Source organism: Thiohalorhabdus sp. Cl-TMA (assembly GCF_041821045.1).
Taxonomy (GTDB): Bacteria; Pseudomonadota; Gammaproteobacteria; order Thiohalorhabdales; family Thiohalorhabdaceae; genus Thiohalorhabdus; species Thiohalorhabdus methylotropha.
The window spans coordinates 1-56297 of record NZ_JBGUAW010000013.1; the positions used below are offsets into that span (position 1 = coordinate 1).

Genomic DNA, 56297 nt, shown 5'->3' on the forward strand with positions numbered 1-56297 from the left:
GACACCGGCCGGATCGGTTTGGCTGAACCCCGAGCGAGCCTTTCGCTCGGATACGGAGGAAGCCGCAGCGTGAGTCCCGGGGAAGCGACAACTACCTTGAAAAACGCCGGGGGGGCCGGAGCCCCTGGCGCATTCTGGCCCGGCAGTTCCGGAGCTTCCTCATCCTGCTCCTGGTGGGGGCGGCGGTGCTCGCCGCCGCCAACGACGATCTGACCGACGCGGTGGTGATCCTGGGCGTGGTGCTGCTCAACGCGGTACTGGGCTTCTACCAGGAATACCGGGCGGAGCGTTCCCTGGCCGCTCTGCGGGGCATGCTGGCGCCGGAGGCCGAGGTCCGACGGGACGGCCAGCGCCGCATGATCCGCGCGGAGGATCTGGTTCCCGGCGACATCGTCCTGCTGGACGGCGGCGACCGGGTCCGGGTACCGGCGGACGGTCGGCTGCTGTTCGCCTCGGGACTGGAGGTGGAGGAATCGGCGCTGACCGGAGCGGACCGCCGCGAGCTCGCGGCGGCCAACGGACGCCTGGCCGCCCAGGGCACACGGGTCATCGCCACCGCCTCGGGAAGCATCGCCGCGGAGCAATTCGACCCGGAAGGGCCTCTTGAGCCCCATATCCGAGGACTCACCTTCGAGGGACTGGTGGGCCTCATGGACCCGCCGCGCCCGGAGGTGAAGGAGACCATCGCGCTCTGCCGTCGGGCGGGCATCGGCGGAAAGATGATCACGGGCGACCAGCGGATCACCGCGGAAGCCATGGCCCGGGAGCTGGGGATGGAGGGCGCTGTTCTGGACGGCGCGGCCCTCAACGCCCTGTCCGAGGAGGAGCTGGCGGAGCGCATCGGCGGGATCGGGGTCTTCGCCCGAGCACAAGGTCCGCATCGTGCGCGCCCTGGAGGCGCAGGACGAGGTGGTGGCCGTCACCGGGGACGGCGTCAACCACGCCCCGGCGCTGCGGCACTCGGACATCAGCGTGGACACCCTTTCGGCGACGCCTGGAAGGAGACTGACAGGCGCTCCACGCCGAGCCCCACTGCCTACCCATCCCCGCTACCGAGCGGGGCTCGCAACCGGTGCGGTTCAGGCCGAATACCCGGATAGCCGCCTGCGATAAACGATCCCCCGGTGGTTTTCCGCCTCGAACGCTCAGGAGGCCAAAGCGTCCATGACCGCCTGGGCGGTATGGCGGCTGGACTGCGGGTTCTGCCCCGTAATCAGGTTGCCGTCCACCTCCACGTGGTTCTCCCAGTTATCGGCGGCCACCACCTGGCCGCCCGCCTCCCGCAGCCGGCTCTCCAGCAGGAACGGCATCAGCTCCTTGAGCTGCACGGCCTCCTCCTCGCCGTTGGTGAAAGCCGTCAGGGTATGGCCTTCCACGATGGGGTGGCCGTCCGAGCGGTTGGCATGCACCAGGGCAGCGGGACCGTGGCAGACCCCGGAAACCACCTTGTTGGCGTTGTTCAGGCGCTCGATGACCCGGACCAGCAGGGCATTCTCCGGGAAATCGAACATGGTGCCGTGTCCGCCCGGCAGGAAGATGGCGTCATACTCCGCCTCCGATACCTCTTCCAGCGCTTTCGTGGCCTGAATCGCCGGCCAGGCCTCGTCGCCGCTGGTGTCCTCCGGCGCGCTTCGCGGGTCGATGGGCGCCGGCCCGCCCTTGGGGCTGGCCACCACCACCTCGGCGCCCTGCTCCCGAAAGATCCGATACGGAGCGGCGAACTCCTCGTACCACAGCCCGGTGGTGTGATTGTCGTCGATACGGTCGTGGCTGGTTACCACCATCAGGATTCTCGGCTGCTCGCTCATGACAAGGTCTCCTCGGTAATCGCAGCGAATAGTGCATGAAGGACGGGGCGGCTGGGGGAAACCGCCCCCTTGGAAGCCGGATCAGCCGGCCTGACCCATCACCGGCAGCACGATTCCGGAAATGAAGCTGGCATCGGCATCCGAGGCCAGGAAGACGTAGCTCGGCGCCACCTCCTCGGGCTGGGCCGGACGGCCCATGGGCGAGCTGCCCAGCCCCTGACCGAAGCTCGCCACTTCCTCGGCGCTCACGCCTTGATCCGCCACGTTCAGCGGCGTCCAAACCGGTCCCGGCGCCACGCAGTTGGCGCGTATACCCTTGCCGCGGAGCTCCTCGGCCAGGGTCCGGGTTAAGGCGTGGACCGCGCCGTTGGTGGCCGAATACTCCGGAAGGCGGGAGGATCCGGTCAGGGCCACCTGCGAGCCGGTGGCGATGATCGAGGAGCCGGGCTCCATATAGGGCACGGCCTCCCGCGCCAGCCAGAAATAGGCGTAGATGTTGGTCTTGAAGGTGCGGTCGAGCTCTTCGTCATTGACGAAGGTGACATCGGGCTTGCGGTTCTGCCATGCGGCGTTCTGGATCAGGATATCCAGGCGCCCCAGCTGCTCGACCGTACCCCGGACGGCATCCCGGCAGAATTCGGGCTGAACCAGGTCGCCCTCGAGCAGAAGACAGCGCTGACCCGTTTCCTCGATGGCTTGCTGAATCTCCTCGGCATCCGCCCGCTCCGAGGGCAGGTGGGTGATTGCCACGTCGGCGCCCTCGCGGGCGTAGAGGTAGGCCACCGCCCGGCCGATGCCCGAATCGCCGCCGGTGATGAGGGCCACCTTGCCCTTCAGCTTGTCCGCGGGCCTGTAGTTGGGCGCCCGCCAGCGCGGAGCGGGGGTCAGCTCCGACTCCAGCCCGGGCTCCCCCTGGTGCTGCTCGGGGAAGGGCGGTACGGGCTCGTTCTGCATCTGCGGTCCCCGGGACCGCGGGCTCTCGGCTCCTGCAGAGGATTCGTCGAGGTCCATGGTCATGGCCCTCACCTCCGGTTGGCTGTCTTGCAAGGAGTTGAAGAACCATTTCCCTCCTTATCACCCCACACCAGCCGCTCTGCAATGGGATGCGGGTTCAGCCCGCGCCGGGATGGGAGCCACCCGGATAGGAACGCTCCCGGCGGGAGACAGGCGCGCCCGCACGTGCCACGGTATGCGCATTTTTCCGGAGGAGAAGGGGGCGTTTCGTGGCTGCATCCATAGCACTCTGGTCGCTGGTGGCGCTGGTTTCCACGGCAGTGGTCTGGAAGGGGAGTACTTGGCTGGAGCGATCCAGCGAGCGGCTCTCGGTCTACTACGAGCTGCCGGAGATCGTACAAGGAGCGATCGTGGTGGCCGTGGGGTCGAGCTTCCCGGAGCTGTCCACCGCCGTGCTGTCGGCGCTGCTCCATGGAGCGTTCGAGCTGGGCGTATCGGCCATCGTGGGCTCCGCCCTGTTCAATATCCTGGTCATCCCGGCCCTTTCCGGGCTATTCGGCCACCGGTTCCTGCCCGCCAACCGGGACTTGGTCTACAAGGAAGCCCAGTTCTACATGATCGCCGTGGCGGTGCTGACGCTCACCTTCGCCTTCGCCGCCATCTATTTCCCCGTGGCCAACGACCAGGGCGTCATTCTGGGCGAGATCAACCGCAGCCTGGCGCTCATGCCCATCGCCCTCTATGGCCTCTATGTCTTCGTGCAGTACCAGGACACCATGGACTATACCCCGGAGGTGGAGGCGGGGAATATCCGGCCCCTGCGGGAATGGGGGCTGCTGCTGGCCGCCCTGGTAACCATCCTCGCTGGGGTAGAAGGACTCGTGCGCGCCGCCATCCATTTCGGCGACCTGTTCGGAACCCCCAGATTCCTTTGGGGAATCACGGTGGTGGCGGCCGGCACCTCGGTTCCCGACGCCTTCGTTTCCATCAAGGCCGCCCGCTCGGGAAGGTCCGTGACCAGCGTGGCCAATGTCCTCGGTAGCAACATCTTCGATCTGCTCGTGGCCATCCCCATGGGCGTTTTGATCGCCGGAGCCGCGACCATCAATTTCTCCATCGCCGCCCCCATGATGGGCGTGCTGACCCTGGCCACCATCGCCCTGTTCCTGATGATGCGCACTCACATGGTGCTGAGCCGGAAAGAGGCCTGGAGCTTGCTGGGCCTCTATGCGCTGTTCGTCGTCTGGATGGGCGTGGAGACCTTCGGCCTTATCGATCTGGTCCCCAGCCTGCCCCCGTCCGAGGCAGCCAGCGGTGGCCATGCCGGGGGACATTGAGAGCCCCATATAGGCGCCACTCAAGAGTCCGGCTCTTATTCCAGGAAGTCCTTTCCGTAATCGCGCCTGAGCTTTTCGTGAAACCGGAAAACCGCGTGGTTCCCCATGCTCCCCATGAGCATGCCGAAGCTGCCCACTGCGAAAAAAAGGCGCCAAAGAGCTCGAGAAACCCGGAAAGCAAATTCAGAATGCCCCCCACAAAGAAAAGCGCATTGCCTATCATCCCAATATAACTATATTTTCCGTTAACCGGTTATAGGCGAACTTTGCCGTAAGGAAAGGCCTTACGCCGTGACGGCGTAAGGCCTTGCTGGCTGCTGGCAAACCTCGTGGGCCCGGATTTCACGTACCTTTCTGGTGCCAACCGGGCGCAACCGACATGCTCAGTCGTAGCTTTGCCGCTCCACGATGTTGCCGTCCTCCCCCTGCACCTTGATCTCGCTGGGGGTATGCTCCTTGGCTAGGCGGATAGCCTCTTCCCGGGCGTCCTCATGGGACGAGAAGGTCTGCATTACCTCGTTCTCTCCCTCGAGCTTCACGGCCCATTCATTCCCATGGCTGATGACCCAATATGGCGTGCGATCGCCCATGGCCTTTCTCCTGTATTCGGAAGGGTTCACAGATCCAGGGCGGGTCCGAGCGGCCCTGCGGCAGAGAAATAACGCAGCACCCCCGGCAAGTCCGACCCACCCTGTTTCATACTGTGACCCAGAACACGGATCACTATTCCTGGAAGCGGGCGGGTCCTGATTCGCCCCAACCCCTATCCGAAAACCTCCCCGGCGAGGGAATTCGCATGGAGAACGAATTTTTCGGGGAACTATTTGAGGGAAGCCAATGAGATCCCACCATAATCAGGAAAAACAAAAGATTCTGATTTTCCGAGTGTAAATATCGACCCATTCCAACAACTTGGTCCTGTCCCCCAATATCCGGAGCGTATCGGCCACCGAGCCGGACCCCCGCATATTGCTCGGGAGCAAGCATTTCCCGGATCGTCCGGCCCCTTTATCATTACGACGTGCCCGGAACCGCCAAGCCACAGGGCCTCGTCTCTCGAACATCCCTTGAAAGCCCGCAAAGCATGCCCTCTGAAGAAGCCAAGACCCGCATCCGCGCCGCCTTCGAGCGAATCAAACAGACCCTCCCCGGATTCCGCGACCGCAAGGTGCAGCGCTGGATGATCGCTGAGGTGGGGCGGACCTTTTCCAGCGCCGATGACGGACCCGGGATTTTGGCGTTGGAGGCGGGGACGGGAACCGGGAAGTCTCTCGGCTATCTGCTGCCCGGTATCGTGGTGGCCCAGGAGGAGGAGAAGACCCTGGTGGTTTCCACCGGAACCGTGGCGCTGCAAGAGCAGCTCCTGGACAAGGACCTCCCGCTGGTGGCCCGTTACGGCGAGCTGGAGTTTCGCTCCCAGCTGGCCAAGGGACGCGGGCGCTATGCCTGCATCCGGGATCTGGAGCGGGCGGCCACGGAGGACGAAGGCAGCGACCAGCTGGCGCTGGATGCCGCGGTCTGGGCCCAGCGTCCGTCCCAGGCGGACGGCGAAGCCGTGGCCGCCATGCACCGCGCCTGGAGCGCGGAGGAATGGGACGGCGATCTGGACGCCTGGCCCGAGGCCCTATCCGGCCAGGTGCGTTCCCTGGTTACCACCAACCGCCACGGCTGCACCGGGGGCGCCTGCGCCCATCGGGAGCATTGCCCCTATTACCGGGACCGGGACCGGGTCTGGGGGGCCGACGTGGTGGTTACCAACCACAACCTGGTGCTGGCGGACCTGGCCCTGGGCGGCGGCGTGGTGCTGCCGCCGCCGGAGAAGTGTCTCTACGTACTCGACGAAGGCCACCACCTGCCGGGCCGCGCCGTGGACCAGTTCCACGCCGCGGCCGGCTGCGAGGCGGCCCGGGGCTGGGTGTCCGAGCTGCCCAGGGCGGTCGCGGAGACGGCCGCGGCCCTCGGAGATGAGGACAGCCTCGGTGAGCTGGCGGACAGCGTCCAGCAACGCTCGGAAGCCCTGGATGGCCTCCTGCAGGAGGCCCACACCACCCTGGCCGCCAGCTGGCCCGGCGACGCCGAGCAGGAGTGGCGCTTCCCCCGTGGCGAGGTGCCCGAGGACCTGCGCACCCTGGCCGGGCGGGTGGCCGCACCCGCCCGCGAGCTGGCGGCTCGTTTCCGGGAGCTGACCAACAAGGCGGAAAAGGCCCTGGAGGAAGCACGCTCCCAGAAGGACGAGGCGAAACAGGATGCCCTGAACAAGGCGCTCCCCCGCCTCGGCATGGCCCGCGAGCGCTGCGAGAACCTGGAGGCCGCCTGGTCCGGATTCGCCGAAACCGACCCGCCAGACCGGCCGCCCCTGGCCCGATGGATCGAGATTCTTTCCGAGCAGGGCGACCGTTCGGATTTCCGCGTCTCCGTCTCTCCCATCTCGGCGGCCGACCAGCTGCGGGAATCCCTTTGGGACCGCTGCGCCGCCGCCCTCATCACCAGCGCCACGCTCACCTCCCTGGGCCGGTTTGACCGGCTCCTCGGCAAGATCGGCCTCGCCGACGAAGGACGGGCCAACTGCTACCGCCTCCCCTCCCCCTTCGACTACGGACGGGCTTTGCTCCAGGTTCCGCAAGACCGGCTTCCCGACCCCAGGGACACCGAGGCCCATACCCGGGCCGTCAGCGAATTGCTGCCCGAGCGTCTGGAGGCGGGACAGGGCAGCCTGGTTCTGTTCACCAGCCGGCGCCAGATGGAAGCGGTGTACGAGCGGCTTCCTTCCGAATGGCAGGCCCGCACCCGCTGCCAGGGCACGGTGAGCCGGGAGCGCCTGCTGGCCGACCACGGGGCCGAGATCGAGGCGGGCCGGGGCAGCGTCCTGTTCGGACTGGCCTCCTTCGCCGAGGGCGTGGACCTTCCGGGCGCGCTCTGCCGGCATGTGGTGATCGTTCGGCTCCCCTTCTCCGTTCCCACAACCCCCGTGGAGGCCACCACCCACGAGTGGGTGGAATCGCGGGGTGGAAAGCCATTCTTCGAGATCAGCCTTCCCGACGCCAGTCTGCGCCTGATCCAAGCCGTGGGCCGCCTTATCCGCAGCGAGGAGGACTGGGGGACCGTCACCATCCTGGATCCCCGGGTGGTGACCAAGCCCTACGGCCGCGACCTCCTCGATAGCCTTCCGCCCATTCCCCGCCATTTCGAGTAACCCCCGCACGAGCTCATTGGAGCCTCCGAATCCCGATGGGCGATCCCACGCCTTCGGGGATCGGGTTCTCCCGGAATGGCAGCCCCCACCGGGTCTGGTTGATATAGAGATTCATGCAACGGCCACCCGGAAGGGGCGAGGGATGCGAAAGATCATCTTCGAGGAGGAGGGCTTCGTGGCCTATCAGGAGGACGATGGCTCCTTTACCGTGGAGGACCTCGCCGCCAACATCATCCAGTCCCAGCTGAAGTCCCGCGAAGAGGCCCAGGAAACCATCGACAACAACCGCTCCAAGGGCCGATGAGCCCTTGGATAGCCGGCCGCCCCCCTGTCCGGTCCACTCCCCCCACCCGTCTCCCCGTCCCCGATTCTCCCCACATTGAATCCCGAGGTGCCCTGGTCCTGTTCAGGGGAAAGGACGCCTCTCTGCCGCCGCTCGTAAACCCATTTTTTCTGTCCCATTGCTCTGTCCATTACTGTTCAAGCAAATCAGAGAAATACACGGGTTAGGTATTTCCCTGAATAGTCATGGATCAAACTTTAATGTGAGGTGGGAGAAAAGCATTTGGACAAACACCTAAAGAAAAACCTTATGAACAATTAAATTAACTACGGGGAATACCTAAATAAAATCACAATTGTAAAATAAAATTTACAAACACTGTAAAAATAAAATACACCACTTATTCAATGTAGAAATTTTATACACAACCACCCAACATTTAAAACAAAGGGAGGGGGAGATGCGAACCCTACCGACCTGTAATACGGACAGTCCCTGTGTGCATCCCTTGTATCCGGATACCGGCGGTCGAGGCCCGTCCATGAAAGCGCACCCGCTGCTCAAGCTCGGCCTGGTGTCCCTGACCGTCCTGCTGGCCTCCTGCGGCAGTGGCTCCTCGGGCGGCGGAGGTTCCGGCGGCAACCAGCAAACCTCCGGGACCGATATCCCCGCCGGTACCTGGTTCCAGCAGGATCCCAAAGCGGGCGAAGGGGAGCCGGAATACCGCCCCTACTCCGGCGTGGTGGCCGGGAACGGCCGTGCCTATTTCTGGGGAGGCGGGCATTTCACCCATGGCGGTAATGATATCGATGCCTACGACATCGCCGGGGATGAATGGGTCCAGCTCACCGAGGAGGAGAATTGGAACAACGTGGACAGCTGGGACCACCTGACCGACGAAGAAAAACAGGCAATCAAGAGCTCCCAGAGCGGCGGCTGGGATGTGGACATCCTTACCCCGCGGGGCCGGCCACTCCCCAAGCACTCCTACAGCCAAATGGCCTGGTGGCCGGATCGCGGTTTGTGCCTGCTCGAGCAGCGCCTCTGGTGCTACGACCCGTCGGAGGGGGATTCGGACGGTGCCTGGCAGGAGCTCGCATCCAACCCCTTCAGCGGGGTGTTCGATGACGAGGGCAGCATCTCGGTCTGGAACCTCACCTACGACCCCAAGCAGGACACCCTGGTCACGGTGTACGCGGCCGGGGGTGGTGTAACCGGAGGTTTTGTCTACCAACCGGACAATTCGAGCAACCCCTGGCGGCAGCTACCCGAATTCTCCATGCGGGCGGACGGCTCCTGGAGCCAGGTCTATTCCGCCTACAACCCGGACAGCGAGTGGCACATCGTCTATGCGGGCCAGATGTGGCGGCGGATGAACCTTACCACGGGGGAGGTCAAGGAAATGGCCCAGCTCCGGAGCCACCCGCAGCTTGACGGAAAGCTCGAGGAGGACCAGTACGGCCCCCGGCTCCGGTCCTTCTCCATGGAGTGGTCGCCTGAACTGGATAGTGCGCTGGTGGCCGTCAGCATCGATAACGAGCTCCAGCTCTGGACGTACGATCCCTCGGCGAACAGCTGGTCCCGCTTCCAGCTCGACGGAGAGGGACCTACGGATGCGCACGCCAATTGGGATACCCTGGCCCGCGATCCGAAGACCGGGGTCTATGTCTTCGTCGCCAAGGAGGATCAGAACGCCACGGAGATCCCGGAAACCTGGACCTTCAAGATCTCCGGAAGCTAGCCAGCCTTTCCCGACCATCGGCCGGCTCGCTGGCCGAGCCTCCCCAAGCCGGACGTACGGGCACTTTCCCGACGTCCGGCTTCAATGCTCGTGCAGTCCGCATTCGCCGCGCAGGACTCATTCCCTCCCCCACTGCCTCCCCGAGCCCGCTTCACGCTCGCCCTTTTGCCGCCCTCGGGACCGGATACAGATGCCGGTGGAAACTGACCGGACTTCCCGAAGAAATACCAAGCGGACCTTATTAGTAATTTTCCCGAGTGAAATCCCCAAAAAAATAATATTACATGAAAGTACAAGGCCTATATTTACCATATAGACCAATTTTTCTTCGCCGACATGTAAGGAAATCTTTACATACTATCAAGCCAGAATGACACCGGGAGCCTCTCGCATTTCTTGGTTTTTTCGAAACCTAAAACCAAATATAAAAACAGGTCCGAAAGTGCCATATCCACCGATATCCACCCAGAGCCAGACCCGCGTCAGCGCCCTGCCCTATACGACCCAACGGCCTCACGACGAACCGCCCATTCCGGCCCGAGCCCGTCGGGAATTCGGTGCCGTCTTTCTGAGCCTCCTTCTCGCCTCCTGCGGTGGGGATGCAGGATCCGGGAACGGGCAGGATTCGGCGGGCCAAGGGTCAGATTCGCAATTTTCTCCGGAGGGGCCTGCGGGGACCTGGCTACGACAGGACCCGCAAGCAGAGCCGGGAGAGCCGGAATACCGCCCCTATTCCGGAATCACCGCGGGCAATGGCTACGTCTACTACTGGGGCGGCGGCCACAAGACCCACGGCGGCAACGATGTGGATGCCTACGACATTGCCGCGAACGAATGGGGCCAGCTCACCGAGGAAGAGAATTGGGAAAATGCCCAGAGCTGGCTGGAAGATGAAGGCTGGTACCCGGACCGGTCGCAATCCGAGCGGCAGCAGCTGGTGAACCGCCTGGAGGGCTCCCGGGGGGGTGGCTGGGAGGTGGATATCCGCACTCCCCGGGGCAGACCGGTCACCAAGCACTCCTACGCCCAGATGGCCTGGTGGCCCGGACACGGCTATTGCCTGCTCAAGCAGCGTTTCTGGTGCTACGACCCGCAGGAGGGCGACGCCGACGGGGCCTGGACAGACCTGGGACCGGACCCCTTCGAGTTCGGCAACAGCGGCACCATCGCCCCCTGGAATCTGGCCTACGACCGCGAGCTGGACACGGTCGTCACGGTGGTGGGGACCCGGGAGACCGGCAAGGTCTACGTATACGACACGGAATCCGGAAGCTGGCGGACGGCGCTCAATAACATCCAGTACCAGCAGGGCGAGTACAGCGAGGTCTACAGCGCCCACGATCCGGAAACGGACTGGCACATCGTATTCGCCAACCAGAAATGGCAGCGGATCAACGCGGCCACCGGCGAGATCAAGAGCATGGCCCAGCTGCGCTATAACGGGCAGGTGGTGAAGGGGTCCTTTTCCATCGAATGGGCCCCCGAGCTCGGCAAGGCCCTGGTGGCCAAGCGCATGGACGGCCAGCTGCGGATGTGGGCCTACGACCCGCAGGCGAACCAGTGGTCCGATTTCCAGCTGGAGGGAACGGGGCCCGACGATGCCCATGCCCAATGGGACACCCTAGCCCGCGACCCCCGAACCGGCATGTACGTCTTCCTCGCCAAGGCGGATGAGAGCGCGGAAGAGGGTGAGACGCCCACTACCTGGACTTTCTGGCTGCGAAGCGAATAAGCCCCCTAACCCTCTTCCGTCGCTTCCAGCAGCTCCGGCTGATCGTTTTTGGGGTTATTGACGCGCCGGGAAACGGGATAGGCTTCCATACCGTCGGCCGGATAGGGCTGCAGGAGCTGACGGAGGGCCTCGGTTTCCTTCATGCCGGGGTCCAGCCATATATCCCAATCCTCCTGGCCCAGGATCACCGGCATGCGGTAATGGATGCGGCCCAGCAGCTCGTTGGGCGGTCCCACGATGATGGTATAGGTCTCCAGGGTGCGCCGCTCCCCGTCGAGCGTGCCTTCCCAACGCTCCCAGAGACCGGCGAAGCTCATGGGATTGCCGCTCCGGAAGCGAATCCAGTAGGGCTGCTTCGGCCCGGTTCCCTCGGTGTGCCATTCGTAGAAACCGTCGGCGGGGATCAGGCAGCGCCGGTACTTGAAGGCCGCCTTGAAGGAGGCCTTCTCGGCCACCGACTCCGCCCGGGCATTGATGAGGCTGTACTTGGAGCGGGTTTCCCGCGGGTCCTTGGCCCAGAAGGGGATCAGCCCCCACTCCAGGGCGGAGAGCTCCCGCTGCCCGGCCTCGGGCTCCCGGCAGACCATCCCCGTCTGGGAAGGCGCCAGATTATAGGAAGGGCGCCAATCCGTATCGCGGATCCGTGCCCGGAACAGCTCCGCCAGATCCTCTTCGGGCGTGAACAAACCGTAACGTCCGCACATGGGCACCGCTCCAAGCCGCTAAAGGGACTGAGGGAATGGATCGCACCGGGGCGCGGGAGCCCGGACCTTTCGGCTAATGCTCCACGGAGTAGTCAAAGATCCCCATTTTCTTCAGCTCCGTGGCGGCCTCGTCCTCGGAGGCCATAACCTCCTCCTCGTATTCGTACATATGAGGAAATTTCTCCGAGCGGTCGGAAGCCAGTGGCAACGGCTGCTCTCCGGCCTCCACCCAGACCGTGTAGCCGCCCTCCACCGGCTTCAGGCGCACTTGGTGCAGATTGCCGTCCTCCACCAGCGTGGCGATCGCTCTGCGCGTTATGGTCTCATGCATGATCACTTCTCCCTTGTCGCCGCTCGGACTTCACGCTCCGGAATGGCGGGCGCGGGGTAACCGGCCGCTAGGGCTCGTCCACCCGGTCCGCACAATCGTGGAACAAGCTTCTTTCCCGTTGGAACGGGCGAGCGGCGCGGAAGTTCTTGGCGGGCGGCGGAATGCGGAAGTGGGGAAAATCCTTAGAAGCGCGGGCTCCCGGCGGGATCCCGCGCTCAGGGGAGACGGAAGCGCAGTGCCACGGTCAGGTTGACCCGATCACCGTTGATGGTGTCAGGAAGGGGTCGGAACCGGCCCACGCGCTCCACAGCCTCCCGGGCGGCCCGTTCCAGACTGCCGGACCCGGCGCCGTTTAGCACCCGTACCTGCGTGATCCGGCCGCTGGCCTCCACCGTGAAGCCCACCGTGACCGTGCCGCTCCTCCGCCGCATCCGGGCCCGGCGCGGATACCGCTTGTTCGCCTCAATCGCCGCCCGTAGCGCGGATTTATAGTCCGGATCCAGCCCCGAGCCCGCGGCCGGCGCCCGATCCGGGCTGCCCGCCGCGCGAGCGGACTCGGCCGACTTTTCCTGCTCCTTGCCGGTCTTGGACCCCGCCTGGCGCTCCCGGGTCTGGTCTTCCGTCTTCTTCTCGGGCTTCTGGGCTTCCTTCTGCGGTTCCGGCGTCTCGGGCTCTTCGGTCACCTCCTTCTCGCGAGGCCGCTCCTGCGGCTCCGGTTCGGGTTTGGGCTCCGGTTTCTCGGGCTCCGGACGGACTTCCTTCTCCGGCGGTTTCTCCTGCGGATCGCGGGGCTTTTTCTCCGGCTCGGGAGCCGCCCGCTTCACGCTCCTGGCCGCGGTCTTCACCGTCGGCTTCTCGGGCTCGGGCGGTTTCGGCTCCGGCTCGGGGACGGATTGCGTCTCGGGCGGAGCGGGCTCCGGCTCCGGTTCGGGCTTGGGCTGCGGTTCCGGCTTTCGGGGCTCCGGGGGCTTATCCGGTTCGGATTCGGCCTGCTTTTTCGGCTGGGGCGCGGGCTTGGCGGAGGCAGCGGCCTTGTACATGGCCATCTTCATGGGCACGGACTCGCCGCCTTCTCCGCCGCCGCCGGCTTCCGGGGTTTGAAAAAACAGGACCATGGCCAGCAGGGCCACGGCAAGGCCCGTGGCCACGCCGAAGCCGGTGGCCTCGCAGCGTCGACACCTCATCCGTTCCCGGCCTGCCGAGCCTGAATGGAGAGCCGGTTCAGGCCGCGGGCCTTGAGCGCATCCATCACGCTGACGAAGCGCCCGAAGGCCACGCCCTTATCCACCCGCAGCACCACGGGATCCTCGGGCTTCAGGCCGTCCAGACGCTTCTCCAGCGCTTCGAGGCCGATGGCCTCACCGTTGAAGTGGAACCGGCCCTGGCTATCGATGGTGATTCGCGCCGGAGGCTCCTCGGAGGTTTCCTTCGCCGATTCCGCCTCGGGCAGAGTCACGTCGATCTTGCCCTGGGCGATGAAGGTGGCGGTGGTGAGCACGATGGCCAGCAGCACCAGCATGATGTCGATGAAGGGGATGACGTTGATGTCGTCGAACCGCTTCATGACTCATGCACCCGCTTCCATTCCGCCACCAGCACATCCACCTTCCGCATCAGCGCGTTGTAGAACAGGATGCTCGGGATCGCCACCAGCAGACCCATGGCCGTGGCCTTCAGCGCCAGCGCCAGCCCCGTCATGATCGCCTGGGTCTCGATGTCGCCCCCCTGCCCCAGGTCGTAGAAGGTGATCATGATCCCCAGCACCGTCCCCAGAAGCCCCACATAGGGCGCGTTGGCCCCCACGCTGGATATGATCGTCAGGTTGCGGGTCAGCGCGGTGTGGAAGGTCTCCAGGTGGCCGAACCGCTCCACCGCCACCTGCCGGTAGTACAGCCAGCGCTCCACCGCAAACGCCACCGCCACGAACAGCATGAAGCCCAGCAGCCCGATGACCCCGTAGTCCAGATATTCCTTCAGCAGTTCCATCGCTCAGAGCGCTCCAGTCCGTCGCCTGCCCGGATCCGAATAGGCGTTTATTTGGGTACGGTTAGTCCGCTCAATAGTAATCGATTCTTGTTATCATTTCCAGCCGAGGCGTAACCGGACCGCCCACCTCCCCTCACACCGATTCGTTCTTCACGCAGGTCTCCTTCCCCTGCCGAAACCCGGCGAGCGGCCAGGGAACGGGCAGGATCAGCCCGACGGTCTTGAGGTCCCGGAACGGGCCGGAGCAGGACGTTCCCACGCCGACATCTCAGGAGCGGCTCCGACAGACCGCCAAGGAACGGGACAAGGGGGTTGGAGGCGGGGTGTTGCGGCAGAATGTGTTTTTTTTGAAAATAATAATCCTTATCATTATGCTTCGCATTTTAAAACTGCCCGTGCCCACTCGGGCGATTACATGTCCCCATACCCCAAACGGAGGAAGACATGCCGGACAAATCGACGCCGCTGGGTCGAAAGGTCTGCACTCCGACCCGGCCGATTCAAGGACCGGCCAAGCTCGCCCTCGGCTCCGCCCTCGCGGCGCTGGCGGTTCCGGGCGTCGTCCATGCGCAATCCGGAATGGACGGCGAAGAGCTGGAGCCGATCACCGTCTCCACCACCCGCACAAGCCAGGGGCGGCCCCTTTCCGCCATTCCGGGCTCGGTGACGGTGATCGGTGAGGAGCAGATCGAGGAGCAGACCCGGTTCACGCAGGACATGGGGGAGATCCTGTCCAACCTAGTGCCCGGACTGGGTCAATCCTCGGAGAACCTGACCAACTTATCGCAGCACGTCCGGGGCCGCGACTTCCTGGTGATGATCGACGGCGTGCCGCAAAATGCCACCCTGCGTCCGACCTCCAAATTCCTGCGCTCCATTGCGCCGGAAGCCGTTGCAAAGGTGGAAGTGATCCGGGGCGCGGTAGCCACGTACGGCTTCGGCGCCACCGGCGGCATCATCAACTTCATCACCAAAAGCGGCGAGGGCGTGGAAGGTACCGCCTTCCAGAGCACGGTGGGCGTTACCGGACAGACCGACGACAGCGACAGCCTCGGAAGCCGGGTCTACCAGGGCGTTCGGGGCGGAAGCGGCGCCTTCGATTACAGCGTCAACCTCAGCGCCAAGGAGACCGGTACCTGGTACGACGGCGAAGGCGATGTGGTGCCCCCGGATGGGTTCTCCCAGGGTGGCGGACTCTCCGATTCCGTGGAGTACAACGCCCAGACCAAGCTCGGCTACCAGATCGGCCCCGACCAGCGTATCCGCTTCACCGCGAACTACTACGAACGGACCCAGGACGCCGACCACACGGCCGACCGATCCACGGGGGACACCCAGACCGACACCAAGACCGTCGCTGTGAAGGGGGATCCTGAAGGGAAAGATCCAGGCACGGAAAATCTGAACGTCAGCCTGGACTACACCCACGCCGACTTCCTGGGCGGGACGCTGTCGTCGCAGCTCTACTATCAGGATTACGAGACGTTTTTCTCCTATTTCAGTGGCTACGATACGGGCGGAGGACAATCCAAGCTGTTGACAGAGCATACCGGCTTCCGTCTGGCCCACGACCGGCCCATCGGCTTCCTCAACGCCGTCTACGGCATCGACCTGGGCCAGGAGAAGACTTCCCAGCCCCTTATCGACGGCCGTACCAACGTCCCCGAAATGGAGCAGGTCAGCTATTCGCCGTTCCTCCAGTTGGAGGCCCCGTTGGGCCGGGACTGGCTGGTGCGCGGCGGCGTCCGCTATGAAAATTTCCAGGTGGATGTACCCACCTTCCAGCGGGAAACGGTCAACAATCCCGGCACCATCGAAGGCGGGACCCTCGATTACAGTGAAACGGTATTCAACCTCGGAGCCGTGCATTACCTGACCCGCAGCCAGGAGCTATTCGCCAGCTTCAGCCAGGGCTACTCCGTGGCCGACATCGGACGGGTCCTGCGGACGAAGAGCGCGGACGGCGAGGACACCTCCGCCGAGGCCCTCGACCCCGAAGCGCAAATCGTGAACAACTACGAGCTCGGTTGGCGGGGTCGTTTCGACCATTGGCGCGCCACCGCGACCGCCTTCGTCAGCACCTCCGACCTGGGCACCACCTTTGAAGGCGCCGACCTTGAGCTGGAACGCAAAAAAGAGCGTATCTACGGCGTGGAGCTGACCGGCGACGTCCAGGCCACCCGGGCGCTGCGGCTCGGCGGCACGGCCACTTGGCAGGAAGGCCGCACGGAGGACGGTAGCAGCAACGACAGCGACCTGGACGCCTACCTCTCGGGCATCCGGATCTCCCCGCCCGAGCTTACCGCCTACGCCGAGTACGCGCCCTCCGAGCGCTGGTCCGCTCGCCTGCAGGCCAAGCACCTGTTCGACCGGGACCGTTTCGATGGATCGGAGTGGGCTTATGGGGAAGGAGAATTCAACGGGTTCACCCTCCTTCATGCCAGCGGGCAGGCCCAGGTGGGACCCGGCAGATTGAGCCTGGGAATCCGCAACCTGCTGGACAAGCAGTACATCACTCCGCTGGGACAGGTATATAACCTCGATATGCCGGGTCGAACCGCGGTGATCGCCGGACGAGGCCGCTCCTACTCCCTGGAATACACCATGACCTACTGACCGGGAGCACGCCGACCTCTGCAAGTTCGGGCAATGCGATGGGAGGGACCGCTACGTCGGTCCCTCTTTTGTCGTCCATGGAAAGGGAAGGACATGCGCCGCACACTGATGAGCGTTCACCGCTGGACCGGCCTGATCCTGGGGCTCTTCCTGGCGGTGGAGGGGCTGCTCGGAGCCTGGCTGGTGATCGCCGAGCCCCTGGATGAATGGCTCCACCCGGAGATCCTCCAGTCCCAGCCGCAAGCGGGATCCGAACCGGTGGGCCTGGCCGCCGCCTACGACGCGGTGTCGGAAGCCCACCCGGACCGCCCCATCTGGCTGCTGATGCAGCCCGACGAGCCCACGGGCGTCTACAAGGCGGTTCTGGAGGGCCATCACGGACCGCGGGTCTACGTGGATGCGTATACCGGAGCGGTGCTCGGCGAGCGGGCGGCCTTCTCCACGCTGGAGACCCCGATCCGGGTGATCCACACCGGCGAGTTCGGCGGCGCCTGGCTGGAAACGGGCATGGGCATTCTGGCCATCGCAATGCTGGGCCTGGCGATTACCGGAATCGTGGTCTGGTGGCCGGGCTGGAAGTGGCTACGCACCGGGCTCGGGCTCTCCACGGCCTCCCTCGCCGACCTCTCGCGGGACGGCCACCGCTGGGCGGGCCTCATCGGCCTGCCCTTCCTGGCCATCATCGCCGCCAGCGGCATCTACCTGATCTTCCACCACGCGGTTCAGGACACCGTCCACGCGGTCACGGGAGAAGAAACGCACTTCCCGCCGCCGATCGAGCTGGCGGAGGAAGCCGGCCCCATGCCGCCGGACCACGTCCGGGCCATGGTGGCCTCGGCCCGTGAGGCGGTTCCGGAGGCCCGCATCACCCTCCTCGGCTTCCCCACGGAGGCCGGAAGAGCCGTCCAGGCGCGCATGCGCTACCCGGGCGAATGGCATCCCATCGGCAACAGCCGCATCCTGCTCCATCCCGACAGCGGCGCGCTCCTCGCCGCCTATGACTTCCAGGAGGCCGGTCCCGGCGACTACGCCATGGACCACCTCTATCCCCTCCATATCGGCACCTACGGGGGAACAGCGGCGCGCACGGCCCATTTCGTGGCGGGGCTGCTGCCGACCCTGTTCCTCCTCACCGGCACCTACATCTGGTGGCGGCGCCGGAAGCTCCGCCGGAAACGGGCACGCCCGCGGGGCGGTGGCGCCCGCGCAGGCAGCCGGTGATCCGGGGATAGCCGGTCCTGGGGCGTGCTCCTCCATGCAGGGCTCGGAACGTCGATACCGTCTTGTTACCCGGGGCCGGGCCTCCGGTAGGCCGAAAACCTTCCGGAAGCCGCAACGGGGCTTGACCGAAGGCATCCGAGCCCTTACTCTAAAAATGAAAATAATTCTCATTCAGTTACGGGAGGGATCCATGCCGCCTGCTACCACCGCATTGCGGCAAAGCCTAGCCCCCGGAACGGACACGCTGGAGAACAGCCTGCGGTTTCTCGTGGCCCGCTATGCCCGTAGCCCGGATACGGAGGTAGCGCGCGCCGTGATCAACCAGCTCACCCTGCTCCTGCGTCAGCCCCGGGTCCTGGAGCAGCCCGACTACCGCACCTACCTCCGTCGTCAGCTGGCCCACTGGACCGGCCTGATCGGTACGGAGCTGACCACGGTACCCGGAACCGCCCACTGGACGCTCCGGAATCCGCAATAAGGAGGGAGGCCCATGCAAAGCAAGGACCCCGTTTCCATTCTTATGGGCCGCGGCTCGGCACCGGTACCGCCCTCCACCCGGACCAAGGAACCGGCCGCCAGGGCATCCAACCAGATCTCCGGAGAAGAGATGGTGTCTTTCCGCGCCCCCGACCAGCCCGCGGGCAAGGCCCGGCGCAAGCTGTGGAACCTGCCGCACCGTTTCCATTGCGCCCTGATCGGCACCTGCCTGGACGTCGAGGACCTGCGCTCGTTGGCCAGCCGCTTCTGGATGGAGGACCTGCGGGACGAAACCGACTACACGGTGCATACCCGCTTCGTGACCCTGGCCGGCGAGAAGAGTCCGGTCAGCCAGCGCCTCCAGGGACTCATGGACCGGAAGTTCCGGGGCGCCTTGCGCCGCTTCAACGCGCTCCAGGACGAAAACAGCCTCCGCGAGCAATGGAACGAGGAGTGGCAGGAGGGCCGCATCGCCGGTGCCTTCTGGGCCCTCGCCACGCATCCCGCCACCACCCGGAAACTGGCCGACGAGATATACGGCGAGGTCCACATGCTGAGTCACCAGGTGGGCGCGGGAAACCGGGCCGACCGTCGCCGGCTCGCGGAGCTGGAGGATTCCTGCGAGCGCCTAACCGAGCGCCTGCAGGGAGCCATGAGCCAGGCCAACCGCCACCACCGGGAAAAGCAGGAAGCCCTGGAGGAGGTGCAGAGCTGGCGTGAACGGGCCCGGAATGCCGAAGGCCGGGTGGAATCCCTGGAGGAACGCCTTCGGGCCTGGGAGGAGGGCACGGAAGTCCGCAAGCTCCACCAGAAGATCCAGCGCCTGGAGCGCCAGCTCCACCACCAGGCGGGCAAGGCGGAACGAGCCGAGCGGCTGCTGGCGGAGCGCTCGGAACCGGAGCCGCGCTCGAAGGCGGATACGGGGACTTGCGCGGCGGCGCACGGAGAGACGGGCGGTCCCTGCGCGGCCCGGGAATGGACCGACCTGGAGGGGCGCTGCGTGCTTTGCGTGGGCGGCCGCAGCGGTCTCGCCCACCGCTATCGCCAGCTGGTGGAGCGCTACAACGGCAGCTTCCTGCACCACGACGGCGGCCTGGAGGACAGCAGTCAGCGGCTCCAACAGCTCCTAAACCGCGCCGACCAGGTGGTCTGTCCCCTGGATTGCGTGAGCCATGAGGCCACCAGCCGCATCAAGGACCATTGCAAGCAGCAGGGCGTCCCCTGCCTGCTTCTGGAAAGCTCCGGAATAACCGCATTCGCCCGAGCGCTGCCCAGGCTCGCCGACCACGCCAGCCAGCCCGGGAAATGAGAATGATTGGATTTTCTCCGGAATTTTAAAAAAGCCGCCTATTTAAATCATTTTTCTTACAGTATATCCTCCGGGAGTGGTGACGGGAGGCCGCATGCGCGCGGGTTTCCGCACCCTCCGAATCAGATCCTTACGAATGAAAACTATTATTGGGAGACTGGCATGAAGGGCGACGCCAAGGTCATCGAATATCTCAACAAGGTGCTCACGAACGAGCTTACCGCCATCAACCAGTACTTCATGCATTACAAGATGTGCGAGGACTGGGGTCTGAAAAAGCTGGCGTCGAAGAGCCGTACGGAAAGCATCGAGGAGATGCAGCACGCCGAGAACCTCATGGAGCGCATCCTGTTCCTCGAGGGGCTGCCCAACCTCCAGGACATCGGCAAGCTGCGCGTGGGCGAGGACGTCCAGGAACAGCTGCGCAACGACCTGGCCCTGGAGCAGGACGCCATTCCGCTGCTGCGCGAGGCCATCGTCTACTGCCGGGACAATCGGGACGACGTATCCAAGGAGCTCTTCCAGCGCATCCTCGATGACGAGGAGGAGCACGTGGACTTCCTGGAAACCCAGCTGGAGCTCATCGACAAGGTGGGGCTGCAGAACTACCTGCAGAATCAGATGGAAGACGCCGAATAGCAGGCAGGGGCCCCGCCCCTGGCTCGCTCCGCACGCTGGAGCCGGGACTTGGCCGGCTCCTTCGCGGCGCTCTTCTTCCCTACCGTCCGCTCCCCCCGCCGAAGTCCGTCGTTGCTGAACTCCCCCCCCCCTCCGCGGTCGCAGAGGGAGGTGGTTTCATCCCCTTCCGCATTCCCCACCGGCTGAATCATGGCCGAAGGCTGCGTTACCCTGCTGCCGCTCGCTTTCCACTTTTGGCCTATCGCCAAAGAAGGCATAGTTTAATCCCATTAGGTTCCTCACCCTGTGGGGGTGTCATGCCCGTCGTCTCTTTAAATATTCATAGCCCTTTTCCTCACCGGGAATCGCGCTTTCAAGGCCTCCACAGTTTGAGCAGTTTTCCATGAAAGAACGGCCTCCGTCCTTCTTCTTGGCTGCCCTTTTCGTATCGCTCCCCATAGCGGCGAGCCTGCTCGGCATCTTCTTCCTGTATCTGACGGCCCTGGACCAAGCCCAGGAAGATTTACGGAACAACCTTCAGAATCAGGTCCAGTTGATCCAGCGCCTCAGCGAAGGGTCCGCCGAAGGCCATCCCTCCTCCGCCTTCCCGCTCCAGCAGGGCGATCGCGCCGGTTCCCTGGCAGCCATGGAGGCCCTGCGCCGCAACGGGAATCTCGGCAAGGGCCGGGAGATCATCCTGGGCCGGGACGAAGGCGGTCAGATGCTCATCACTTTCCGCCAGCGGGCTGCCGAGCCGGAAAAGCCCGTATTCACCTCCCCCGCCCAGGGCTGGGCCAAGCCCATGGCCCGCGCATTGGCCGGGGAATCGGGAGTCGTCCGGGGCCGGGATTACCGGGGCAAGCGGGTGATCACCGCCTACCAGCCGCTGCCCGGCGATTCCGGGGCGGTCATGGCCACACAAAACCTGGAAAGCATCCAGGACCCCTTCGAGCGGGCACTCTGGATCACGGGCCTGTGCGGATGGCTGCTGGGCATTCTGGGCGCAAGCATCTACAACCACACCGTCACCCCACTCTGGGAGGAGCTGCAATCCCGGGAGCGCTCCCTGCGGGTGCTGCTCGGCAATCTGCCGGGCATGGTGTTCCGGAGCCGGAACGACCCCGACTGGTCCATGGAGTTCGTCAGCCCCGGTTTCTCCGAGATTACCGGCTATGATCCCGCCGAGCTTGAGCGGCTTTTCGGCAGCAACTACAGCCTGCTCATTCATCCGGAGGACCAGGGGCTGGTCTGGACCCGGGTCCAGGAGGCCGTGGCCAACGATCACCCCTACGAGATCACCTACCGGATCCGCGATGCCGAGAGCCGCGTGCGCTGGGTCTGGGAACGGGGGCGACCGGTCACCCACCCGGGCCAGCTCCAGCCCCACCTGGAAGGCTTCATTACCGACGTCACCGAAGCGCGCGAAACAGCGGAGACCCGGGACCGGCTGTCGGCCGTTCTGGAGGCCTCCCCGGACTTCGTCTGCATGACGGACCCGGACCGCCGGACCTTCTATCTGAACCCCACGGGCCGCCGCCTGCTCGAGTACGATGAGCAGGCGGACCTGAGCACCCTCACGGTGGAGGACTTCCTGCCCGCCCGGCTACGCGCCTGGACGGTGGAAGAGATCCTGCCCCTGGCCCGCAAGCACGGGGTCTGGCAAGGCGAGCATATCCTGCGGGCCAAGGACGGAGCGGAGATCCCGGTGAGCGGCGTGATCGTAGCGCATACCGGAAGCTCCGGCCAGGTGACCTTCTATTCCGTGGTCTTCCGGGACATCCGCCACCTCAAGGAAGCCCAGGAGCGCTTGGCCCGGGAACGGGACTTCATCCACGCCATGGTGGAGAACATGCCCGGCCTCTTCGGGGTGGCCACTCCCGAAGGGGGACTGGTGCGCTGGAACCGCAATCTGGAACGGCTCACCGGGCGGCCTCCGGAGGTCCTGGCCAGCTCCGGAGCCGTGGACCTGTTCCCGGACGACCAGCGGGCTCGCCTCCAGGACACCCTCCGCGAAACCCTGGAGCAAGGCGAAGGCAAGGTGGAGCTCGACCTGCTCAGCGCGGCGGGTGAGCGCGTGCCTTTCGACCTGGAATGCCACCTGGTGACCATCGCCGGCGAGCGCTATCTGGTGGGCTTCGGCTACGACCTCTCCAAGCGCAAGGAAGCGGAAGAGCTCGCCCGCCGTCACCTGAGCGAGCTCGCCCACGCCTCGCGGCTCAGCACCGCGGGGGAGATGGCCACCCAGCTCGCCCACGAGCTCAACCAGCCTCTGGCGGCCATAAGCGCCAGCAGCAAGGCCTGCCTGAATTTCTTCGAACGGCCGGAGCCGGACTATCGGAAAGTGCGCGGCATTCTCGAGGAGATGCAGAAGCAGTCGCAGCGGGCGGGCAAGATCATCAACCAGCTGCGCTCCCTGGTAAGCCGGGACCATTCCCGCTGGGAGCAGCTCGACCTGAACGCCCTGCTGGATAACGTCCTATACATCGTGGAGGGCGAAACCACCGCGAAAGGCGCGGAGCTTCGGTCCGTGCTGAGCGCGGAGCTCGCCCCCATTTACGGGGACGCCACCCTGGTGGAGCAGGTGGTGCTCAATCTGATCCGGAACGCCGCCGATGCCGTCGCCGAGCACGGTACGGTGGAGGGAAGGGGCCGCATCCGCGTAACCACGGACGCGCTGGATGCCGAATGCGCCCTGGTCTCGGTGGAGGACAACGGTCCGGGCCTATCCGAGGCCCAGTTGGAGCAGGTCTTCGAGCCCTACTTCACCTCCAAGCGGCATGGCATGGGCCTCGGGCTGCGCATTAGCCAGTCCATCGTGGAGGCCCACGGCGGCCGGCTCTGGGCGGAGCCCAATGCCGGGCCCGGCGTGACCTTCCGGTTCACCCTACCCTTTTCCGGCGTTTGGCAAGCAGGGCCGGATCCGCTCCCTGAATAAGGGCGCCACGACGGCCCCAGGTCCCTCCTACGCCCCATCCGAAGGGCCTGCCTACAGCGCGCTGAGCCGGAAAACGCGCTCGTGGAGGGCGGTGAGCCCCTGCTCCCGGAACCGCGGGCTCTCGTCCAGCACATCCCAATCGCGCAAGCACTCCACCCGATAGCCGTTGCCGAAGAGGCTTTCCACCTCCTCGGGCCCCACGGAGAACGGCGGTCCGGCCATCTCCTGCTGGGGATAGTCCAGGGTCACGCACAGTACGGGCGGCCTGGCGGGGAGCAGCGACTCCATATGCCCGGCGTAGCGGATCCGCATCTCCGGCGGCAGGGCGATGAGGGAGCCGCGGTCGAACACCCCATCCACCGGCCCCAGGGTATGCGCATCCAGATCGAACAGATCGCCGCACAGGAGGGTGATGCCTTCGGCGGCGAATTGGCTGAAGGCCCCGGCATCCTCCACCTGCGGCTCCATGCCGTTCTCGCTGAAGAATTCCCGGCAGGCCACCTCGCTCAGCTCCACGCCCACCACGGCATGGCCGCACTCCCGGGCCAGCCAAGCCATGTCCAGGCTCTTTCCACACAGCGGCACGAAAACCCGGCCCCGCGAGGGCACCGGCATCCCCGGCCAGAAATCCAGCAGGTGCGGATTCACCGTCTCCAGATGCCAGCCCAGCTTGTTGTTGCGCCAGCGGTCCAGCCAGAATTCGCGGTCCATGCACACCCCTCGGTTCGCGACATCAGGTGCGCCGAGCGCACCGGATTCATCCTCTTCATACTGCTCAGCGCACGCAAGCCCGGCAAGCGGAATCCGGCCCGCCAGCCGCGCCGGACAACCGGGAGGGCTAGGGGCGCTTTTCGGCCGCCCATGCGCTCCATGGCGGGCACCCTGGGGCCGGCCGGAAAGGGGCGCCGTCCCGGCTACTCGGACAGGGCCGGGCGCCTTTCCAGCTCCGGGCCGGGGCGGGAAGCCGCTCCCGACCCCAGATGCTCGCGGCTGTGGGCGGCGCGCTCCCTTGCCGGCACACCGGCACGTAATTTTTCCACCCGCTTCAGGGGCGCCAACAGCCCCTGACCGTTGGCCACCTGTATGGCCAGCCCCGGACGGGCGTTGAGCTCGAGCAGCATGGGACCGTGGTGGCGATCCAGCACAAGGTCCACGCCCAGAAACCCCAGGCCCGTGAAGTCGTAGCAGCCCGCCGCCAGGCGCAGCAGGGTTTCCCAGTAGGGCACCTTCAGGTCCGCCAGCGTTCGGCCGGTATCCGGATGATCGCCCCGCGGCCGGCCGAACTGGATGCCGCGGATCGCCCGCCCGCTCGCCATATCCAGCCCCACGCCCACGGCGCCCTGGTGCAGATTGGCCTTGCCGTCCGAGGCGGCCGTGGGCAGACGCATCATGGCCATGACCGGATAGCCGCGGAAAACCACCACCCGGATATCCGGGACCCCTTCGTGGGTGAAATCCGCGAATCCGTGATAGAAGGCGATCATGCGCTCTATGACCGCCACGTCCGGCGCACCGCCCAGGCTATACAGACCGGACAGGATATTGGAGAGATGGCGCTGGAGGTCATTCCCGCTAACCGGGGCGCCGTTGGGCTTCACGTGGCGCCCGGCTTCCTGCCGTTCGAGGACCAGCAGCCCCTTCCCGCCGCTCCCTTTGGCGGGCTTGATCACGACCCCCTCTTCTTTTCCTATCCGTTCGGGCGCCTGCTTGACCTCGAACTGCGAGCGAATGGTCGTGATCAGCTCGGGGGTGGTGACCCCCTGCTCCTGGGCCAGCAGCTTGGTCCGGAGCTTGTCGTCCACCAGCGGAAACAGGCGGCGATCGTTATACCGGCCCACATACTGGATGTTGCGGCGGTTCATGCCCATGATCCCGCGCCTGCGCATCCGGCGAATACGGGATAGCACCTCAGTCCTGCTCCCGGGCCAGAGGCTCGAAGCGCCGAAGCTCCGAAAGCCGGTATCCGGTATAGCTTCCCAGCATCAGGATCAACGCCAGGAGGATCAGCTGGACCCCCAGGAAGTTGAAGCTCAGATGGCGCACCAGGGGCGCGGTCATGGCGAGGTAGGCGAGCACCGCGGTAAGCAGGCTGCCGCCGCCCTGGATAACCACCTCCCACGGCCCCTCCTCCTCCCAGAGGATCGACATCCGCTCGATGGTCCAGGCGAGGATGATAGTCGGGAAGAAGGTGATCACCAGGCCTTCCTGGAAGCCCAGCCGATAGGCCAGCACGGAATACGCGGAAATGATCAGGATCACCGTGATTATGACCGCCGACACCCGGGCCACCAGGAGCAGGTTCAGGTGGGACAGGTAATTGCGGATCAACAGGCCGGTGCCGACGATGAGCAGGAAGGCGATCAGGCCGGTTAGCAGGGTGGTCTGCATGAAGGCCAGGGCGAACAGAACCGGCATGAAGGTGCCCGAGGTCTTGATGCCAACCAGGATGCGCAGCAGCACGACCACCAGCGCGCCCACGGGAATCAGCAGGATATTCTTGAAAAGCGCCTGCTCCTCCAGCGGCAGCGAATGGATGGAGAAATCCAGGAGGCTCCCCCCGTTCAGCGCATTGCGCATGGCCGTGGAGGCCGGGATGTCGTGGCGCAGCATGGAGAAAAGCACCCGCGACCCCGTACCCCCTTCCACCTCCAGGAGCGGTATGTGCCCGGTGGACCAGAGCAGGAGGTTGTCCGGCCGTCCCGAACGCCCGCTCTCGGGGTTGAGAAGCAGTCTGCGCTGCCCATCCAGCACGTAGACCCACTTCTCGAGGGTCTGCCTCCGGCGTCCGTCCCGCAGGCGCAGCCCGTGCACCTCCCGGGCGCTAATCCCCGCCTGGTGTAACAGCCGCACCAACAGCGGCGCCGGCTCGAAGCGGTTCAGCAGCAATCGGACATTGCCGTCATCCGCGGGTGCGGAAAGGCGTTTCGTGATCTCGCGGGCCAGGCTGAAGGCATCCGCGGAGCGCCGGCGTGCCTGTTCCAGGATCTGCTCGGCGGCCGTGCCCAGCGGCCGCTCCCACACGGTGGTCCCGGGAGGCTGCGGCGGCGCCAGGAGGGGGGCGCTATTCTTCGGCGTCACCAGGAATTGGGCGGCATAATAGAGCTGCTGTTTCCCTTCCGCCCGGCGCTTGGCCCACTGTGCCCAGCGTCCCTTTTCCTTATCGAGGTAGCTGAGGCCGTACCCGGAAGAGGCGGTGCTCTCCGTGAGCAGGCTGAAACCGGCCGGCGTGGTGGGCAGGGCGAGCGAGACCTTCGCGGGGCCGCCTTCGGCGGTGAAGCTTACCACGGCCTCCACCTCCCAGACCTGGCGCTCCTGCCCGGGGGCGAGCGGAACGCCCATGGCCAGATGCCGATGCAGGGTCATGGCCAGGCCGATGAGCAGTAAAAGACCAACCAGGAAATAGAAGCCTTTTCGGGGCATTACGGCTCGGCCCTGGCGCCGCTGCCCCCTTCCCGAGGTTGGGAAGACTCGGAATATTCGGGACGCCCTTGGAGGTACTTTCGGCTCACGTCGATAACCGCGATGTCCATCATGAAGCGCCTGCCCAGAAGCAGGGGATAGGAAAGGTTCGTCCGGTTCTCAAGGGTGAACTGGGTCCGCTGGGTCACCGGCCCCACTTGCACGGGCAGGCGGATGACGGGGCGCGAGTCGGTTCCGGAGGCCTGGATGATCCGCACACGCCGGATTACCGGGGCCTCGATCAACCGTCCCCGGGCCCGTTCCGGGAATTCGTGCTCTTTCTCGCTCAAGGCGAGCCGGAACCGGACCCAGTCCTCGCCTTCCCGCTCGAACTCCTGGATCTCCTTGGCGGATAACGAGGAGGTTTCCGCCCCGGAATCGATGCGCGCCTGGAGCGCGAGCCCGAGCGTCGGAAAACCCGCCCATTCCTCGCGCCCGAAGGTGATGGATTGCTGGGGCAGCTTTTCGCTTTTGGACTCGACCTGCCGGGAGGTTCCCGGACCGGTCTCCCTTTTTGCGGCTTTCCCGATCGATTCCAGGTGCGTCAGTACCCGCCGCATCAGAACCGTCTGCCGGGACACGGAGCCGTCCAGCTTGGCGAGCCGGCTCCGGAGGTCCTCGGCCAGTCCCGCGGCCCGCTCGGACAACATTTTGCGGTTCTCCGCGATCTGCGCCCTTTCACGCTCTTGGGCCCGGAGGATGCGCTGTTCGAGGGCCGATATTCGTCGCTCGAATTGGGCCTGGCCCACGGGGGGATCGGGCGTTTCGCCGTTGGTGGCACACCCGGCAACCGCCACCAATCCCGTGATGGCGGCCACCAAGCCTCTACGGCGCGTGCTGTTCAAGGTGAAGCCCGGGCGCATCGAGGAAATTGCGGTCGAATGACGAAACATCCCTCAATGTTCCCCCTTGGCCGACCTGGGTTCATGGTTCGCGTATTTCCGACACCCCGAGGCCATCGCACGGCTGCGGCCCGGTCCACAGCCCGTTTCCGGGGAGAATATGCCCGCCGGCAAAGCCGGGCAGCTTGCATCCGTGGGACGGTGGCCAGCCAGGAGAAGGGATAGCCTTAAATCGGATCGGCGGCCCGGAAAAGGTGAGGCGGGTGTGGGGGCTTTTCGTCCTGCCTAGCGGGGCTTTGTCGACGAACCGTACCCCGCCCCCAAAAGGTAAACAACCACTTACATACAGCCCTTCCTTCGGGCTTACTCCGTGGCAAGTATTCCCCTTCAGCGTACGGTCCAGCCAAACCATCTCTGGGCACTAGGAGGCCCATACCCTCTCAGTTCAGGGCATCCCGGACCGACTGCGTCCAGGCAACCGCCTCGAGATAGGATTCCGCGAGGCGGTCCTGGGTAAGCCCGGTACGGGCAGTATCTCGCCATTCGCCCCGCTCGTAGGTCATGACGTCCGCCAGAACCCGGCCGACCGGTCCCTCGTGCCGCAGCAAGGCGGCCTCCACCTCGGCCGAAAGCGGCAGCTCGGCCACCACTTCGGCCATGGGGCGGTCGAAGAGGGCATCCAGGATCGAGACCAGACCCGTGGTGAAATGAATATCGGTTTTCGAGGCCCGCAGCTGTCCGGCCACGTTTTCGGCCATTCGGGCACGGATGAGACCGGTCATGGCGAGCTCCGAGGGTTTGCCGGGAACGCTGCCCATGGTCAGCCAGGCAGCCCAGGTACGTACCGGCTCGCGACCCAGATACACCAACGCCCGATGGACGGAATCGATACGCGAGCGGATGGGAAAGAATGCCGAGTTGATGAGACGCAGCAATCGGTAGGTCAGGTCCACGTCCTGGGAGATGAGGGTGGCGAGATCCTCGAGGTCGTTTTGCGGATCCTGCAGCTTACCGAGCAACCGGAGCGCGCTGAGGCGCCTAGACGACAGAGCGGATCCACTAACCCCCTGGGGCCGAGCGTAGAAATACCCCTGGAACCATTCGAATCCCAGCTCACGGCAGAGCATGTGCTCCTCGGGCGTTTCCACCTTTTCCGCCAGAAGCCCGACGGGGTGCCGCTGCAATTCCCGGACGCATTCCGTAAGCTCCGCCCGGTCATAGCTCTGGATATCGACTTTGACCATGTCGGCGTACCCCAACAGAGCCTGGTGCGGCCCGTTGAGCACGAAATCGTCCAGAGCCAGGGTGTAGCCGCTCTCCTTGAGCGCCCTCAAGGCATCCATAACCGCGGAATCGGGATCCACATCCTCGAGGACCTCCAGAACGAAACGGCCGGGATCCAATGCCGCGCCCTGGAAGGCGAGGAGAAAGGATCGGGGCAGGTTGATGAAGGCGCGGTATCCCTCTACGAGCGCCTCCAGCCGGCCGTTGGTGAGCAGCTCCAGAAGCACCGAGGAAGTGGCCCGCTCGGCCCATCCCCCATTCCCCTCAGCATCGGGCTCGCCGCCCCGGTAGAGCAGCTCGTATCCGACCACCGCATCGGATCGATCGAACACCGGCTGACGGGCCACCAACAACGGCGGGGCTTCGGTTTCATGAAGCGGTGCACCGTCCCCTTCAGGATGCGCCATGACGGATACTCTCTCGAAACCGGAAAGCGATTCTTCGGCCCCTCACCGGCATCGGCAGCCTACTCTTCCAGAGAAACGAGCTCATAGGTATCACCCCCCCGCTCCTTGGCGCGGAAAAGGGCCCGGTCCGCCTCCCGAAGCAAATCATCTACCGACCGGGGCCCACCCCTGTACACGCTGATCCCGATGCTGGCAGTTACGCGAACCATGTCTTCGCCCAACGTCACCTCCCTGGATACGGCCTCCAGGAAGCCCGTAGCGATCCGGGAAGCGGCCTCCCGCGGGGCATTATCCACCTGGAAAACCCCCACGAACTCATCGCCGCCCCACCGGCCAATAGTGTCCTCCTCGCGGCAGGCGCCCGATAATCGCTCCGCAAGGATTGCCAGCAGCCGGTCTCCCAGGCAGTGTCCCCAGTGATCGTTCAGCGCCTTGAACCGGTCGAGATCCAGAAAGCAGACCATCAACGAGTCGCCGTTACGCCGTATACGGGCGGTGGCATTGGCAAGCCGATCTTCCGTAAGCCCCCGGTTGGGGAGTCCCGTGAGCCGATCCCGGCAAGCCTGTCGCTCATAGGTCTCAAGCTTGTCCCGCCAGGCCGCCGCTGCTTCCACCATCATGGAGACCTCGATCCAGAGGACCACCCGGCCCCCACCGGCCAATAGGCGCTCCCGCTCCATCAGCCACTGCCCCCCTCCGAGGCGGGAGAACGAACCGGCGTCAAGCTCGGTAAGCCCGTCGGGTTCCGTCCCGGACGGTGGACAAACCCCGACCATTTCCCGGACATCCTCTGGCGTTCTCCCCAGCAAGGTCTTATTCTCGGCGGTCGAACTCGGGAGCAAAGCCTGGAATTCCCGATTGCACCAGCATAGCCGGTCATTCTCATCAAATACGGCCGCGGCCTCGGGCAGATTCGCCAGAGCTGCGAGCACCACGCCGGGCTCCCGATCTCCTGGCGCCCCACCGGGCAGTTCCGGGATCACCCTGCGTTTCCCCAGCCTGACCGGCGCGAATCAGTCAGTGGCTCCAACAATGGGACATACCCCCTATTTTTCCGGGCATCTCCGTTACCATGCCCGCTTTCCGGTACCGTTGCCTCCGGACTTCCGGCACATTCCGGCCAGGCATCCAGGAAGCCCCCATCTTCTACCAGAGGTTCGTTATTCGAGCGTTATCTTCCCCGTACTGTGGGAAAAGGCCCCCCGTGCAGCGCCCGCCGGAAGGCACCAAGGTATAAGGGGGCTTGGTTGACCACCCTGTCCGTCAGGCTGCTCGGCGCCCTGGAGCTTCATCTGGACAGTGAACGGCTCGCGCTTCCGTCCCGAGCCAAGGAGCGGGCCCTGCTTGCCTATCTGGCGGCCCACCCCCGAGAGCCCTGCTCCCGTTCGCACCTGGGAGACCTCTTCTGGCCGGATCACTCCGCCGCCAAGGCTCGGAACAATCTGCGTCAGGTCCTCCACAACCTCCGCAAGCTCCTGGCCACTCCGCCGCAACTGCCCGATCCCTTCCAAACGGACCGCTCGCGGGTGGCCTGGAGCCCCGACCTCCATGTGCAGACCGACCTGCAGCAGATTCTGGCCCTGCAGGGCCAAGGGGGATCGGGCGCTCTGTCGACCGATGAGGCCGAGCTGGCTCGGGCGGTCACTCGGTACCGGGGGGCTTTTCTCGCCGACCTGGACGCCCCTCCGGATCTGGAAGAATTCCAGGAATGGCTTTCCGCCACTCGGCGCCACTTCCATAATCTAGCGCTCCGGCTGCTTGATCGGCTTATCGACGTTCAGGAAGGGCATGGTGCTTTGCAGGCGGCGGTTGATTCCGCCCGCAGGCGGGTGGAGCTGGCCCCCGAAGAGGAATTGGGCCACCGCCGGCTGATGGGGCTCCTGGCCCAATGCGGCGACGTCAACGCCGCCCTCCGCCAGTACGAGGAATGCCGGCGGATTCTCGATGCCGAGCTGAGCACGGAGCCCGTAAAGGCCACTCGGGATCTGCGCGCCCGGATACTCGGCGGCCAGATCCCCAGCAGGTCAGGTCCGGACAGCCCGGCACAGGATTCCCACGGGCTGGCTCCCGAATGGCGGCAGGTCACGGTCGTTGCACTGTCCTGCGCCTGGCCGCCCGATTCCAGCGCGGAGGATTCCGCCCGGGCCTTTGACCGGATCCTGGGCGGAGCAAGCCATTTGCTCCGATACCGGAAGGGCCATGTCCTACGGCCCTATGGCCGCACGCTACTGGCCTACTTCGGCTACCCCGCGGCCCGTGAGCAGGGCTCCCTCGAGGCTGTCTCGGCGGCCCTCGATATCCTCCAGGACACCGAGCTGGCACCCCGGGTCCACATTGGCGTGCACACCGGGTCCCTGCTCACCGGGCAAGACCCGGACACACCGGACCCGGCGGGCACGATCACGGAACGGGCCCTGGCCCTTCGGGACCGGGCGGAAAGCGGCTGCATCGTTGCGAGCCCGGAGATCCTCCGGCTTCACCGGAGCTGTTTCCGGTTCGAGCCGCTGCCGGAGGATGGTTTCTGGCTAATCCCCGAGGCACCGCCGCACGTCAATCTGGGACCTACGGAGCCTTTTGTCGGCCGTCACCGCGAGCTGGAGCACCTGCGGACCATCGCCCGGGAAGTCAGGCAGCGAGGAACGCGGGCAGTGCTGGTGGAGGGCGAGCCGGGGATCGGGAAAAGCCGGCTGCTCCAGGAAACGGCATTCGAGCTGCGGAACCGGGAGAACTTCCTGGTCCGCGAAATGCAATGCCGGGAAACCATCCGCTCCGACCCATTCGGCCCGGTGGCCGGTCTCCTCCGGCAACTTGCCGGTCTTCACGACATCGCCACGGGGACCGAGGCCCGTAGGCGCCTCGCGGCTTATCTGGATACCCTGCCCGGATTAACCTCCGGGGCCTTCGCCCTCCTCGCCCGGCTGCTCGGGATGGAGGAAAGCGTCCCGCCCCGTCTGGAGCCGTGGCAGGAGCGTCAAAGCCTGCTTGAAATCTGTCTGGAGCTGATTGCTCAGAGGACAGCGAATCACCCGGTAACGATGATCCTGGAGGATTACCAATGGGCGGATTCGGGCACCCGGAGCCTGGTCCATCAAGTGGTCTCCTACCTTCAGGACCTTCCCGTGCTCATTCTGGTATCAGCCAGACCCGGTGCGGCTGCCGACCTCCCGGACGCCTTTCAGCGGCTTTCCCTGGGCCCGCTGGATGACCGGAGCAGTCGCCAGCTCCTGGCCGAAGATGGGGCAGCCCCCCTCCCCGATGAAGCGGACCGCATATTGCGGAAAGCGGAAGGCGTGCCCCTTTTCCTCAAAGAGCTCAGCAGGGCCGCGCAGGAGGAGGGGAAACCGGGAATCAGCACCCCCAGCACCTTTCAGGAGCTTCTGGAAGCACGGCTGGAGCGGGTGGGCCCGGCCAAGCGGATCGCCCAGCTGGCCTCCGTGCTCGACCGCGAGGTTTCGGAGGCATGGCTTGCCGCACTGACCACCCTGGATCCGGAGACCCTTTCGGGGCAGCTCGACCAGCTCCTGGAAGCGGAGCTGTTGGACCCGGTTTCGGTAAGCGGGCAGCCGGGCTACCGTTTCCGCCACGTGCTCTACCAGGAAGCCGCCTACCGCACCCTCCCAAAGGCCGACCGTCGGGAGATCCACCGGCGCATAGTGGAGATCTTTCAGACACAGCGTACGGAGGAAGCCGCCAGATGGCCCCAGGCCGTCGCGCATCACGCCGAAGCCGGCGGACTTCCGGAAACCGCGCTGACGAATCGCCTGCGGGCGGGGTTCGCCGCGCTGGAAAGCACTTCCAATCAGGAAGCCCGCACCCATTTCCGGGCGGCGAGCGCGCTCCTCGAGCACCTGCCCGAGGCGCCGCTGAAGAACGACGCCACCATTCAGACCCATCTTGGACTCGGGCTGACGGCGCTGACCCTCTCCGGCTACGGCTCCATCGAGGCCCGGCACGAATTCCGGGCCGCCCTGGCCCGGCTCCCCGACGGGGCGGACCATGACCGTACCCGGTTCCAGATCCTGTGGGGGCTCTGGCTCGGTGCCAGCTCCCATTCCGGATACCGGGAGGCCCGGGGAATCGCCGAGCAGCAGCTCACACTCGCGAACCGCATGGCGGACCCGGCCCTCCAGGCCGCCGCCAACCTGGCCCTGGGCAACACCGCCTGCATGACGGGCCGTCCGCTCCAGGCCCTCCCCCATCTGGAAACGGCCGTCCAGTGCTTCGGCAGCACCGAGCATGCCCTGCTGGTCCGGTCCTTCGGCGAGAACCCCTGCGTTTCCGCGTTCGCCTTCCGGGCCTGGGCGGAATCGTGGCAGGGCCGGACCACCCGGGCCGAGACCACCATGGCCGCCACGCTCGACCGGGCCCGCAGCCTGGACCATCCCCCCACCCTCGCCTTCGCGCTCACCTTCGCCGGTCTATTGGCCTTCTTTCACGGGACCCCGGAGGAGGCGGAGCCGAACATCGCCGAGCTTCGGGCTATCGCCCACCGCTACCACTTCCAGCTCTGGGAGGCCGCCGGGGAGGCCCTGCAAGGCTGGTTCGAGGCCACGCAGCACCAACAGCGCGGCATTACCCGCGTCGAGGCCAGCCTCGATCTGATGCGCAAGGCCATGCCGGGCACGGCCACGCCGTTCCTCGCGCTTCTGGTCAGCGCGCAGCTCCATTGCGACAGCCGGCAACGGACCCTGGAAACCGTGGGCAAGCTGGAAACCACCATGACTTCCATCGGGGATTTCTTCTATCTGCCGGAAGTGCTGCGTATCGGCGGGCGGCTTCGGGCGGGAAACGGGCGGGACCGCCTGGGGCGGGCCCTGCTGTGGCGTGCCTACAAGTGCGCGGAAAGCCGCGGAATGGGCCTATTCCAGCTTCGTGCCGCCGGGGACCTGGCTGACCTTGCGGATCACGAAGCCCAACAGGCTTTGGAAGCGGCCCTCGGTACAATCCCGGCGGGAGAAGACGGCCCGGATATCCGGCGGGCACGCCGCCATTGTGATCCATCCCTCAATGCCTGAGCCGGCGCCCGAATGGCCTGCATCCCGACGGTCGCCCGTAGGTAGGGTCGGCTATTCAATGGCGGCATTGAACCGCTTCCGATACTCCCCCGGCGTAAGTCCGACGATCCGTGTGAACACCTTTCGAAATGCCCCCGCATCCGCATACCCCACTTCCCAGGCAATTCGGTCAACGGGATAGCGGCCGAGCTCCAGCAGCTCCCGGGCCTTGCTGACCCGGAGGTGCTGGCCGTACTCGGTGGTGGTCATGCCGGTGGCCGCCTGGAAGCGACGCAGCAAGGTTCGCTCCTCCAGCCCGGCTTTTTCCGACAGCACGGCCAACGAGGTTTCCTTGGCGGCCGTGGCGTGTAACCAGTGCTGGACCTTGAGAATCGCCGCATCACCATGGGTCAGCACGGGAGAAAAGGTGCTGTAGTAGCGCTGCTCCCGTCCCGCGGGATCGATGAGTAGCATACGTGCGGTCTCGACCATGATGCGCGGGCCAAGATAGCGGTCGACCAATCTGAGGCCCAGGTCCGTCCAGGACATGGCCCCACCCGCGGTGAACAGGTCGCCCTCATCAATGATCAGGCGATCCGTGTCCAGGTTCACCTCGGGATAGCGCTTTCGGAAGGTCTCCGTATACCTCCAGTGGGTAGTGGCCGCCCTCCCCTTGAGCACGCCGGTCTCCGCCAGCGGGAAGGCACCCGCACACACGGAGCTCAGGATCACGCCGGCCCCGTGCTGCGCTTCCAGCCAATCCACCAGATGCCTGTCAATGGTTTCCGGCGCGGGTGTGGTAAGACTCGGCGGTAGGATAAGCACTGCCGGAGCGCTGTTCACGCCCGATGCGACGTCGACCACCCGCGCCGGGGCGGTGCCCCTGCCCGGCTGCCAGCGGGTTATCCGGAGCCGGGGCGTGTCCGCCTGCTGGGCTATGGCTATATCGTCAGCCACTTTGAACAAATCGGTAATGCCCAGTACCGCCGCTTCCTGCGCGCCGGGGTAGAGCACCAGCCCAATTTCCAGGGCATGGTCCGTCATTTGTCGATATCACCCTGTCATCTGTCGATCCTGCCACTTCGAATAGAGGCCCTACCTGCCGAAAATGCCGACATCATCCAAGCCAACAGCAGAAAGGAAGCTTCCATGGGCAAGCGCGCCACTCTCGTCGTCGACATTCAGAACGAATACTTCCCCGGGGGCAAGCTCCCCCTGCTGGGTATCGAGGCGGCGGCCGCCAACGCCGCCCGCGTGATCGAAGCCGCCCGCGACCGGGGCGAACGGCTGATCCACATCCACCACGAGATGCCGGACCCCGACGCGCCGATCTTCACGCCGGGAACAGCAGGTGTGGAGATCCACGAATCGGTACGGCCCAATGACGGGGAGCCGGTCATTCTCAAGAACCATCCAAACGCGTTTTTGAGCACGGACCTGAAAGAACGGTTGGATCAAGAAGCCATCGCGGAAGTGGTCGTGGTAGGCGCCATGAGCCATATGTGCGTGGAGGCGACGACCCGCGCCGCCAGCGACTTGGGATACCGGGGGACAGTAATTCACGACGCCTGCGCCACCATGGATCTGACATTCAATGGCGAGACCGCCCCGGCCTCCCACGTTCACGCCACGGCCATGGCCGCGCTGGCATTCGCCTATGCCTCCATCCAGAGCGTGGAGGAATTCCTCGCCTGACAACCGACTGGACATCCCTTGCGGTCCGTGTCCAGAGCCGGGACAATGGGAACGTTCTCTTTTCGTTTTCAAAGCGGGCCGTTGGGACCCTCCCCCATGGACCACGATCAAAACTTCAAGAACCTGATCCTCGACTACCCGGAGCAGGCCCTGGCCTTTTTCGCTCCGGAGGAGGCCGCGGGCCTGGATGCCGCGGCCCGCGTCCTGCCCATTCGCCAGGAGCAGATCAAGGACCGCCTGAGCGACCGCTTCCGGGCGCTCGACATCCCGCTGCTGGGGGAATGGCCGGACGGCCAGCGGGCCCTGTTGCTGTTCGTCATCGAGGAGGAGACCGATCCGCGGCGGTTCTCGCCGCACCGTCTGGCCCGCTACTGCCTGGATCTCGCCGAGCTGTTCGAGACGGACCGGGTCGTGCCCGTGGTGGTATTTTTGCATAAGGGGGCGCGGGCCGGGCCCCTCCGCCTCGGCGGGGACCGGCATACCTACCTGGATTTTCGCTACCTGGCCTGTCCCCTGGCCGAGCTCCCCTTCGAGCGGTTCCGTGCCAGCGACAACCTGGTGGCCCGGCTGAACCTGCCGAATATGGCCTATCCCGCCACCGCCAAGCTCACCGTCTACCACGCGGCCTTCCAAGGCCTGCTGCAGCTGGAGCCCGACCCCGACCGCCAGGCCAAGTATCTGGATTTCGTGGACCTGTATGCGGCACTTACCCCCGAAGAACTGGCAGAATACCGGCAGCACTATCCCGAGGAGGTGGAAGCCATGACCACGTTCGCCGAGCGGCATCGCAAGGAAGGCCTCGAACAGGGCCTCGAACAGGGCCTCGAGCAAGGCCTCGAACAGGGGATTGAACAAGGTATCGAGCAGGGCATGAAGAAGGGGGAGCGCGCCGTGCTACTGCGCCTCATCGAGCGCAAGTTCGGCCCGGAGGCGGCCGCCGCCCACCGGACCCGCATCGAGCACGCGGATCCCGACACGCTGCTCGCCTGGTCGGACAACCTCCTGACCGCGGAGTCCGTCGAGGAGGTCTTCCGGGAATAGTCGGGCGACAACATCTGCCAACCGGAAGGGCACCGAGTGGGCGACGTGCTCCCTCAGGTACCAAGCCCTTCAAGGGGGGCTGGGTTAGGTGGTTGCCACTGAGAAGACCGCCCCAAATTCCAGCGGATTTTCATTCAGGGAGCGCTGCTTGCGCTCCGTAGCTGACTGTCCAATCCAACGGCTTTCCGCCACGCACTTGGCGCTTAGAACCAGCCCCCCGACCAAAACCGGTCCACGCTACTGGGCCCGCGCCCGGCTCGCCGCTGCCAGCTCCCCGCCATGATTCGGTGCTTCGGCATGGGCCACACCCGCTGTCTCTTGGCCCTTGGACGAGCTCGCCGCCCGCGGCGGCTCCGGTCTTGCCGTCCCATGGTCTTCCGCAGCGGGGAAGAGCGCCAGCGGGTGACCGGCGGTGATGGCGACCCGGACGGGGTCCCCGGGCTCGAAGCGGGCTTCGTGGTTGGTGCGGATCTTCACCCGGGGGCCGCTCCGCAGGTCCACGCCGAACAGCCGGGTGCCGCCCTCGTAGCGGGCCCAGGCCACCACGCCGTTACCGTCCTCCGCCGCCTCCAGGCCCAGATCGTCGGGCCGCGCCAGCGCCTCGACGGCCCCTTCCCCGCCGTTTCCGGGCACCTGACCGAGCGCAGTGGCTACGAGGCCCTTACCGGCCTGGCCGGGCAGGAACGAGGCCTCGCCCAGGAACTCGGCCACGAAGCGCGTGGCGGGCGCCCGGAAGCACTCCTCGGGCAGGTCGAGCTGCTCCAGCTCGCCGTCCCGCATGATCCCCACCCGGTCGCCGATGGACAAAGCCTCGGCCTGGTCGTGGGTCACCCAGACGGCCGGGACCCCGGCCTCCTTGAGGGCGCTCCGGATCTCCCAGCGCAGGCTGTCCTTGAGGGAGGCGTCGAGGTTGGAAAGCGGCTCGTCGAGGAGGACGAGCTCCGGCTGGTGCGCCAGACAGCGCGCCAGGGCCACCCGCTGCTTCTGGCCGCCGGAGAGGTTCTCCGGGTAGGCGTCCCGGTGCGCGGCCAGACCGAGCCATTCCAGCCAATGCTCCACCGGGTCGGAGCGCTTGAGCCGGAACCCCACGTTCTGGGCCACGGTCAGGTGGGGGAACAGGGCGAAATCCTGGAACACCAGGCCGGTATTGCGCTGCTCCGGGGGCGTGAAGACCCCACCGCTCACCTCCCGACCGTTGATGCGCACCGTCCCCCCGCTCGGGTCCTCTAGGCCGGCCACCACGCGCAGGGTGGTGGTCTTGCCGCAGCCCGTGGGGCCCAGGAGGGTGACGATCTCTCCCGGGGCGGCGGTGAGGCTCAGGTTCCGGACCGCCACCGCGTCGCCGTAGGACACGTTGAGGTTGTGGATCTCCAGCATGCGAGTTTCCTTGTTCAGAGAAGGCCGGGCTGCCGCTTTTCACCCCGGAGCATCACCACCACGGCGGCTCCGGAGACGAGCACCAGCAGCAGGGCGGGCACCGCGCCGCGGCCGAAGTAGCCGGCCTCGTAGACCTGCCACAGGTGGGTGGCGAGGGTTTCGAAGCCGGTGGGCCGCAGCAGTAGCGTGGCGGGCAGCTCGCGCATGGCCTCCAGGAAGACCAGGGCGCCGGCGGCCAGCAGGCCCGGCAGGATCAGCGGCAGGGTGACGCGTCGGAAGGCCTCCCCCGGAGAAGCGCCCAGGAGCCGGGCGGCCCCCACCAAGCGGTTCTCCGAGCGCTCCAGGGGGGCCCGGATATTGCCCACCGCCAGGGGCAGAAACCGCACCACGTAGGCGAAAACCAGCAAGGCCAGGGACTGGTAGAGGAAGTCCACATACAGCCCCACCACCACCAGGGCCGTGCCCAGGACGATCCCGGGAACGCCAAATCCCAGATAGGCCGCCCGCTCCAGCATCCGGCCCAGCCGCCCGGTGGTGGCGGCATAGGCCACCGGCAGGGCCGCCGCCACCGCCGCCAGGGCCGCCAGCAGGGAGGCCGATGCCGAGTTGAACAGGATGCCGGGCTCGAAATCGCCCATGCCCTCCCGGGCCAGCCACAGGCCGAATACGCCCACCGGCATGCCGATGGCCGCCGCCAGCACCACCACCACACCGGTCAAGGAGGCCGCCTTGCCGCCCCGCCCGAGGCGGAGCAGCGGCGGCCGGCCGGGCGCCTCGCGCACCGCGCCCACCCGTGATTCCAGGAACAGCACCACCGCCACCAGCGCCAGCAGGGCGATGGACAGCAGGGCCGCCCGATCGAGCCCGAAGGCGTTGTACTCCACGTAGATCACCCGGGTGAAGGTGTCCACCCGCATGATGGCCGGCGTGCCGAAATCCGACAGGGTATACAGCGCCACCAGCAGCGCCCCCGCCGCCACGCTGTTCTTCACCCTGGGCAGCACCACCCGCAGCAGGGCCTCACGCAGCGGCATTCCCAGCGTCCGCGCCGCCTCCAGCGTGCTGGCGTCCAGATTGCGGAGGGCCGCCCGGGTGGCCAGCAGCACGAACGGAAAGGTATAGAGGGTCATGACCAGGGTGGCCCCGGCCAGGCCGTCCATGTTGGGCCAGGGCAGGCCCGTCAGCTCACTCAGCTCCCCGCCGCGGCCGAAGGCCGCGAAAAAGGCGAAGGCGCCCAGGTAGCTGGGAATGGCCAGCGGAGCGGCCAGCAGCCCGGTCCAGACACCGCGCCCTGGGAGGTCGGTATACGCCGTGAGGAAGGCCAGGGGCACGCCGAGCAGGACGGCGCCGATCACGGTGAGGCCGGTGAGCAGGAAGGAGTTAACGGCCACCTCCACCAGGCGGCCGCCCAGGGCCACGTCGGCGCCCACGCCCATGCCCAGCAGCACCGCCACCGGGGTCAGGGCGGCCGCCGCTACCAGGGCACTCAGCCCGATGATGATCGGTGCTCGCCTCACAGCACCCCCGCCCGGCGCATGAGCTCCAACGTGGGCTGCAGATTCCCCAGCCGGGTGAGATCCAGCTGCGGCGGATTGATGCGCTCCAGGGCAGGTACGCCTTCCGGCGTGGGCACGCCTGGCACCAACGGGATCTCATAGCCCTCCCGGGCCAGGTAGGACTGCACCTCGCGGGACTGCAAGTAGCGCACGAAATTCACCGCTGTCTGTCCGGGGCTCAGCAAGGCGACCCCGGAGGTGTTGATCAGGCTGCCCGCGTCCCCGCGGGTATAGGCCAGGGCGAGGTTCATGTCCGGCTTACCGGCCTTGAGTCGCAGGGTGTAGTAATGGTTGGCGAGGCTCAGGTCCACCTCCCCTTGCGCTGCCGCCATGACCGCGCCCAGCTCCCCGGCGTACTCCCGGGCCTTGGGCTTCATGGCCCGCAGCCATTCCAGCGTGGCCTGGTCGCCCTCCAGGATCCGCATGGCGGTCACGAAGGACTGGAACGCACCGTAGGCCGGTGCCCACCCCACCCGGAAGTTCCGCTCGGGGAGGGCCATGATGTCCTCGGGAATGTCCGCAGGAGTCAGGCGCTCGGTGTTGTAGGCCACGGTCCGGACCCGCCCCGTCACCGGGGCCAGGGACTCGAACCGGAACGGCTTCATCACCCGGTTGCGGAGGTCGGACGGGATCTCCCGGGCCAGGCCCTGGTCGATCACCCGCCCTAGCGAGCTGGCGTCGATGGACCAGAACAGGTCCGCCCGGGCCCCGCCGCGCTTGCCCTCCTCCACCAGGGTATTGGCCAGGGCCGAGGACGGCCCCCGCCGCACCTCGAGGTTGAGGTCGGGATTTCGCTTGCGGATGGCCTCGACGACGTCGGAATAGAGCCCCCCCTCGCCGCGGCCCAGATAGACGGTCAGGTCACCGGCCAGCTCGGGCAGCTTCTCCACGGAAAGAGCCGGCGGCGCATCCGCCCCGCCCTCGCCGGAACAGCCCGTGAGGATGCCCGAGGTGCCGAGCACGCCGAGGGCCGATGCGCCTTGCAGGAAGGCTCGACGGTCCATGCTAGAAAACCTCGCTGTCGCCCTGATCGGCCTGCTTCAGGATTTCCTCGGACTTCATGAGGGCCTGCTTCATCGACTCCACCTTGCTCCGCACCCGGTCCACGGGCGCGCCTTCGTTGATCAAGCCCGGCAGCTCGGCATTGAAGGCCTCCTCGAGCTGGACGACGAGCTCCGGATCCTGCTCGATCAATCCGCCCTCGAGCCCTTCGAACTCATTGAAGTAGGCGTCGCGGATCAGGGCCTTGGCCTCCCGCTTGTTGCCCTCGGCATAGTCCGACACCGCGTGGTCCAGGTGCTCCCGGATGCGGTCAAAGGAGGCTGCCGGACCATGGGCCTCGGACTCCTCGCGGCCGTGGTCCGAGTGCATGTCCGTCCCGTCCTTAAGGTTGGCCCGCAGCTTGATGCCGCCCAGTCCCTGGTTGAGGGCAGCCGTCACCCGCGCCGCCTGCTTGCGCACCGCCTCGGGGCCCTCGTCTTTCTTGACGGCCTGGCGGAGACCGCTAATGGCCTGCCAGATGGGCGGATACAGGGGGGTCGCCACCTCTTCGACCGCCGCATGATACTTCACGGATTTCCAGGCATCCACAAAGCCCTCGACCTTATCGGAGACGTCCTGCCCCTCGGCGTAGGTCGCGGCAAGCGCTTCCAGCTGCCCGGTCAGCTTGCGGACCCCCGCTTCGTAATCGTCAATATGCTCCCGGAACTCCTCGACGTGCTCGCCCTTTTCTCCGTGGCCGAAGGCCAGGGAGGGCACCAGCAGGGCGCCTGTCAGCAGGGCGCCCACCAGTAACGGAAAACCACCGGTCTTTTTCGTCATGCCTGAACCTCGTGGAATGCAGCGGTACATTTTCGGAAACAAAACTCATTTTCACTATATTGTAAACCTTAACCGGAGGAAGGTCTTGCATCAGACCCCTTCGCATTTCGGGGTATGGAAAACGCCGAGGATCCGAGCTAACCAGCCCGACCCTGTTCTGGAAGCGCGGGACTATTGACCTGGTCAACTCCTTGGAGTAGGCCTACTCAGAGGACCAAAGTCCCGGAGGTACGCATGAAAATCATCGATAGCCAAGCGGCCCAAACCCACCTGTTCCGCCTCTTGGAAGAGGTACAAAAGGGCGATTCCTTTATCATCGCCAAGGCGGGGAGGCCCGTCGCCCGGGTAACCAGCGTGGAGGCGCCGCAGCCCGTCCAGACCGGACGGCTCGGCTTCATGGCCGGACAGATAGCCGTACCGGAGGATTTCGACCGCATGGGAGAAGAAAAGATGCGCTCCCTGTTCCGAGCAGGCGCCGACTCCTGAACCCCAAGGTAGCGAGGTATTCCGTTCCGGTCCGGATGATCTGAGCATTGAGCCCGGGGGTAGGCGTAGGCCCCGGGCGCTAGCAGCGCCCCACGAACAGCAGCCCGCCCGCTTGGCGCGGGCCTTCACCTTAGAGACGCAGGCCGCCACTTCCTCCTGGCTGCGGAAACGCCCGGGTGGAACCGGGATGGCGCCGATGGAGAGCCCCACTCCCGAAGCACCCCCCTGCCTTCCCCAAGGCCCGGAACGCTCGGAAGCCCCGTGTACTGCGTCCGGCTCCCGACGGGACCAGCGGCAGACCTCCCGTTGGAACCGCCGCCGGATCCGCTCGCAGACCGCCCGCCGGGCCCCGCCGGTCAGGACCAGGAGGAAGTCGTCTCCGCCGATGTGCCCCACGAAGTCCCGGTACGGATTCGTCTCCGCGGTCAGAAGCCGGCTCAGCCAACGTATGAGCGCATCGCCGCACCCGAAGCCGTAGGCGTCGTTGAAGGACTTGAAGCCGTCCAGATCCGCGTAGGCCACGGCAAACTCCCGGCCCGCGGCGAGCAAGCGCTCTATCTCCTCCGCGATGGGAACGTTGCCCGGCAGCCCGGTTAGCGGGCTGGCGTGGCGGGCGCGGTGGAGCTGGCGGTCCGTGAGCCGGCCCAGGAGGTCCACCAGGGTGACAATGCCCAGATAGCTTCCCTCCTCCCGGGTGACGATGACGGCATCCGACCGGTCCGCCGGCCCGGTCCCATCGGCAACCAGCCGGCCCAGCGTCTCCACCGGAATCTCCCGGGAAACGATGCGGGGCTCGGGATCCATGGCGCCGCGGACGGGCGCGGAATGCCGGGCCTCGCAGATCCGGGCCACCCGGTCCATGAGCGACTGGCGCTGGAGCAGACCCACGGGCCGTGCGTTATCGACCACCGCCACGCTCCCCAGTCCCGTGTCCCCGAGGAATAGCTCGATGGCCTCTTCCATGGAGGTATCGACGGCCAGCCCGGGACGCTCCCGAACAAGTCCGCTCACCGTTTCAGCCATGGCGTGACTCGTCATCTCCAGCTCCCTCCTTACGTCGCGTACCGCGCCGAGCGCCGGCCGGTATGGGGCACCACCTCCCGGAAGCGATCCCGGAACAGGAAGCCCTGCGCATAGTCGATGCCCAGGTGGCGGGCCCGCTCCAGATCCGCGACGGTTTCCACCCCTTCCAGCACCGTGCGCTTACCCGTCTCCCGGGCGAACTCCAGGAGCTTGCGCAGGAGGGTGTCGAATTCCGGCTGGCGCCTGCGCAGCCAGGTACGGTCGAGCTTGAGGTAGTCCACCCCCACCAGCACCGGGAAGGCGAGCATGGCGTGGTCGGCGCCGATGTCGTCCAGGGCCAGCTCCGCCCCGTGGGTGCGGAGGATCTCCGCCATGGCCAGGCTGGCCCGGGCGTCGCTGAGCTTGGCGTTCTCGATGATCTCCACCACCAGCCCGGCGCGGCCCACCAGCTGCGCCAGCACGGGATGGCTCGCATCGGGCTGGCCCGCGGCGAGCAAGGCGTCGGGATCCAGGTTCACGAAGAGCTTGGCGCCCGGCGGCGCATGGGCCACCTGCAGGGCCTTTACCGCTGTCTCCACCTGGAGCAGGAGCAGGGGATTGTCATGGAGGGCCCGGAAGACCCCGTTGGGCGGGAGGTCGGCACCCTCGCGGCTGCGGAACCGGGCCAGGGCCTCGAATCCGTGGACTTCGCCGCTGCCGACCGCTACCAGCGGCTGGTACACGACGCCGAAGGAGCGGTGCTCCACCACCTGGAGCAGGGTGGCCGGATCCAGCTCCGGCGGATCGGTCTCGGCATGCTCTTCCATGGGGGTCTCGCGCTTAATTTTTTGAAATGATAATCATTATCATAAAATTAAGCAAGCCGCCCCCCCCTCTCCTGACCATATCCCACGTGTCTAGCTGGAGGTGGCCGAAGGTGTCTCAGATGGCAAAAACTTCTGGATAGAGCCTTCCAGTCTGTCTGCGTTTGGTAGCTCATGTGCTCTTTCCTTCCTGTTGGGTGCGGGCTGGTCCGTCCGGCGAGGGCCATCGACCAGCCGGTAGCGGTTCGCGATGCTATGATTCGGCTGGTAATATCAATCCAATATCAATTCCGGACTTCGTGATGCAGTGGAAGTATCTATCCCGGGTGCAGCTGGGCGAGCTGGAGGCCGCGGCGGCCGTGGCACGGACATTGAGCTTCCGGGCCGCGGCGGAGGCGCTCCGCATCGCGCAGCCCTCCGTGTCCCGGAAGGTCGCGCACCTGGAGGACACGCTGGGCTGCCGCCTGTTCGAGCGCGACCGGGTTTCGGTGCAGCTCACCCCCGCCGGCCGGATGCTGACGGACCGGCTGCCGGAGCTGTTCCAGGCACTCGAGCAATGCCTGAGCGAATCCGCCGACGCAGGCCACGGCATCACCGGCACGGTGCGCATCGGCTTCTCGGAGGCGGCCATGTCCAGCTTCCTGCCGCCGCTGCTCCGGGCGGTAAAACGCGCCTGCACCGGCTGCAGCCTGGAGCTCACCGAGGCCGCCTCCAACGAGGTCGCCGAGGGGGTACGTACCCGGCGCTTCGATGCGGGGTTCGCATTGGCCCGGCCCCGGGACCCGGAGCTGGACGTGACGCCCCTGCCTTCCGAGCCGGTGGGCGTGGTGCTTCCGGACGACCACCCCCTGGCGGAGAGAAGCGTTCTCGGACTGGCCGACCTCCGCGATGAGGCGTTCATCCTGTTCCCACGCCCCGTGAACCCGCATCTGTATGACCGCATGATCGTGTGCTGCGCCGAATTCGGCTTCAGCCCCAGGGTGGCCCTGGAGGTCACGCCGCGCAGCAAGGCCATCGCCATGGCCGCCGCCGGCGAGGGCATCGCCACCATTCCCGAGCGCCTCCGCCACCAGTGCCTGCCCGGAACGGTCTACCGGCGCCTGGCCCCGCCGGCGCCGGAGATCGAGTTCAGCATGCTGGTGCGCACCGAGACCCGGGCCGAATGGCTGGAGGTGATGCACCGGCATGTGGCGGCCCTGTGGGCGGATTCGGCGGATGGGGCGCAATAAAGCCCGGGCCATCGCGCTGATGGTGGGTAAGGGGGATGACTACGCAATAACCCATAGCTTTTTGGGGATTGGTCAACTTCTCCGATACCCGCCGGTAGCAGCCCGAACCAGCTTCATCGAAGCGCAAGGGTCGGCCCCGGAACCCTGTTGACCTGATAGGATCAGAACCTCTTGGATTCGGGGAGCTACCGGAGAAAGAAGGAAATCATGCGCGGTTACGAAACGCGGGAATGGTGGCCCTTTCCGGCACTGGATATTTGGGGGGCGATTCTGTGCGGCCTGCTGGTGCTCGGCGGCTATGCCCTCCAGTGGCTCGCCGGCATGGAGCCCTGCCCCTTCTGCCTGCTGGAGCGCTACCTGCTGATGGGTCTGGGCGCGGCCTTCGTCGTTTCCCTCTGGCTGCGTCCGCGAGGCTGGACCCACTGGGTGGCGGGTGGCCTCCTGCTGCTTCCGGCGGGTGCCGGACTGGCCGCCACCATCCACCACCTGCGCGTCCAAAGCGGCGCGGCCCCTTCCGCCTGCGGCGAGCCGGCCGCCGGCCCGCTTTCCAACCAGGGCCTGCCCATGGCCTCGGGCACCGAGCCCACCGGGCCTTCCGGCTGGCAAGCCTGGCTGCCGGAGGCCACGGCCTCGTGCGCCGATCCGGACCTGTTCCTCGGGATCAATCTGGTGCTCTGGGCCTTGGCCGCTTTCGCGGCCTTGGGGGGCGTGGGGGTGCTCGCCCACTTCGTCATGGGCATCCGGTCTGTGGGCAGCAATCGCCTCTGAGCCCGGCGCCCGCCATTGCGGGAGCGGCTCCGGCCGCGACGGGATCGACTCGGCGCAGGGAACGGGGACTCTAACGGCCAGCTGTCCACTTCCGGGGCCCAGGGACCCCGTGCCCCAAACCACGGGTTGGGGCACCATGAGAAAAAAATATTTTCCCGGTGCGGCCCAACGTTTTACCTTCATAAGGCGGATGCACGTCTTCACCCGCTCAGGCAGACCTGCCCAAGGAGGCCCAAATGTCCGGACTGCGGTGGCTGATCTCCGTATTACTGCTCGCCCTGTCGGCCGCACCGCTGGCGGCCGCGGAGTCGGAGCACGGGAAGATGGAGGGCGTGGGCGACTTCGAGATCCCCGAATGGTTCAAGGTGTCCTTCCTGAACCTCCCCGAGGACGTGAAGGAGGCGGGCCAGGCGGACAAGAATCTGCTCCTGGTCTGGTACCAGGACGGGTGCCCCTACTGCGAGCGCCTGATCAATACCAACTTCAGCCAGAAGGGGATCGTGGAGTACACCCAGGAGCACTTCGACGTCATCGCCCTCAACCTGTGGGGCAGCCGCACGGTCACCGGGCTCGACGGCGGCTCGCTGTCCGAAAAGGCCCTGGGCAAGCGCATGGGCGTGCAGTTCACGCCGACCCTGCAGTTCCTGGACAAGCAGGGCGAGGTGGTCCTGCGCCTGAACGGCTATTACCCCCCGGAGAAATTCCGCACGGCTTTGCAATACGTGGGGGAGGACGCCTTCAGGAATCAGGCGTTCAGCGCCTTCATGAAGGCCAACACCCCGGAGGGCGGCAAACCGGGCAAGCTGCTTGCCGAGCCTTTCTTCGCGGACAGCCCCCACGACCTCTCCGAGAAGAAAGGCCCCGTGGCGGTGTTCTTCGAGCAGCGCCAGTGCCCCGACTGCGTGCGGCTGCATGAGGGCATCCTGGACGACCCCCGCATGCGCGAGCTGCTCGAGCCCTTCCACGTGGTCCAGGTCGACCGCTGGAGCGAGGACAAGCTGGTCACCCCCGGCGGCAAGCGCCTCAGCGCCCGCCAATGGGGCGACGAGCTGGGCCTGGACTACGTGCCCGCCATGGTGCTGTTCGACCGGGGCGAGGAGGTGATCCGCATGGAATCCCTGTTCAAGGGCTTCCACGTGCGCTCCATGGTGGACTACGTGGCCTCCGGCGCCTACCGGGACCAGCCGCGCTTCCAGCGCTACATCCAGGCGCGCAGCGAGCGGCTCATGGAAGAGGGGCAAACTGTGGATCTGTGGGAGAAGAACTGAAAAGGCGCCCCCGCATCCCGGGGCGGCGCCCGGCTTGACCGGCCGCCGCCCCGCCCTGCCGCTTTCCCTTTGCCCGAAGCATTTCCCGCGACCGGATCCGCGTTCCGCCACGGGCTCCGAAGGATCCGGGCACTACCAACTCGGCTAACCCGGCCGACGTATATATTGGCTCGGGTTACCCCGCAGCCAACTGGGCACCCGCCCAAGGCCTACAGTGGCCGGGGCCCCTCCTATATACCTCGTTGCCTAACGCCGGCCCGTGGGACTGGCCTCTGGCCGCGACGCCTTTTCCAGGGAGGACCGGTCCGTCCAGAAAGCCGTCTCCGGCTCCCCGCTAAGCGTGTCGCGACCAGAGATCGCTCCCACCACTATCCCCAGGTTTTCTGACCCCCTGATAACGGCCATAGGCGACCCATTCATTACCAGCGCAGCGGAACCTATTGCCATTTCGTACGTCAAATCGTACGATTCTTTCAGCTACATGCACAGGAGCCTTCGATGCCCACCCTGACGGCCAGTGAAGCCCGCTCCCAGCTTTACCGCCTGATCGACCAAGTCGCCGAATCCCATGAACCGACATTGATCAGCGGCAAGCGGAATAATGCCGTGATCCTGTCCGAAGATGACTGGCGTACCATTCAGGAGACGCTGCACCTGCTCGCCATACCGGGGATGCGGGAATCGATTCACGAGGGTATGGAAACGCCGATCGAGGAATGTGATCAGGGTCCCGGGTGGTGACTTGGCGCCTCGTTTACACCAAACAGGCGCAAAAAGATGCCAAGAAGCTCGCGAGCACCAACCTGAAGCCCAAGGCCCAGGAACTACTGGATCTCCTGGCTGATGACCCCTGGACCTCCCCGCCCCCTTACGAAAAGCTCGTTGGGGACCTGGAAGGTGCCTCTTCCCGCCGAATCAATATCCAGCATCAGCTCGTCTACCAGACCCTCGAGGAGGAGAAGACGGTAAAGATCCTGCGGATGTGGACCCACTACGAATAGCGGGCGCTATCCCCGCTCCCTGTCTTGGCCTCGGAAAATCCAGCTGCCGAACCGGATACCCTGGTTGGCCGGGAATCCGGCTCGGGATGCACAGCAGACGGCCGGGCCTGCGCCAAACGCCCTCAGCGGCCGGGGGCCTCCCATGGACCTCGATACCCAAGGCCGCCCCGTGGGGGTGGCCTCCGGCCACAATGCCCTGCTCCACGATCCCGAAGTGTGCCTGCAGGTTCTGGTAGAGGGTCCCTAAAGCCTCGAACTGGGTTCCGGGACCTGACACGTAGTGGATGCCCACGCAACCCGGAGCGTAGTGGTAAGGCCTCATTCTACCCACCAGGCAAGGCCGCCCCCAACCAACCGGCATGGCGTGCCGCCAGCGGCGCCGCTGCAAGGCCACCACGGATAGCAACCATGGGCGGGGCCGGTGGCGCCCGATTTTCTGTAACGCCAGTTCCAGGGTCGCGAGCCTAATCGGGTCTGGGTGGCGAATATCACCACCCTCTGGAACCGCGAAGGATGGCTGTATTTGGTCGCCGTCCTGGATTTGGCGCTGGGCCGGCGTCGGTCGGAAGTTGGCCTCATCCACCACTCGGGCCGGGGCGGCCAGTCCGTGAGGCGAGAGAAGACCTTGGGAGGTCCGCCACTTCATGGAGCTGGCGTGCAACAGCGAAATTCCCAACACCGCGCTAAACCAGCAGACCCTGCAGGAGTGGGCATTGGCTGCTGTCTCTTAAGTCAGCGTCCGCTGCGCCTTGACCAGAACACATCGAAGGGCCAGAAGGCCGGCTTCAGGCCGGTGGCTTCCAAGTCCAGGAATACGGGCATGATGCACGCCCGCCTTGCGCGGGCAATCTGCTCACCTGCGCCGGTGCCCATCCAGATAGTCCGCCACGCGGGCCAGGCCGGCCGGGTCGCGCATGAGCTCCAGGGGAACGCCGTACAGGGCGTGGTTGTAATTGCGGAGCCATTGGTTCCTGACCACTGCATCACCGGCCGCAATGATGTCCAGGAAAAGAAAGGCCCGCACGAAATGGCGGGCTCGCCCGCCGAGGGGGCTCTCCGGGTCGATCTCCGTGGCCCCCGTCCGGTAGTCCTCGATGACTTCCGGGCCGGTTCCGAGGAACCCGCCCAGAGCCGCGTCGTCGATCCCGAAATATTCGGCCGATTTGAGAACCGCCTCGGTGATCACGGGTGACAGCCTGTTGGCACCTTCTTCCAAACCCGTCCCTTGAGTTTATGGGGCCTCTATCGTCGGATGAAGGCTGCTTGGCTTTCCGGGGAGCCCCGCAGCGGTGTGACCAGCCCAGCCATGGCTCTCCCGGGCGGCCGGACACCGGCTTCCGGTTCCCCGGAGCGGGTTCCGGGGCTAAGAGGTGACGCCCGCCTCGATGCGACCGAGGAGGTCAGTCACCTCCCGGGCGCCGGCCTCTCCGAATTCATTCATATAGTCCTCCGGCACCCGGCCCCCGAGCCCCCAAGCCGGACTATGAAGCCACGTTCGCGCAGCCTCCCCGGAACCGAACACCTCGGCGGCCCTTTCTTCGATATCCATCTCTGTAGCCTCCCCTGCCTTCACTACGCCTTCCAGGCGATGGCTCAAATTCATCAGGTGGCGGAAGATGCGGGAATGATCGGCCACGAGCGTATCCAGGTTGTCCGGGACCGCCCGGGGATCCGGATCCCAAGCGGCCGCCTCCCACTGTAGGAACCCCCACTGTTCGAGCAGCACCCGATCCTCCCCCGGAAGCACCGGGGCTTGCCCGTCCACCCCTCCGGCGGCCAGCGCCAGGAGGGCCGGTCCCCAGGGCCGTTCCCTCGGGATCGCCGGGAGCCAGCCGTATTGGGCCTGGCACGCCAGTTTCAGGACTCCTTCCGCAAGCTCCATGCCCTCGGCCAAGCATTCGGAGACCTGAGGGTTCAGAAATGGCCCCCCTTCGTTGTCAACCGCGCTGGCGAAAGCCTTCCGGGCGAGCCGCCATTGACGGCGGATGGCGCCCCGTTTACGCCGAAGGGTGCCTCCGGATCGAAGGGGCGCGGGACCCCCTCCAGAGGATAGGGATGGAACGGGATGCCCGTTGCGATCCGCTCGGCATCGACCCATTCCAGGATGTCCCCGTAGGTGCGGGAGGGCAACCGAGCCACCTCGACGGCCAAGTCCACATCCGAGCGCTCGTGAAATCCGTAGGGGGCATATGCCGGCCGGAGCACGGACCCATTGATGTGGATTCGATGCCCTTGGTCCGCGGCCTCCGCCACCAAGGCCCGGGCGGCGCCGAGCCACGCCCGGCGGCGGTCCTCCAGGAATCCGAGATCCGGTTTCGGGATTCCCGCGCCTTCGGAAACCATCCCTAATACCCCAGTGCCAGAATCCGGTACATCTCCATCAGGTGACGCACGTCGGCCTCGGCGCGGTGCCGTTGCCAACCGGCGGCCTGGATACGTGCCCAGGCTTCGGCCTCCGCGGACTCGTAGCGTTCTTCGGCGCCCTCCGGGAGCAGGGCGTTCCAGAGCGGCCCCGCGTCGAGAAGCCCGAAGGCCTGCTCCCAATCCGGGTCGGCAAAGAGTTCGGCGAGCCACAGACCGTCGAAGTGGACAGCGGTGCAGTACGCGGTGCGTCCCGCCAGGGCCTCGTTCAGGCGCCGCGCCACCTGGTCGGGGGGTTCGCCATTCACGGCCAGGTGGTCCCGGCTGAGCCCGTGCATCTGGTGGGCCACCGGGTCGATGGGCTCGGCCCATTCCGGGATCCCGGTCGGATCGATCAGGTGGGCCGCCACCACGCCGGTCTCCGTGTTCCCCCAGGCCACCTCCAGGGGATAGCTCTCAGGGCCTAGACTGGAGGCCTCGAAGTCGAGGAAAATAGGCATCCTGGATCTCTGCCGGTCGGATTATCAGGCCGTAAGGATTACCCATGATAAGAGTTTTCCCAGGAGCGATTTGAAGGATAGTTCCAAAATCCTGGCCAAGAAACCGCCCACGAGAACACTCTTCTTGGCAGCTTATTGAAATATGGCCCTTCTTCGCTCTCTCATGGGCTCTGCATAGATAACGGGAAGGGACAAAGCAATTAGGCCGCCCACCCCTATTTGTATAGCGGAGGGCTCCTGAAGAGGAATATTACTTTCTACAAAATGAAGGGAGGCAATTAGCACCCCTGCCAATACCAGATCCTTGGCGATGAAAATCCCACCTCGCACCCAATAGCTTCTTGCTCCAGAGAACCGAATAAGCGCCGACAAGGGGACAATAACGCTCCATAAACCCCCGGTTGCCCCGATGGCCAAACTCCCTCCAAGCAAACCCCACCATCCTGGGAGCTTCAAGCCCACCATCCCCCACCCAATCAACGCGAGGAATAGGAAGGTGCCTACGCGCAACAGATAAGGTTTGGAATCCAGATCAGTCATGCCAAGCCCTCCTTGGTAGGAAGCTGCTAACCGGATCAACACGGTTGGGGGAAATAACGTTTATTCGGAGCGTGCGCCATGGATTTGCCCCCTTTTTCCTCGCGAAGCAGACAAAGAGAACGACCTGAAGAACTGTCCCTGGTAATACGGGCATTCCGCAACTGATTAGACTACATAGTGGGGACTTAGCTCGCCATCAGAAACAAGAAGGTCGGGCCCGTTAACGCTTGGATGAATTTCTAAAACCCAATGCCCACCCTAAGACCGGCCTCGGTCGCCCGTACGCTTTCCATGGTGTACTCGAACTTTCCGATCGTTTCGGGGGCGGTTTCCGATAGCTTGTAGGTGCGCACGAACGGCGCCAATAACAGTCCGCGGCGTCGCGCCTCCAGCGTCAGCCGGCCCTGCCACCCGGTTACCCCGGCGAAAGTGAGGGATCCCGTCGATCCCACGTCCAGGACCTCCAGCGTCTCTTCCCCCCAGAAAACAGCCCCGGCCTCGGCCGTCGTATGGACCATCCAGGCCCCCATTCTTCCGGACATGGTTAGCCCCAGCGGCATGTAGCCGGCCCGACTGGTGCGCCGGCCTCCCACATCCACATGGCGGTACCCTAATCCGGTATATACCGTCGTTCCAGCCATCTCAGTGGCGAGTAAGGCCCGGACTTCCCCCATCCGCATGCGCTCAATAGGCTCATCAGCCTCCCTCTCGTTGGTCGCACCGCCGACCAGGGCCCTAGCCGCCACCCTCAGCCGGACTTCCCGTCCAACATCCACACGAGCCCAGACGCCCGCCAAGCTGCCCCGCGACTGAATCATGTCGGCCACTTTTCCGTTGGAACCGCCCCCGGTCTGAACCTCTTGTTCGATCAGTTTGACCTTGGATTCGTGAAAGGCCACCTCCACAGCGGCGTGTCCACCGGCTTGGGCTTCGCCGGCGAGCACTGCCAGGGCGGCAAATACCATACGCCTCGTGGTCATGGTTTTCCTCTGGTGTATGTGAACAACGGCAGGCCAACCCGACCTCCATCGGAGCGACCATGCGTTTCCGTTTGCTGCCCTGACTCATCGCGCCCCAATCCGCGGGCGGATCGTCCGTGTTCGGGCAAGATTTCCAGGGGATGAATGGGCCCCTCGCCGGTTCCGACCCCCATGGGCTACGGGCGCAGCTAGAAGATCACATTCAGGCGGGCAAAGGGCCCGTGCCACAGATCGGAACGGGAGAACTCGAGGTACAGGCCATCGGCCTCCGCCTTATCCGACTGGCTTCCCCCCATATACGCCCCCAGGGCCTGGTAGCCGGCCACCAGCTGGTAGCCGAGCCCGCCGGCGTCGGCGAAGCGTTCCTGCCAGAGGTAGCCGGCCTCGAGCATGCCGTCCACGGCGAAGAACGCCTGGCTGCGTACCTTCGACAGGCCGGTCTCCTTGCGGGCCTCGGATTTCACCGCGGAGGAGATGTCGGCCGCGCCCATGCCCAGGGCGAGCTTGCCGGTGATGTAGACCTGGTGATAATCGGTCTCGTAGCGGCGGGCGTAGGCCATGGGGTCGTAGCCGGCCGCCAGGGCCAGCTTCTGGATGCCGAACTCCGGATCGAAGGCCGAGTAGACGATGTTCTTGCCCGGACCGCTGAAGCCTACCGCCGAGGGCATCTGGTAGGTGGTGTACTCCAGCCCCCACAACCAGCCCCGTTCCAGGGTCTGGTAGACCCCGAACTGGCTGTAGTCCACCTTGAAGGCCTGGAACGTGGTCGCCGCCTGGTCGGGCCGGTCCACCTTCGCCACCCCCTCGGTGGCGGTCCGCCGGAAGCGGATCCGCAGCCCGGAAGAGCGCGAGAACAGGCTCTGGAAATCCAGGGTACCGATCAGATACTCGGAGGCCTCGCGCCCCGCGGTGCCGGCCCCGCCGGCGGCATCCCGGGCCTGGTCCTTGAGGTAGATTAGCCCCAGGCGGGTCTCGCCGAATCGGGCCTGGAATTGCCCGGAATAAAGCAGGCTGGGCTCGATCCGATAGTCCACGTTCAGGAAGGTCCGGTCCCCCTCGCTGACCTCGGAGTGCGCTTCCCAATTCAGCCGCTGGATGCCGCCCCCCACCTTGAGCGTGGTCCACCGCTCCCCCTCGCTGAACACACCGGTCGTCGGCGTGGTGAGGTTGGCGAGGTCTTTGCGCGGGACGGTGATCGCCACCCGCTCGCCGTGGGTGCTGTCGGTGGCGAGGACCAGGTATGCTTCCTCGCCCCGGGGGAAGACCTCCGGATCGAAGCCCACGTTGCGCTCGGTGGACAGGTAGAGGGCGCCGTTTTGGGGCGGCTCCATTCCGGGGCCAGCCTGCGCCAGGTAGACGCCCTTGTTGCTAGGGCTGACGTAGCGGTACACGGCGCCCACCACGGTGCCGTCCGCGAGCGGGTGGGCGGCCAGGACTCCGTTGCGGTCCCCGTGCTTGGCCAGCCGCACCCCCGACCGCGACCAGCCCTCCGCAGCATGGCCGAGCCAAACGGTGCCGGAGCGATCCACGCCGATCATGCCCAACCGCCCGTCGAGGTCGTTCTCGATGCGGCCGTGGGTGAGCGGGGCGGGGGCCTTGGGCTTCCAGCCCGGCAGCCGGCGGCCGTCCTGGCCGATGGGCATCAGCCCTTCACTGGTGAGGGCCAGCAGCTGCCCCTGCCGGCTGATGTGCAGGTCCAGCAGCACCGGGCGGTTCGCCTGCTCCTCGGAGAGCAGCACCTTGTCCAGCAGACGGGTCGCCGCGTTGCCTTTCCGCAGGAAATGCGCCTGGAAGCCCGGGGCCACATCCGCCACCTTGCCCCCCTGGTCATAGAGGGTGTACTGGGTGTCGCAATAGTCCCCGCAGTCGTGGCTGACCAGGGCGAAGGCCCGGTCCCGGTAGCGCGCCCGGGCCCGGCCGGAGACCGTCGTTTCCGTTCCGAAGCGCCGCAGCACCTCCCCGGCGCCATTCTTCACGGCCGGGTAGCAGGTCCGGTTTTCGCCTTCGCCAAGGCATGTTTGATCCACCTCCACCGAGGGGGCCTCGGCCTCGTCGTAATAGGCCTCCGCCGGTAGCTCGGTGAATTCGGCGGGGAACCCCGCCAGTTCCTTGGCGGGCACGGCCCGGGGGCCGCAAATGAGCAGGGCCAGGCCCACGGCCAGCACGGCGCGGGTAAGGTGCTTCGCGGGCATAGAACCAACCTGGGTTGCGGGCGAGGGGGAATTCGCGCAGTCCCGACTCGGGGGTGCCACGTCAGGGATGGAGGCGGACCTGGGCCAGCCAGGCGCCGCGGGCGGCCTCCCTGTCGAGGTGCTCGTCCCCCGTTCGCTCGAGGGCGACCTCCACCCCGGGTCCGGCACCGGGGAGGTCCACGGCCAGTCCCAGGCCGAGGCGCCCGGTACGCGCCTGGACGCCGCCGACCAGGTAGCGCTTGCCCAGCGCATAGGCGCGCCACGTCCCGGAAGCCGAACCGACTCCAAGGGACACCTGGGGAGCGAGGAAGAATTCGGCGAGCTGCCCGGTGCCGGAGCCGAAGTGGACCTCCAGGCCGCCGTTCAGCCCCCCGCTCCGGGAGATCTTGCCGGCGTTGACGAAAACCTGGTTCCCGGGTCCCGGGCCGCTACCGCCTCCGACCCCGAGGACACCACTCGCCAAAGCGGTTGTCGGACCAAGCACAAGCAGCCCGATGGCTAGCAGCCAGCCGATTTTGCGCATGCATGCTCCCGGGGTTTGCACGGTGCTTCGAAGGGGCTGGGAAGGATACCAGGACAAAGCGGGGACAGTCCTCCTATCGGCCAGGCTATCGGAGCCACGGGCTTTGCGTCCCCTCACAAGCCGGACACCGCTCCCCACAGAGCCCCCATGGGCGCCCAAATGGCGGCAGCAAAATCGCGCCTGCGGACAAAAGTCGAATGGAGGAGACATCCGGAAACCGTTAGTCCGGGCACCCGGTTGTCCCGCCCTTGCGGCCCGGGCCGAGATCGGCAACAATGGAAACGTTCTCTTTTCGTTTTCATCGCGTACCCTCGAGGCCCCCTGCCCCATGGACCACGATCAGAACTTCAAGAACCTGATCCTCGACTACCCGGAGCAGGCCCTGGCCTTTTTCGCTCCGGAGGAGGCCGCAGGCCTGGACGGCGAGGCCCGCGTCCTGCCCATTCGCCAGGAGCAGATCAAGGACCGCCTGAGCGACCGCTTCCGGGCGCTCGACATCCCGCTGCTGGTGGAATGGCCGGACGGCCGGCGGGCCCTGTTGCTGTTCGTCGTCGAGGAGGAGACCGATCCGCGGCGCTTCTCGCCGCACCGCCTGGCTCGCTACTGCCTGGACCTCGCCGAGCTGTTCGAGACGGACCGGGTCGTGCCTGTGGTGGTCTTCTTGCAGCCGGGGGAGCGGGCGGGGCCCCTTCGCCTCGGTGGGGACCGGCATACCTACCTGGACTTTCGCTACCTGGCCTGCCCCCTGGCCGAGCTCCCCTTCGAGCGGTTCCGTGCCAGCGACAACCTGGTGGCCCGGCTGAACCTGCCGAATATGGCCTACCCCGCCACTGCCAAGCTCTCCGTCTACCACGCGGCCTTCCAGGGCCTGCTGCAGCTGGAGCCCGATCCCGACCGCCAGG

General features: G+C 65.7%; 51 protein-coding genes and 3 pseudogenes (1 of these 54 running past the window's edge). 24 read left to right on the forward strand and 30 right to left on the reverse strand.

Annotated features, from left to right (window positions below):
• Window positions 1-50 precede the first annotated feature (50 nt).
• Both ACERLL_RS16175 and ACERLL_RS16180 read left to right on the forward strand, forming a co-directional pair.
• Window positions 51-179, forward strand: a pseudogene (locus ACERLL_RS16175) (cation-transporting P-type ATPase); the annotation flags it as partial.
• 6 nt (window positions 180-185) lie between these two features.
• Entirely contained in the window at window positions 186-1100 is a 915-nt protein-coding gene (locus ACERLL_RS16180; RefSeq protein WP_373657143.1) for a P-type ATPase actuator domain-containing protein, read from the forward strand.
• 45 nt (window positions 1101-1145) lie between these two features.
• Here ACERLL_RS16180 and ACERLL_RS16185 read toward each other — a convergent pair whose 3' ends face one another.
• Window positions 1146-1808 carry a type 1 glutamine amidotransferase domain-containing protein gene (locus tag ACERLL_RS16185; RefSeq protein ID WP_373657144.1) on the reverse strand — a complete coding sequence of 221 codons (663 nt, stop codon included), beginning with the start codon at window positions 1806-1808 and terminating at the stop codon, window positions 1146-1148.
• An 81-nt stretch (window positions 1809-1889) separates the two neighbouring features.
• On the reverse strand, window positions 1890-2825 hold the full coding sequence (locus ACERLL_RS16190; protein WP_373657145.1) for an SDR family oxidoreductase: 936 nt from the start codon (window positions 2823-2825) through the stop codon (window positions 1890-1892).
• Window positions 2826-3031: 206 nt separating this feature from the next.
• Here ACERLL_RS16190 and ACERLL_RS16195 point away from each other — a divergent pair, with 206 nt between their 5' ends.
• Entirely contained in the window at window positions 3032-4099 is a 1068-nt protein-coding gene (locus tag ACERLL_RS16195) for a sodium:calcium antiporter (RefSeq protein ID WP_373657146.1), read from the forward strand.
• Window positions 4100-4482: 383 nt separating this feature from the next.
• Here the strand turns inward: ACERLL_RS16195 and ACERLL_RS16200 are convergent, their stop codons facing one another.
• The gene (locus ACERLL_RS16200; RefSeq protein ID WP_373657147.1) at window positions 4483-4689 is read right to left on the reverse strand and encodes a DUF2188 domain-containing protein; all 207 of its coding nucleotides are present in this window, start codon (window positions 4687-4689) and stop codon (window positions 4483-4485) included.
• Between the two features lie 494 nt (window positions 4690-5183).
• Here ACERLL_RS16200 and dinG point away from each other — a divergent pair, with 494 nt between their 5' ends.
• The 4 genes from dinG to ACERLL_RS16220 all read left to right on the forward strand — a co-directional run bounded on the left by dinG (window position 5184) and on the right by ACERLL_RS16220 (window position 11048).
• A complete protein-coding gene (gene dinG / locus ACERLL_RS16205) occupies window positions 5184-7292 on the forward strand; it encodes an ATP-dependent DNA helicase DinG (protein ID WP_373657148.1) in 2109 nt (702 codons plus the stop codon).
• A gap of 142 nt (window positions 7293-7434) precedes the next feature.
• Entirely contained in the window at window positions 7435-7596 is a 162-nt protein-coding gene (locus ACERLL_RS16210) for a hypothetical protein (protein WP_373657149.1), read from the forward strand.
• A 520-nt stretch (window positions 7597-8116) separates the two neighbouring features.
• Window positions 8117-9316, forward strand: coding sequence for a Kelch repeat-containing protein (locus ACERLL_RS16215; protein ID WP_373657150.1), 1200 nt, complete (start codon window positions 8117-8119; stop codon window positions 9314-9316).
• Window positions 9317-9758: 442 nt separating this feature from the next.
• Window positions 9759-11048 (forward strand): Kelch repeat-containing protein, encoded by a 1290-nt coding sequence (locus tag ACERLL_RS16220; RefSeq protein ID WP_373657151.1) that lies wholly within the window; start codon window positions 9759-9761, stop codon window positions 11046-11048.
• 5 nt (window positions 11049-11053) lie between these two features.
• Here the strand turns inward: ACERLL_RS16220 and ACERLL_RS16225 are convergent, their stop codons facing one another.
• The 6 genes from ACERLL_RS16225 to ACERLL_RS16250 all read right to left on the reverse strand — a co-directional run bounded on the left by ACERLL_RS16225 (window position 11054) and on the right by ACERLL_RS16250 (window position 14328).
• On the reverse strand, window positions 11054-11752 hold the full coding sequence (locus tag ACERLL_RS16225; protein WP_373657152.1) for an SOS response-associated peptidase: 699 nt from the start codon (window positions 11750-11752) through the stop codon (window positions 11054-11056).
• Window positions 11753-11825: 73 nt separating this feature from the next.
• Window positions 11826-12083 (reverse strand): hypothetical protein, encoded by a 258-nt coding sequence (locus tag ACERLL_RS16230; protein ID WP_373657153.1) that lies wholly within the window; start codon window positions 12081-12083, stop codon window positions 11826-11828.
• A 215-nt stretch (window positions 12084-12298) separates the two neighbouring features.
• The gene (locus ACERLL_RS16235) at window positions 12299-13267 is read right to left on the reverse strand and encodes an energy transducer TonB (protein ID WP_373657154.1); all 969 of its coding nucleotides are present in this window, start codon (window positions 13265-13267) and stop codon (window positions 12299-12301) included.
• Window positions 13264-13647, reverse strand: coding sequence for an ExbD/TolR family protein (locus ACERLL_RS16240; protein ID WP_373657155.1), 384 nt, complete (start codon window positions 13645-13647; stop codon window positions 13264-13266). Before ACERLL_RS16240 ends, ACERLL_RS16235 begins: the two co-directional genes overlap by 4 nt.
• Window positions 13644-14069 carry a TonB-system energizer ExbB gene (exbB, locus tag ACERLL_RS16245; RefSeq protein WP_373657156.1) on the reverse strand — a complete coding sequence of 142 codons (426 nt, stop codon included), beginning with the start codon at window positions 14067-14069 and terminating at the stop codon, window positions 13644-13646. The genes ACERLL_RS16240 and exbB overlap by 4 nt, the downstream gene beginning before the upstream one ends.
• 133 nt (window positions 14070-14202) lie before the next feature.
• The gene (locus ACERLL_RS16250) at window positions 14203-14328 is read right to left on the reverse strand and encodes a hypothetical protein (protein WP_373657157.1); all 126 of its coding nucleotides are present in this window, start codon (window positions 14326-14328) and stop codon (window positions 14203-14205) included.
• Between the two features lie 185 nt (window positions 14329-14513).
• Between ACERLL_RS16250 and ACERLL_RS16255 the strand changes: the two genes are divergently transcribed.
• From ACERLL_RS16255 to ACERLL_RS16280, 6 genes are all read left to right on the forward strand, one after another.
• Entirely contained in the window at window positions 14514-16685 is a 2172-nt protein-coding gene (locus ACERLL_RS16255) for a TonB-dependent receptor (protein ID WP_373657158.1), read from the forward strand.
• Window positions 16686-16778: 93 nt separating this feature from the next.
• Complete coding sequence (locus tag ACERLL_RS16260) at window positions 16779-17906, forward strand: PepSY-associated TM helix domain-containing protein (RefSeq protein WP_373657159.1); 1128 nt, start codon at window positions 16779-16781, stop codon at window positions 17904-17906.
• A gap of 190 nt (window positions 17907-18096) precedes the next feature.
• Complete coding sequence (locus ACERLL_RS16265; RefSeq protein WP_373657160.1) at window positions 18097-18384, forward strand: hypothetical protein; 288 nt, start codon at window positions 18097-18099, stop codon at window positions 18382-18384.
• A gap of 12 nt (window positions 18385-18396) precedes the next feature.
• On the forward strand, window positions 18397-19692 hold the full coding sequence (locus tag ACERLL_RS16270) for a DUF2325 domain-containing protein (RefSeq protein WP_373657161.1): 1296 nt from the start codon (window positions 18397-18399) through the stop codon (window positions 19690-19692).
• A gap of 162 nt (window positions 19693-19854) precedes the next feature.
• The gene (gene bfr / locus ACERLL_RS16275) at window positions 19855-20331 is read left to right on the forward strand and encodes a bacterioferritin (RefSeq protein WP_373657162.1); all 477 of its coding nucleotides are present in this window, start codon (window positions 19855-19857) and stop codon (window positions 20329-20331) included.
• A gap of 382 nt (window positions 20332-20713) precedes the next feature.
• Window positions 20714-23245, forward strand: a complete 2532-nt coding sequence (locus ACERLL_RS16280; RefSeq protein WP_373657163.1) for a PAS domain S-box protein — start codon at window positions 20714-20716, stop codon at window positions 23243-23245.
• 51 nt (window positions 23246-23296) lie between these two features.
• On the opposite strand, the gene ACERLL_RS16285 is transcribed toward ACERLL_RS16280, so the two are convergent.
• From ACERLL_RS16285 to ACERLL_RS16310, 6 genes are all read right to left on the reverse strand, one after another.
• Complete coding sequence (locus tag ACERLL_RS16285) at window positions 23297-23956, reverse strand: thiopurine S-methyltransferase (protein ID WP_373657164.1); 660 nt, start codon at window positions 23954-23956, stop codon at window positions 23297-23299.
• 203 nt (window positions 23957-24159) lie between these two features.
• Entirely contained in the window at window positions 24160-25131 is a 972-nt protein-coding gene (locus ACERLL_RS16290) for an alpha-L-glutamate ligase-like protein (protein ID WP_373657203.1), read from the reverse strand.
• A gap of 22 nt (window positions 25132-25153) precedes the next feature.
• Entirely contained in the window at window positions 25154-26665 is a 1512-nt protein-coding gene (locus tag ACERLL_RS16295) for an inactive transglutaminase family protein (RefSeq protein WP_373657165.1), read from the reverse strand.
• Entirely contained in the window at window positions 26665-27522 is an 858-nt protein-coding gene (locus tag ACERLL_RS16300; protein ID WP_373657166.1) for an ATP-dependent zinc protease family protein, read from the reverse strand. The genes ACERLL_RS16295 and ACERLL_RS16300 overlap by 1 nt, the downstream gene beginning before the upstream one ends.
• A gap of 464 nt (window positions 27523-27986) precedes the next feature.
• Window positions 27987-29237: an EAL and HDOD domain-containing protein gene (locus ACERLL_RS16305; protein WP_373657167.1), complete on the reverse strand. Its 1251-nt coding sequence runs from the start codon at window positions 29235-29237 to the stop codon at window positions 27987-27989.
• A 59-nt stretch (window positions 29238-29296) separates the two neighbouring features.
• Window positions 29297-29917, reverse strand: a complete 621-nt coding sequence (locus ACERLL_RS16310; RefSeq protein WP_373657168.1) for a GGDEF domain-containing protein — start codon at window positions 29915-29917, stop codon at window positions 29297-29299.
• Window positions 29918-30484: 567 nt separating this feature from the next.
• Between ACERLL_RS16310 and ACERLL_RS16315 the strand changes: the two genes are divergently transcribed.
• On the forward strand, window positions 30485-34252 hold the full coding sequence (locus ACERLL_RS16315) for an ATP-binding protein (RefSeq protein WP_373657169.1): 3768 nt from the start codon (window positions 30485-30487) through the stop codon (window positions 34250-34252).
• 51 nt (window positions 34253-34303) lie between these two features.
• On the opposite strand, the gene ACERLL_RS16320 is transcribed toward ACERLL_RS16315, so the two are convergent.
• Window positions 34304-35275, reverse strand: coding sequence for a GlxA family transcriptional regulator (locus tag ACERLL_RS16320; RefSeq protein ID WP_373657170.1), 972 nt, complete (start codon window positions 35273-35275; stop codon window positions 34304-34306).
• 105 nt (window positions 35276-35380) lie between these two features.
• Between ACERLL_RS16320 and ACERLL_RS16325 the strand changes: the two genes are divergently transcribed.
• Window positions 35381-35926: a cysteine hydrolase family protein gene (locus ACERLL_RS16325; RefSeq protein WP_373657171.1), complete on the forward strand. Its 546-nt coding sequence runs from the start codon at window positions 35381-35383 to the stop codon at window positions 35924-35926.
• A 96-nt stretch (window positions 35927-36022) separates the two neighbouring features.
• On the forward strand, window positions 36023-36967 hold the full coding sequence (locus ACERLL_RS16330) for an RpnC/YadD family protein (protein ID WP_373657172.1): 945 nt from the start codon (window positions 36023-36025) through the stop codon (window positions 36965-36967).
• A 237-nt stretch (window positions 36968-37204) separates the two neighbouring features.
• Here ACERLL_RS16330 and ACERLL_RS16335 read toward each other — a convergent pair whose 3' ends face one another.
• From ACERLL_RS16335 to ACERLL_RS16350, 4 genes are read right to left on the reverse strand one after another with little or no spacing between them, the layout of a single operon-like run.
• A complete protein-coding gene (locus tag ACERLL_RS16335; RefSeq protein ID WP_373657173.1) occupies window positions 37205-38344 on the reverse strand; it encodes an ABC transporter ATP-binding protein in 1140 nt (379 codons plus the stop codon).
• Window positions 38345-38358: 14 nt separating this feature from the next.
• Window positions 38359-39861 carry an ABC transporter permease gene (locus ACERLL_RS16340; protein ID WP_373657174.1) on the reverse strand — a complete coding sequence of 501 codons (1503 nt, stop codon included), beginning with the start codon at window positions 39859-39861 and terminating at the stop codon, window positions 38359-38361.
• Entirely contained in the window at window positions 39858-40904 is a 1047-nt protein-coding gene (locus tag ACERLL_RS16345) for an extracellular solute-binding protein (RefSeq protein WP_373657175.1), read from the reverse strand. Before ACERLL_RS16345 ends, ACERLL_RS16340 begins: the two co-directional genes overlap by 4 nt.
• Window position 40905: 1 nt before the next feature.
• Window positions 40906-41721: a hypothetical protein gene (locus ACERLL_RS16350; protein WP_373657176.1), complete on the reverse strand. Its 816-nt coding sequence runs from the start codon at window positions 41719-41721 to the stop codon at window positions 40906-40908.
• Window positions 41722-41955: 234 nt separating this feature from the next.
• Between ACERLL_RS16350 and ACERLL_RS16355 the strand changes: the two genes are divergently transcribed.
• Window positions 41956-42207 carry a type II toxin-antitoxin system Phd/YefM family antitoxin gene (locus tag ACERLL_RS16355; RefSeq protein WP_373657204.1) on the forward strand — a complete coding sequence of 84 codons (252 nt, stop codon included), beginning with the start codon at window positions 41956-41958 and terminating at the stop codon, window positions 42205-42207.
• A gap of 315 nt (window positions 42208-42522) precedes the next feature.
• Here ACERLL_RS16355 and ACERLL_RS16360 read toward each other — a convergent pair.
• Both ACERLL_RS16360 and ACERLL_RS16365 read right to left on the reverse strand, forming a co-directional pair.
• Window positions 42523-43245, reverse strand: a pseudogene (locus ACERLL_RS16360) (GGDEF domain-containing protein); the annotation flags it as partial.
• 14 nt (window positions 43246-43259) lie between these two features.
• On the reverse strand, window positions 43260-44036 hold the full coding sequence (locus tag ACERLL_RS16365) for an EAL domain-containing protein (protein ID WP_373657177.1): 777 nt from the start codon (window positions 44034-44036) through the stop codon (window positions 43260-43262).
• Between the two features lie 299 nt (window positions 44037-44335).
• Between ACERLL_RS16365 and ACERLL_RS16370 the strand changes: the two genes are divergently transcribed.
• The 6 genes and pseudogenes from ACERLL_RS16370 to ACERLL_RS16395 form a co-directional block, all read left to right on the forward strand.
• Window positions 44336-45262: a LysR family transcriptional regulator gene (locus ACERLL_RS16370; protein ID WP_373657178.1), complete on the forward strand. Its 927-nt coding sequence runs from the start codon at window positions 44336-44338 to the stop codon at window positions 45260-45262.
• A gap of 207 nt (window positions 45263-45469) precedes the next feature.
• Window positions 45470-46030, forward strand: a complete 561-nt coding sequence (locus ACERLL_RS16375) for a disulfide bond formation protein B (RefSeq protein ID WP_373657179.1) — start codon at window positions 45470-45472, stop codon at window positions 46028-46030.
• Between the two features lie 236 nt (window positions 46031-46266).
• Window positions 46267-47298 carry a thioredoxin family protein gene (locus tag ACERLL_RS16380; RefSeq protein WP_373657180.1) on the forward strand — a complete coding sequence of 344 codons (1032 nt, stop codon included), beginning with the start codon at window positions 46267-46269 and terminating at the stop codon, window positions 47296-47298.
• A 498-nt stretch (window positions 47299-47796) separates the two neighbouring features.
• Window positions 47797-48039, forward strand: a complete 243-nt coding sequence (locus ACERLL_RS16385; protein WP_373657181.1) for a type II toxin-antitoxin system Phd/YefM family antitoxin — start codon at window positions 47797-47799, stop codon at window positions 48037-48039.
• Window positions 48036-48299 carry a Txe/YoeB family addiction module toxin gene (locus tag ACERLL_RS16390; RefSeq protein WP_373657182.1) on the forward strand — a complete coding sequence of 88 codons (264 nt, stop codon included), beginning with the start codon at window positions 48036-48038 and terminating at the stop codon, window positions 48297-48299. Before ACERLL_RS16385 ends, ACERLL_RS16390 begins: the two co-directional genes overlap by 4 nt.
• Before the next feature lie 347 nt (window positions 48300-48646).
• Window positions 48647-48915: pseudogene (locus tag ACERLL_RS16395) on the forward strand (IS3 family transposase); the annotation flags it as partial.
• 237 nt (window positions 48916-49152) lie between these two features.
• Here the strand turns inward: ACERLL_RS16395 and ACERLL_RS16400 are convergent.
• The 8 genes from ACERLL_RS16400 to ACERLL_RS16435 all read right to left on the reverse strand — a co-directional run bounded on the left by ACERLL_RS16400 (window position 49153) and on the right by ACERLL_RS16435 (window position 55395).
• Window positions 49153-49515: an MbcA/ParS/Xre antitoxin family protein gene (locus tag ACERLL_RS16400; protein ID WP_373657183.1), complete on the reverse strand. Its 363-nt coding sequence runs from the start codon at window positions 49513-49515 to the stop codon at window positions 49153-49155.
• 147 nt (window positions 49516-49662) lie between these two features.
• Window positions 49663-50181 (reverse strand): antitoxin Xre/MbcA/ParS toxin-binding domain-containing protein, encoded by a 519-nt coding sequence (locus tag ACERLL_RS16405; protein ID WP_373657184.1) that lies wholly within the window; start codon window positions 50179-50181, stop codon window positions 49663-49665.
• A gap of 32 nt (window positions 50182-50213) precedes the next feature.
• A complete protein-coding gene (locus tag ACERLL_RS16410) occupies window positions 50214-50642 on the reverse strand; it encodes a hypothetical protein (protein WP_373657185.1) in 429 nt (142 codons plus the stop codon).
• A 2-nt stretch (window positions 50643-50644) separates the two neighbouring features.
• On the reverse strand, window positions 50645-51160 hold the full coding sequence (locus tag ACERLL_RS16415) for a 3'-5' exonuclease family protein (protein WP_373657186.1): 516 nt from the start codon (window positions 51158-51160) through the stop codon (window positions 50645-50647).
• Window positions 51161-51292: 132 nt separating this feature from the next.
• On the reverse strand, window positions 51293-51700 hold the full coding sequence (locus ACERLL_RS16420) for a hypothetical protein (RefSeq protein WP_373657187.1): 408 nt from the start codon (window positions 51698-51700) through the stop codon (window positions 51293-51295).
• Window positions 51701-51939: 239 nt separating this feature from the next.
• A complete protein-coding gene (locus tag ACERLL_RS16425; RefSeq protein WP_373657188.1) occupies window positions 51940-52680 on the reverse strand; it encodes a hypothetical protein in 741 nt (246 codons plus the stop codon).
• 188 nt (window positions 52681-52868) lie between these two features.
• Complete coding sequence (locus ACERLL_RS16430) at window positions 52869-54872, reverse strand: hypothetical protein (RefSeq protein ID WP_373657189.1); 2004 nt, start codon at window positions 54870-54872, stop codon at window positions 52869-52871.
• Window positions 54873-54933: 61 nt separating this feature from the next.
• Complete coding sequence (locus tag ACERLL_RS16435) at window positions 54934-55395, reverse strand: hypothetical protein (RefSeq protein ID WP_373657190.1); 462 nt, start codon at window positions 55393-55395, stop codon at window positions 54934-54936.
• Between the two features lie 328 nt (window positions 55396-55723).
• Between ACERLL_RS16435 and ACERLL_RS16440 the strand changes: the two genes are divergently transcribed.
• Window positions 55724-56297: the 5' portion of an RpnC/YadD family protein gene (locus ACERLL_RS16440; RefSeq protein WP_373657191.1), read on the forward strand. The gene runs 374 nt beyond the window's last position; the window shows 574 of its 948 coding nt (coding positions 1-574); it begins with the start codon at window positions 55724-55726; its stop codon lies beyond the right edge, outside the window.

Excerpts from the sequence above, each read along its gene's own strand:
- ACERLL_RS16185 (WP_373657144.1), bottom strand. The coding sequence starts at position 1,808 with ATGAGCGAGCAGCCGAGAATCCTGATGGTGGTAACCAGCCACGACCGT.
- ACERLL_RS16190 (WP_373657145.1), bottom strand. The coding sequence starts at position 2,825 with ATGACCATGGACCTCGACGAATCCTCTGCAGGAGCCGAGAGCCCGCGG.
- ACERLL_RS16200 (WP_373657147.1), bottom strand. The coding sequence starts at position 4,689 with ATGGGCGATCGCACGCCATATTGGGTCATCAGCCATGGGAATGAATGG.
- dinG (WP_373657148.1), top strand. The coding sequence starts at position 5,184 with ATGCCCTCTGAAGAAGCCAAGACCCGCATCCGCGCCGCCTTCGAGCGA.
- ACERLL_RS16210 (WP_373657149.1), top strand. The coding sequence starts at position 7,435 with ATGCGAAAGATCATCTTCGAGGAGGAGGGCTTCGTGGCCTATCAGGAG.
- ACERLL_RS16215 (WP_373657150.1), top strand. The coding sequence starts at position 8,117 with ATGAAAGCGCACCCGCTGCTCAAGCTCGGCCTGGTGTCCCTGACCGTC.
- ACERLL_RS16225 (WP_373657152.1), bottom strand. The coding sequence starts at position 11,752 with ATGTGCGGACGTTACGGTTTGTTCACGCCCGAAGAGGATCTGGCGGAG.
- ACERLL_RS16230 (WP_373657153.1), bottom strand. The coding sequence starts at position 12,083 with ATGCATGAGACCATAACGCGCAGAGCGATCGCCACGCTGGTGGAGGAC.
- ACERLL_RS16235 (WP_373657154.1), bottom strand. The coding sequence starts at position 13,267 with ATGAGGTGTCGACGCTGCGAGGCCACCGGCTTCGGCGTGGCCACGGGC.
- ACERLL_RS16240 (WP_373657155.1), bottom strand. The coding sequence starts at position 13,647 with ATGAAGCGGTTCGACGACATCAACGTCATCCCCTTCATCGACATCATG.
- exbB (WP_373657156.1), bottom strand. The coding sequence starts at position 14,069 with ATGGAACTGCTGAAGGAATATCTGGACTACGGGGTCATCGGGCTGCTG.
- ACERLL_RS16255 (WP_373657158.1), top strand. The coding sequence starts at position 14,514 with ATGCCGGACAAATCGACGCCGCTGGGTCGAAAGGTCTGCACTCCGACC.
- ACERLL_RS16260 (WP_373657159.1), top strand. The coding sequence starts at position 16,779 with ATGCGCCGCACACTGATGAGCGTTCACCGCTGGACCGGCCTGATCCTG.
- ACERLL_RS16265 (WP_373657160.1), top strand. The coding sequence starts at position 18,097 with ATGCCGCCTGCTACCACCGCATTGCGGCAAAGCCTAGCCCCCGGAACG.
- ACERLL_RS16270 (WP_373657161.1), top strand. The coding sequence starts at position 18,397 with ATGCAAAGCAAGGACCCCGTTTCCATTCTTATGGGCCGCGGCTCGGCA.
- bfr (WP_373657162.1), top strand. The coding sequence starts at position 19,855 with ATGAAGGGCGACGCCAAGGTCATCGAATATCTCAACAAGGTGCTCACG.
- ACERLL_RS16280 (WP_373657163.1), top strand. The coding sequence starts at position 20,714 with ATGAAAGAACGGCCTCCGTCCTTCTTCTTGGCTGCCCTTTTCGTATCG.
- ACERLL_RS16285 (WP_373657164.1), bottom strand. The coding sequence starts at position 23,956 with ATGGACCGCGAATTCTGGCTGGACCGCTGGCGCAACAACAAGCTGGGC.
- ACERLL_RS16290 (WP_373657203.1), bottom strand. The coding sequence starts at position 25,131 with ATGCGCAGGCGCGGGATCATGGGCATGAACCGCCGCAACATCCAGTAT.
- ACERLL_RS16295 (WP_373657165.1), bottom strand. The coding sequence starts at position 26,665 with ATGCCCCGAAAAGGCTTCTATTTCCTGGTTGGTCTTTTACTGCTCATC.
- ACERLL_RS16305 (WP_373657167.1), bottom strand. The coding sequence starts at position 29,237 with ATGGCGCATCCTGAAGGGGACGGTGCACCGCTTCATGAAACCGAAGCC.
- ACERLL_RS16310 (WP_373657168.1), bottom strand. The coding sequence starts at position 29,917 with ATGGAGCGGGAGCGCCTATTGGCCGGTGGGGGCCGGGTGGTCCTCTGG.
- ACERLL_RS16320 (WP_373657170.1), bottom strand. The coding sequence starts at position 35,275 with ATGACGGACCATGCCCTGGAAATTGGGCTGGTGCTCTACCCCGGCGCG.
- ACERLL_RS16325 (WP_373657171.1), top strand. The coding sequence starts at position 35,381 with ATGGGCAAGCGCGCCACTCTCGTCGTCGACATTCAGAACGAATACTTC.
- ACERLL_RS16330 (WP_373657172.1), top strand. The coding sequence starts at position 36,023 with ATGGACCACGATCAAAACTTCAAGAACCTGATCCTCGACTACCCGGAG.
- ACERLL_RS16335 (WP_373657173.1), bottom strand. The coding sequence starts at position 38,344 with ATGCTGGAGATCCACAACCTCAACGTGTCCTACGGCGACGCGGTGGCG.
- ACERLL_RS16345 (WP_373657175.1), bottom strand. The coding sequence starts at position 40,904 with ATGGACCGTCGAGCCTTCCTGCAAGGCGCATCGGCCCTCGGCGTGCTC.
- ACERLL_RS16350 (WP_373657176.1), bottom strand. The coding sequence starts at position 41,721 with ATGACGAAAAAGACCGGTGGTTTTCCGTTACTGGTGGGCGCCCTGCTG.
- ACERLL_RS16355 (WP_373657204.1), top strand. The coding sequence starts at position 41,956 with ATGAAAATCATCGATAGCCAAGCGGCCCAAACCCACCTGTTCCGCCTC.
- ACERLL_RS16365 (WP_373657177.1), bottom strand. The coding sequence starts at position 44,036 with ATGGAAGAGCATGCCGAGACCGATCCGCCGGAGCTGGATCCGGCCACC.
- ACERLL_RS16370 (WP_373657178.1), top strand. The coding sequence starts at position 44,336 with ATGCAGTGGAAGTATCTATCCCGGGTGCAGCTGGGCGAGCTGGAGGCC.
- ACERLL_RS16375 (WP_373657179.1), top strand. The coding sequence starts at position 45,470 with ATGCGCGGTTACGAAACGCGGGAATGGTGGCCCTTTCCGGCACTGGAT.
- ACERLL_RS16380 (WP_373657180.1), top strand. The coding sequence starts at position 46,267 with ATGTCCGGACTGCGGTGGCTGATCTCCGTATTACTGCTCGCCCTGTCG.
- ACERLL_RS16385 (WP_373657181.1), top strand. The coding sequence starts at position 47,797 with ATGCCCACCCTGACGGCCAGTGAAGCCCGCTCCCAGCTTTACCGCCTG.
- ACERLL_RS16405 (WP_373657184.1), bottom strand. The coding sequence starts at position 50,181 with ATGGAGCTTGCGGAAGGAGTCCTGAAACTGGCGTGCCAGGCCCAATAC.
- ACERLL_RS16410 (WP_373657185.1), bottom strand. The coding sequence starts at position 50,642 with ATGGTTTCCGAAGGCGCGGGAATCCCGAAACCGGATCTCGGATTCCTG.
- ACERLL_RS16415 (WP_373657186.1), bottom strand. The coding sequence starts at position 51,160 with ATGCCTATTTTCCTCGACTTCGAGGCCTCCAGTCTAGGCCCTGAGAGC.
- ACERLL_RS16420 (WP_373657187.1), bottom strand. The coding sequence starts at position 51,700 with ATGACTGATCTGGATTCCAAACCTTATCTGTTGCGCGTAGGCACCTTC.
- ACERLL_RS16425 (WP_373657188.1), bottom strand. The coding sequence starts at position 52,680 with ATGACCACGAGGCGTATGGTATTTGCCGCCCTGGCAGTGCTCGCCGGC.
- ACERLL_RS16430 (WP_373657189.1), bottom strand. The coding sequence starts at position 54,872 with ATGCCCGCGAAGCACCTTACCCGCGCCGTGCTGGCCGTGGGCCTGGCC.
- ACERLL_RS16435 (WP_373657190.1), bottom strand. The coding sequence starts at position 55,395 with ATGCGCAAAATCGGCTGGCTGCTAGCCATCGGGCTGCTTGTGCTTGGT.